This is a genomic window from Paraburkholderia sp. RL17-383-BIF-A (assembly GCF_046028015.1).
Lineage (GTDB): Bacteria > Pseudomonadota > Gammaproteobacteria > Burkholderiales > Burkholderiaceae > Paraburkholderia.
The window spans coordinates 1-57,671 of sequence record NZ_JARESR010000024.1; the positions used below are offsets into that span (position 1 = coordinate 1).

Sequence of the window (57,671 nt, forward strand, 5' to 3'; positions counted from 1 at the left end):
CCGCCCCGAGTTACCCCTACTCAACCTCGCGCTTAGACGCCGAAGCGCCTATGCGGGTTCAAGTGTCGCATTCGTATCCCTAATGCGACGACATAACAGGCGGCGAATTAATCACCACCCCGAACCCCGAGAGAATTCTATTTCTCTTGCGCCAAGAACCGCTGGGCAAGTCGCACCCAGTATGTCGAACCGATCGGCAATAACTCGTCGTTGAAGTCATAGCTCGCGTTATGCAGCATGCACGGACCCGCGCCGTGGCCCGAATCCCGGTGGCCACCGTCGCCATTGCCCAAAAATGCGTAGCAGCCCGGCTTGGCGAGCAACATGAAGGAAAAATCTTCCGCGCCCATCGTCGGTTCGACCGCATCGTCGACGTTTTCCGCGCCGACAATTTCCTTCATGACCGTCGCCGCAAAGCGAGCCTCTTCGCGACTGTTGACCGTGGGCGGATAGTTTCGGTGGAATTGAATGTCGACGGAGCAGTCGTAGGCTTCGGCCGTGCTCTCTGCGATCTTGCGCATGCGCGCCTCGATAAGATCGAGAGTTTCTGTTGTAAAAGTCCTCACCGTGTCTGCGATCCACGCAGTGTTCGGGACGACATTGACGGCGTCGCCGGCGTGAATCTGTGTGATTGACAGCACTCCGGTGTCGAGCGGCTTCTTATTTCGCGTGATGATGCTCTGCAGTCCATTCGCCATCTGTACCGCTGTGAAAACAGGATCGCGACCGTTGTGCGGCATAGCCGCGTGCGAGCCTACGCCCGTGATTTCAATACGAAATTCGTTACTCGAAGCCATGATCGGGCCTTCGGTTACACCGAACTGACCCGCCCTCATGCCCGGCCAGTTATGGATCCCGAACACCGCGTCGACCGGAAACTTTACGAACAGGCCGTCGTCGATCATGGCCTGCGCGCCGGCGCCGCCCTCCTCGGCGGGCTGGAAGATGAACACGATCGTGCCATCAAATTCGCCATGTTTGACCAGGTGCCGCGCAGCACCGAGCAGCATCGCGGTATGCCCATCATGACCGCAGGCGTGCATTTTTCCATCGTTTTTCGACCGATGGTCGAAGCTGTTCAGTTCCTGAATCGGCAGCGCATCCATATCGGCGCGCAAACCAATGGAGCGTGAGCCGTTGCCGCGTTTCAGTACACCGACCACGCCGGTTTTGCCCAATCCTCTATGCGTTTCGATACCCCACGATTCGAGCGTTCGCGCGACCAGATCTGCCGTTGCGGTCTCCTCGTAACGCAGTTCCGGATGGGCGTGGATCGTTCGTCGGAGAGTCTGGATTTCGCCGTGAGCGGCCTGGATTTCTGGGATAAGTTTCATGATGGAGTGATGATGCGTGTGTGCTTTGGCTTGCGTGGAATCGCTCGGGGCCACATTGGTCCGGGCACGGTGATAATCGATTCTACGCCGAAGGCCTTTTTGGCGGCACGGTGCAAGTCGACAGGCAATTGACGTAATAGAATCCCGCATTGCTCTACTGCTCCCTCGAACGGACCGCCGATGAATGCTCCGACTGAACACGCTCGCGTCGTCTGCCCGCACGACTGCCCCGACACCTGTGCGATGCGCGTGACGGTCGAGGCCGGTCGCGCGATCAAGGTCTTCGCGGATCCCGAGCACCCTCCTACGCAAGGTGCGCTATGCACGAAGGTCAGCCGCTATGCGGAGCGCGTGCATCATCCGCAGAGATTGACGACACCCATGAAGCGTGTCGGCCGTAAGGGCGAAGGCCACTTTGAGCCGATCAGCTGGGACGAGGCGTTCCAACTCGCTGCTCGCCGCCTCTCGGAGATTGCAGGCCGCGCGCCGGAAGCGATCCTCCCGTACAGCTACGCCGGCACGATGGGGCTGGTTCAGGGGGACAGCATTGCGCAGCGGTTCTTCCACAAGCTCGGCGCATCGCAACTGGATCGCACGATTTGCGCGGCCGCCGGCGCGGCCGGGCTGAAGTACACCTATGGCGCGAGCCTTGGCATGCTCACCGAGTTTTTTGACGAGAGCGAAGTCATCCTGATCTGGGGTTCGAATCCCATCGCGTCGAACCTACATTTCTGGACACGCGCCCAGCAGGCCAAGCGTCGCGGTGCACGGCTGATCGCGATCGATCCATACCGCTCCCTGACGGCTGAAAAATGCCATCAGCACATTGCCCTGAAACCCGGTACCGACGGCGCATTGGCGCTCGGCATGATCAATGTGTTGATTACGGAAAATCTGCTCGATCACGAATACATCGCGGCCTATACGTTAGGCTTCGACCAACTTAAGGCCCGTGCGCTCAGCTACCCGCCATCGCGTGTTGCCGACATCTGCGGTATTGATGCGAGCGTGATCGTCGATCTTGCGCGACTGTACGGCGGCACGAAAAAAGCTGCGATTCGCATGAACTACGGCCTGCAACGGGTACGTGGCGGCGGTAACGCCGTGCGCGCGATCGCCTGCCTGCCGTCGCTCACGGGTGCGTGGCGGGAGCGAGCGGGCGGTGCGTTGCTGTCGTCGGGTGGGTGGGCGCCGGTTGACTCACATGCGTTGCAGCGGCCGGATCTGATGCCGGGTTGGCCGACCAGGGCGAGCCGCGTCATCAATATGAACGCAATCGGCGACGCGTTGCTGCACAAGGGCGACGCGGCATTCGGCCCGAAAATCGAATCTATCGTCGTCTACAATTCGAACCCCGTGGCGGTCGCGCCAGATTCCGAGCGGGTCGCCGCAGGTTTCGCGCGCGAAGATCTGTTCACAATCGTCCTCGAACATTTCCAGACCGACACTGCCGACTACGCCGATCTGCTGCTCCCCGCGACGACCCAACTCGAGCACCTCGACGTCCACAAGTCCTACGGCCATACACACGTAATGGTCAACCTGCCGGCGATCGCCCCGGTCGGCCAAGCGGTTCCGAACACAGAGATTTTCCGCGGCATCGCGCGTCATATGGGGCTCGAGGAGCCGGCGCTATTCGAGAGCGACGAGACCGTTGCACAGGCGGCGTTCAGCTGGCAAGACAGAACGCTCGAAGGCGTCGACTGGGAGAGCCTGAAGAAGACTGGCTGGGCCAGGCTGAACCTGCCCGATGCGCCGTTTGCCGAGGGTGGCTTCCGAACACCGTCCGGCAAATGCGAGTTCTACAGCGAGCGCCTCGCCCAGCAGGGACTCGACCCGCTGCCCGACTATCTGCCGCCCCACGAATCCGCCGACGGCGCACCTGAACTTGCCGCCCGATATCCGCTGGCCATGATCTCTCCGCCGGCCCGCAACTTCCTGAACAGCACGTTCGTGAACGTCGAAAGCCTGCGTTCCACCGAAGGCGAACCGCATCTCGACATGCATCCGGCCGACGCGCAATCGCGAGAGATCGTCGATGGCGATCAAGTGCGTATTTTTAACGATCGCGGCTCGATGCAGGCGCGCGTCCGCGTTACCGATAAGGCACGCGAGGGACTCGTGGTCGGCCTGTCGATCTGGTGGAAGAAACTTGCGCCGGACGGCCGCAATGCCAATCAGGTCACCAGCCAGGCGCTCACCGATCTGGGCGGATCGGCAACTTTCTACGACTGCCTGGTCGAAGTCGAGCGCGTCTGAATCACGCTCAATCATCCCGCGATGCTCGCGTTTTGGAGGTTCGAGGTTGCAGTCTAACCCGGCCGCTTTTCGCGATTAACACCCAGGTGCCCATGCTACGATGCGTTTTTAGCACGACCATTCGAAAATAAAAGGAGGAGACGCTGCATGGACAAAATCTGGCTGAAATCTTATCCACCCGGCGTTCCCGCAGAGATTGACCCGACCCGCTATTCGTCGCTCGGAGAACTGCTGGAAGAAGCCTTCCGCGAACACCGCGCGAAACCGGCGTTCGTCTGCATGGACAAGACGATCAGCTATGGCGAGCTCGACGCGCTTTCGCGCAAGCTGGCAGCCTGGTTCCAGTCGAAGGGCCTTGCCCGCGGTACGCGCATCGCGATCATGATGCCGAACGTGCTGCAATATCCGGTGGCGATTGCCGCTATCCTGCGTGCGGGCTACGTGGTCGTGAACGTGAACCCGCTTTATACCCCACGCGAATTGGAGCATCAGCTCAAGGACAGCGGCGCGGAAGCGATCATTCTGCTCGAGAACTTCGCAGTCACGCTGCAGGCGATCGTACGCAACACAGCGGTCAAGCATGTCGTCGTGGCGGCGATGGGCGATCTGATGGGGATCAAGGGCACGCTTGTGAACTTCGTCGTGCGCAAGGTGAAGAAGATGGTGCCGGCATGGAGTCTGCCAGGTCACGTCAAATTCAATACTGCGATCGCGGAAGGCGGACGCCAGAATTTCAATCCGGTGCAGCAAGGCCCGAACGATGTCGCGTTTCTCCAATACACGGGCGGCACGACAGGCGTGGCCAAGGGCGCGACGCTACTGCATCGGAATCTGATTGCCAATGTGCTGCAGTCGGAGATCTGGCTCGATCCGGTTCGCGCGAATCGTACGGACATCGATCAGTTCATTACCGTCGTTGCATTGCCGCTGTATCACGTATTTGCGCTGACGGTTTGCGGGTTGCTGACCATCCGTACCGGCGGCCTCGGCGTGCTGATTCCGAATCCGCGCGACATTCCGGGCATGATCAAGGCGCTCGAAGGGTATGCGATCACGACAATTCCCGCCGTCAACACGCTGTATAACGCGATGTTGAATAGCCCGGATTTCCATAAGCTCGATTTTTCGAAGCTGATCGCCGCGAACGGTGGCGGAATGGCGGTGCAGGAGGCCGTTGCCAAGCGCTGGTACGAGCATACGCACACCCCGATCATCGAAGGATACGGGTTGTCGGAAACGTCGCCGTGCGTGACCTGCAATCCGGTGACCGTCACCGAATACAGCGGGACAATTGGCTTGCCGCTGCCGTCGACGGAAATCTCGATTCGTGACGACGAAGGCAACGAAGTGCCGCTCGGCCAGCCGGGCGAAATCTGCATCCGCGGTCCGCAGGTCATGGCGGGTTACTGGAACCGGTCCGACGAAACGGCGAAAGTGATGACGTCGGATGGCTTCTTCAAATCGGGCGATGTCGGCCTGATGAACGAACGTGGCTTCGTCAAGATCGTCGACCGTAAGAAGGACATGATTCTCGTGTCGGGTTTCAACGTCTATCCGAACGAAATCGAAGACGTCGTGGCGAAACTGCCGGGTGTGTTCGAAGTCGCTGCGGTCGGTGTACCGGATCAGCATTCCGGCGAAGCGGTGAAGCTGTTTGTCGTGAAGAAGGACCAGGCGCTCACCGACGCCGACATCTTCGCGTACTGCAAGCAGCAGTTGACTGGCTACAAGCGACCTAAGATCGTCGAGTTCCGTACTGAATTGCCGAAGAGCAATGTCGGTAAGATTCTGCGCCGGGAGTTGCGCGACGGGCGAGCATAGGCCAGCAGAATCGGGCGCTAATCACGTACGAAGCAGGCACGAAGTGGTGCATTAGCGAAAAAAAGCAAAAGCCCGGCAGAGGAAAGTTTGCCGGGCTTTTTTCCGTTTATGCCACCGCCGTCACCATTTAAAGCCGGCCAATCGGCGATGCGCCGCAAGCCATAAAAAAAGGCGCCCGAAGGCGCCTTTGAGGCAAACTGCTTTATTACGACTTATTAGAACTTGTGGCGGATACCGACGCGAGCTGCGAGTTGGTTCTGGTTCGACGAACCCGACAGGCCGTTGATGCCTGCCGTTGCGTCGACCGTAGCGCCTGCTGCGTTGACCGTGTCGCCCAGAGCGTGTTGGTACACACCGATCACGTACACGTCCGTGCGCTTGGACAGGAAGTAGTCCACGCCGATCGCGCCTTGGTGGTACTGAGCACGCGAGTTGCCGTTGATTTCCGCGCCGCGGGTGTAGTCATACGCTGCGCCGACCAACAATGCCGGGGTCAACTGATACTTGAAGTTCAGTTCCGCGTTGTTGAACGTAGCCGACTGGCCCTTGAACGGCGATGCGAACGAAGCGCCCAGGTTGCCGAAGCGGATGTTCGAGTACGTCACGCCGACCGTTGCTGCGCCGAACGTGTATGCGCCGCCTGCACCGATGACCTGGTACGTGTTAGCCGATGCGAAGCCAGCGTAGACCGGCGAGCTCACAGCAGCGGCCGGTGCTGCAGCCGTACCGCCGTTGTTGAACAGGCCACCCGAAGCTGCCGGGCTGCGTGCGTTCAAGTAACCAACGCCGAGAACGAGGGGACCGTTGTTGTAGCCAGCGCCCAACGACCAGATCTGGTTCGACGTGACGTTGCCAGCAACGCCGCCGAAGCTGTACGTGCCGCCGAACTTCAGGCCACCGTAGTCAACGCTCGTGTACTTGACCGTGTTGTTCGTGCGGTATGCGTTGTTGAAGTTGTCGATGTCGCCCGGGTGAGCAGCGATGTAGCCGCCCCACTGGTCGCCGGCTTCCAGCGGACCAACGTAGTCGACGACGGAGTCGTACTGACGACCCAGCGTGACCGTACCGAATTGGCTCGACAGGCCGACGTAAGCTTGACGACCGAACATCAGGCCGCCTTGACCCAGCTTGCCGTTGTTCACGTCAAAGCCGTTTTCCAACACGAAGATTGCCTTCAGACCGCCGCCCAGATCTTCCGTGCCACGCAGGCCGAAACGCGAGCCTTGCATAACGCCGCTGGACAGGTTGTACAGGTGCTTGCCACCCGAGTTGGTGTTGATGTTGAAGCCTTCGTCAATGATACCGTACAGGGTCACGCTGCTCTGAGCATGTGCGACGCCTGCGAATGCGCCCAGTGCTGCGAGAGCGAGAAGCGACTTTTTCATCGAATGATCTCCAAGGATTACGAATCTTTTGTACAAGGCAGAATATTTATCTAGCGTTGAGGCCTTGCTTGTCCAACTTCGCGAGAAGTTGCACGTAATGTAACAAAAGGCCTACATGGGACAAAGAAAAAGGAGCGGGACAGGAAGCCTCCTGTTTCGTTTACGCAACATGGTCTAAAATCAGAAATTAGCTGCCGGATTCACCCGGTTTGAAGCTTTTCGCGAAGCCTGTTTTGCGCCGTAAAGCCTTATGGCGCGGACCAGTTGGATCGATGAGGCGGCTGTTGAACGAGGGAGCGCGGAATGTTTCTGGATGAGTTGATTAGCGAGTTTGATCGGGGTTTACGCTCAATGACCGGTGTGTCGCGAATGAGTCGCCCGCTGCCGGTTCCGCACGAATCCGCGGTGACGGATGCTGCGCCCGAACTCTCGCCGGCCGAGCGTGCACACTCGGCTGGATTGATGCGCGTGAACCACGTCGGCGAGGTATGCGCCCAGGCGCTCTATCAGGCACAGAAACTTGCGACCAAGTCTCCTTCGTTGCGTGTCGTGTTCAATCGCGCGGCGATCGAGGAGGAGGATCATCTCGCTTGGACTTCCAGGCGGCTCGAAGCGCTCGATTCGCGTCCCAGTCTGCTGAACCCGCTGTGGTATGCCGGCGCGCTGGCAATCGGGCTCGCGGCAGGGCGCATGGGCGACCGTGTCAGCCTCGGCTTCATGGCCGAAACCGAGCGTCAGGTGGAGCAGCATCTCGATAGCCATCTGGAACAACTGCCGGCAGCCGACCGGGAGTCGCGCGCGATCGTCGAGCAGATGCGCGTGGACGAGGTGGAGCATGGCAAGGCCGCAATGGACGCCGGCGGGGTCGAGTTGCCATTCCCCGCGCGCGCACTGATGCGCGCCGTGTCGAAAGTCATGACGCGCACTGCCTATTACATATAAGTTCGAGTCCTCTATTTACGTACCTCCCGAAAGTGGACCGGCGCATCGCGCGCCGTCCACCTGAAGTACCCGGCAACGCCATCCCACACTGCCCGATCCCGCTTGACGATCTCTTTCATTCCGCGCCTTTCCCTCGGACTTTTCACGTATCACCTTCACAAGTTGCACTAGCTCATTCATTTATAACGGTTTTCCGTTTTTATGTCCGACGTGAAGGAGTCGCGCTAAGTCCTTGTTCTAACAAACAAAATTCGTCGGAAAACCGTGTATCTCCCTTGACCCCTGTTTAGCGTTCCTCTAAAGTGGGAGACAGTGTGAGAAAGTGTATTTTTGTGTGATCTCACAGGCGGTTTCGGGTAGATTTTCACGAATCGGGCAGCGGGCGCAAACGCGCCACAGGGGAGAGCGAAGTGTTCCAAGGGGCGTCGGCGCTGACGCTCGATGCGAAAGGGCGGATGTCTATTCCCTCTCGGTATCGGGATGCGCTGCAAACACAGGCAGAGGGCCGGGTGACGATCACCAAGCACCCGGACGGCTGCCTGTTGCTCTTTCCGCGCCCGGAGTGGGAAATCTTTCGCGACAAGGTCGACAAGCTGCCCATGAACGCGACCTGGTGGAAGCGCATTTTTCTCGGCAATGCAATGGACGTCGATATGGACGGCGCAGGGCGCGTGCTCGTGTCGCCGGAATTGCGCACGGCCGGCGGTTTGGAAAAAGAAGTGACCTTGCTCGGCATGGGTCGTCACTTCGAGTTATGGGATGCACAAACTTATGCCGCGAAGGAACAGGCGGCAATGGCAGAGGGCATGCCCGACGCCCTGAAAGATTTCACGTTCTGATCGCGGTTTACTTATATGGCGCCTGCGATGGGAAATGAATTGCAGCATCGCACGGTGTTGCTGGAAGAAGCGGTTCAAGCGCTGGTCACACGCGCGGACGGCGTGTATGTGGACGGCACGTTCGGGCGCGGTGGTCATAGTCGGCTGGTGTTGGAGAAGCTGGGTGAGTCGGGGCGTCTGATCGCTTTCGACAAAGACCCGCTCGCCATCGCCACGGCCCAGCAGATCACGGATCCGCGCTTTGGCATCGTGCACGAGAGTTTTGCTTCACTGCGCACCGCGATTGCGGAGCGCGGCGTAGGACGGGTGTCGGGCGTTTTGCTGGATCTGGGCGTGTCGTCGCCGCAAGTCGACGATCCGGAGCGGGGCTTCAGCTTCCGCGCCGACGGCCCGCTCGATATGCGGATGGACCCGACGCGCGGCGAATCGGCTGCTGACTGGCTGGCGCGGGCCACGGTGCAGGAATTGACGGAGGTGATACGAGATTATGGGGAAGAACGGTTTGCTTTTCAGATTGCAAAGGCGCTTGTTGCTCGCCGGGCAGAGTCCGACCGTCTTGGGCCTCTCGTCAGCACGGGCGAGCTTGCCCAAATCGTGGCTAACGTCGTCAAAACCCGTGAGAAGGGCAAGGATCCGGCAACCCGCACCTTTCAAGCTATACGGATTCACATCAATCAAGAGCTTGCGGAGCTGCAAGTCGTTTTAGAAGCAGCGTTGTCGCTGTTGGAGCAAGGGGGGCGGCTGGTGGTCATCAGCTTTCATTCGCTCGAGGATCGGATCGTCAAGCGATTCATGCAGGCGCACGCCAGTACGCCTGCGGTGGATCGCCGTCTGCCGATTCGCGCAGTCGATCTGCCGAGCCCTCCGCTCAAGATCATCGGCCGCGTGTTCGCGAGCGACGCTGAAGTCGCCGCGAACCCGCGCGCCCGTTCTGCCGTGATGCGCGTGGCGGAGCGGATCGCACCATGAACCGCCTCAATATCTTCCTGCTGATGATCGTGATGGGCTGCGCCTTGTCTGTCGTCAACGCGACCAATCAGCAGCGTCAGATCTTTATCCAGTTGCAGCGCGCTCAATCGCAGGAGCGCCAGCTGCAGCAGGACTATTCGCAACTTCAATATCAGCAGAGCGCGTTGTCGAAAACGTCGCGCATCGAGCAGATCGCCACTGATTCCCTGAAGATGCAATCGGTTACGACCGGCCGTACCCAGTACCTCACGCTCGATCCGGGCGCGGCAAAGGCTGAAGATGCGCCGATCCCGACTTCCGGCCCGGCCTCGGCGCCGGTGGCGACCCGTCGCGGAGGCGTGCGATGAAAAAATCGTCGGCTCGCAAGAGCGTGGCTTTCTCGGCCAATCCGATCCTGTCGGTGCGCCTGCCAATGTGGCGCTCCAAGCTCGTCGTGTTCATGCTGTTCATGGCGTTCGTCGCGCTCACCGCGCGCGCGTTCTGGATTCAGGGCCCGGGCAACGCGTTCTATCAGAAGCAGGGTGAAATCCGCTATCAGCGCCGCCTCGAATTGCCGGCCACGCGCGGCAAGATTCTCGATCGCAACGGGCTCGTGCTGGCCACGAGTTTGCCGGTGCGCGCGATCTGGGCTATCCCCGAATCGGTGCCGGACGACCTCGGCGCCGACAAGCTGACTTCGCTCGGCAAATTGCTCGGCATGACGAACAAGGAGCTGCGCGCCAAGCTGTCGGAGGACAAAACCTTCGTCTATGTGAAGCGCCAGGTGCCGGTGGACATCGCGGAAAAAGTCACGGCGCTCGACATCCCAGGCATTTACGCGCGCGACGAGTACAAGCGCTTCTATCCGGAAGGCGAGATCACGGCCCACCTGATCGGCTTCACCAATGTGGAAGACGAAGGCCAGGAAGGCGTCGAACTCGGCGACCAGAAGCTGCTCGCCGGCATGTCGGGCAGCCGCCGCGTGATCAAAGACCGCATGGGCCACATCATCGAGGACGTGGACGAGCAGGTCGTGCCGCACAACGGCCAGGACGTGGATCTTTCGATCGACAGCAAGATTCAGTACATCGCTTATACGAACCTGAAGGCGGCCGTCGAAAAATTCAAGGCGAAGGCCGGCGCGGCGATGGTGATCGACGTGCGTACCGGTGAAGTGCTGGCGCTCGTGAATTACCCCACGTACAACCCGAACGACCGTTCCCACCTGACCGGCGACCAGTTGCGCAATCGCATCCTGACCGACACGTTCGAGCCCGGCTCGATCATGAAGCCGTTCACCGTCTCGCTCGCGCTCGATCTGCACCGCGTCACGCCGACTACACTGGTTGATACAGGTGGCGGCCGTTTCGTGCTCGACGGTGCGCCGATTACCGACGACAGCGCGTTCGGCGTGCTGACGGTGGGCGGCGTGATCCAGAAGTCGAGCAACATCGGCGCGACGAAGATCGCCATGCAGCTCAAGCCCGAAGAGATGTGGAACATGTACACCAGCATCGGTCTCGGCCAGGCGCCGAAGGTCGGCTTCCCGGGCGCGGCGGCGGGCCGTCTGCGTCCGTGGAAGGGCTGGCGCCGTATCGAACAGGCGACCATGTCGTATGGCTACGGTCTGTCGGTGTCGCTGTTCCAGTTGGGCCGCGCTTACACCGCGATTGCGCACGACGGCGAAATCATGCCGGTATCGATCTTCCGCACGCCTGGCGATCAACCCGCCACCGGCCCGCAAATCTTTGCGCCGACCACGGCACGCGAAGTGCGCGCCATGCTCGAAACCGTCACCGCGCCGGGCGGTACGTCGCCGGATGCGGCGGTGCCGGGCTATCGCGTCGGCGGCAAGAGCGGTACGGCGTACAAGCACGGCGCGCACGGCTACGACCACTCCAAGTATCGCGCGTCGTTCGTCGGCATGGCGCCGATGCCGAATCCGCGCATCGTCGTGGCCGTTTCGGTCGACGAGCCGACGGCGGGAAGCCACTTCGGTGGTCAGGTGTCGGGTCCGGTGTTCTCGGCGATCGTCGGCGATACGTTGCGTTCGTTGAATGTGCCGCCGGACATGCCGGTCAAGCAAATGGTGGTGTCCGACGACTTGGCCCCGGCCGCGCCGGGCGCGCCCGCCACGCCAGCCACGGCCAAGAAACTTTCCACCAGCGCCGGCGCCAAGAAGATGACGATTTCCGCGAACGCGAAAAGCCACCCGGGAGTCGTGCGATGAGCGCGCTGCGCGAGAAGCATCCCGAGCAGCGGCAAATCGCCGACGCCCTCACCTGGCTGCACGCTCACGTGCAGCCAGGCGCGCATCTGCACGCCGACACGCGCTCGCTCGCGGCCGGCGACGCGTTTTTCGCCTACGCAGTGGACGGCGCGGACAACCGCCCGTTCATCTCGGGTGCGATCGAACGTGGCGCCGCCGCCGTGCTGGTTCAGCCCGAGGGTTTTAGCGGTGCGATCGATCCGTCGAACACGCTCGCTGTGCCGGCGTTGAACGAACTCGCCGGTTCGATCGCAAGCGGCTGGTACGACGATCCGAGCGACAGCATGCTGACGGTCGGCGTCACCGGCACGAACGGCAAGACGTCGTGCAGCCAGTGGATCTCGGCGGCGTTGACCGCGCTCGGCACGCGTTGCGCGATCATCGGCACGCTTGGCACGGGTCTGCCCGGCCAACTGGTGCACACCGGCTTTACGACGCCCGACGCACCGCAACTGCAACGCAGCCTCGCGCAGTTGCGCGACGCGGGCGCGCAGGCGGTCGCCATGGAGGTGTCATCGCACGCGCTGCACCAGGGGCGCGTGAACGGCACGGCGTTCGACATCGCCGTGTTCACGAATCTCACGCAAGACCATCTCGACTACCACGGCACGTTCGAAGCCTACGAAGCCGCGAAGGCCCGCCTCTTCGCCTGGCCGGAACTGCGCGCGGCCGTGATCAATCGCGACGACGCGGCCGGCCGCCGTTTGCTCGCCAGCACGCAAGGCCACGCGCGCACGATCGCCTACGGGTTGGGCGACCTGCAAAAAGACGCACCGCAAGCCGACGCATTGCTGCTCGCATCGAATGTGCGCGCAACCGCAACGGGCACCGCGTTCCATCTGAGCACTTCTGACTGGGGCAATGCCGAAGTCGAAGTGCAGACGCTCGGCGCGTTCAACGTGAGCAATCTGCTCGGCGTGCTGGGCGCGTTGCTCGCCGCCGACGTGCCTTTCGAAGCCGCACTGGCCGAACTGGCGAAGCTCGAATCGGTGAACGGCCGCATGCAGCGTTTGGGTGGCCGCTTGCAGAACGACGAGCCGCTCGTCGTGATCGATTACGCGCACACGCCGGATGCGCTGGAAAAAACCCTCGAAGCGCTGCGCCCGATGGCAACCGCACGCGGCGGCGAACTGATCTGCATGTTCGGCTGCGGCGGCGACCGCGACGCGACCAAGCGTCCGCTGATGGGCGCGATCGCCGAGAAGATCGCCGACGGCGTGGTCGTGACCAGCGACAACCCGCGCAGCGAAGATCCGCAATCGATCATCGAGCAGATCGCGGCGGGTATGAAGGACGCGTCGAAGGCGCGCCGTATCGAGGACCGCGCAAGCGCGATCCTGCAAGCGATCCGCAGCGCCGCGCGCGAAGACGTCATCGTGCTGGCCGGCAAGGGGCACGAAGCAACACAGGAAATCATGGGTAAGAAACGCGCTTTCTCCGATCAGGATCACGCTCGCCTCGCGCTGGCCGCGCGCGCGACGCATGCACGCGGAGGTGGCGAATGAGCATGTTTTCGCTGCGTGAAGCCGCCGCGCTGATCCCGGGCGCGACCGTGCTCGGCGACGAGACGGTTGCGTTCGAACGCGTTTGTACCGACAGCCGCAGCGCCGGCCCCGGCGACCTGTTCGTCGCGATCAAGGGCGATCGTTTCGACGCGCACGACTTCCTGCCGGAGGTCGCCGCGCGCAACGTGACGGCCGTGCTCGTCACGCGTACACCGCAAGACTGGAGTGTGCCGGCGCTCAAAGTCACGGACACGCGCGTGGGTCTCGGCGCGCTCGCGCGCGGTTGGCGCCGCCAGTTCAGCATGCCGCTCGTCGCGGTGACGGGCAGCAACGGCAAGACCACGGTCAAGGAAATGATCGCGTCGATCTTCGCCGCCGCGGTCGGTGCCGAAGCGCGACTTGCCACTGCGGGCAACTTCAACAACGACATCGGCTTGCCGCTCACGCTGTTCCGTCTGCACGCCGCGCATCAGCTGGCTGTGGTCGAACTCGGCATGAACCATCCGGGCGAAACCTCGGAGCTCGCGAAAATCGCCGAGCCGACGGTCGCGGTGGTGAACAACGCGCAGCGCGAGCATCAGGAATTCATGGCGACGGTGGAAGCGGTCGCGCTCGAACACGCGAGCGTGATTCACGCGTTGTCGCCGGCAGGCGTCGCGGTGTTCCCGGCCGACGACGCCTACGCGAGCATCTGGCGCGTGGCCGCAACCGGCAATCGCATCATGGACTTCGTGCTGAATTCCGCCGAGCGCATCACCGAAGCCGCAGTGAAGGGCACGTTCGACGGCAACGTGTTGAGCATCAACACGCCGGAAGGCCAAATCGAAGTCACGCTGCAAGTGCTCGGCAACCACAACGCGCACAACGCGCTGGCCGCAACGTCGGCCGCGTTGGCTGCGGGCGTTTCGCTCGACGCGATCAAGCGCGGTCTCGAATCGTTCGGCGCCGTGAAGGGCCGCCTGCAGGTGAAGCAAGCCGTCCTCGGCACGCTCGCCGGCGCGACCGTGATCGACGACACCTACAACGCCAATCCCGATTCGATGCGCGCCGCGATCGACGTGCTCGCCTCCCGCGCCGCGCCGCGCGTGCTGGTGATGGGCGACATGGGCGAAGTCGGCGACAACGGTCCGGCGTTTCACCGCGAAATCGGCGCTTACGCCAAGGAACGCGGTATCGACGCGCTATACGCCATGGGCGACGCCTCGCGCGACGCCTGCACCGCGTACGGCGCGAGCGCGCATCACGTCGCCGATATCGGCACGCTGGTCGCGCAATTGCAGCAGGCCGGTTTCGGTCCTGCCGCAACGCTTCTCGTGAAAGGCTCGCGCTTCATGCAGATGGAGCGCGTGGTGGACGCCGTAACGAGTCCACAACCCAACGCAGCGGGCAGTACGCCCGCGGCACATTGAAATAGAAGGACCGAAGCATGCTACTGGCGCTGGCGCAATGGCTGCAGAATGACGCAAGCTTCTTGCGCGTGTTCAGTTATCTGACTTTCCGTGCGGTGATGGCGACCATCACCGCGCTGCTGATCGGGCTCGTCTGCGGCCCGGCGGTGATTCGCAAGCTGACCGCCATGAAGGTCGGTCAGGCCGTTCGTAAAGACGGTCCGCAAACTCACCTCGTGAAATCCGGCACGCCGACCATGGGCGGTGTGCTGATTCTGCTCGGCATCGCCGTGGCCACGTTGCTGTGGGCCGACCTGACCAACCGCTTCATCTGGATCGTGATGCTGGTCACGTTCGGTTTCGGTGTGATCGGCTGGGTCGACGATTACCGCAAGGTGGTCTACAAGGATCCGCGCGGCATGTCGTCGCGCGAAAAGTATTTCTGGCAGTCGGTGATCGGACTGTTCGCTGCCGTGTATCTCGCATTCAGTGTGTCCGAAGCGAGCAATGTGCGCGTGTTCGACCTGTTCATGGCGTGGGTGAGGAGCGGCCTCTCGATGGGCCTGCCTCCCCACGCCGACCTGATGCTGCCGTTCGTCAAATCGATCAGCTATCCGCTCGGCGTGTGGGGCTTCATCGTGTTGACGTATCTGGTGATCGTCGGCGCGAGCAACGCGGTCAACCTCACCGACGGTCTCGACGGGCTCGTGATCATGCCCGTCGTGCTGGTCGGCGCGTCGCTCGGCGTGTTCGCGTATGTGATGGGCAGCTCGGTCTATTCGAAATACCTGCTGTTTCCGCATATCGCCGGCGCGGGCGAATTGCTGATTTTCTGTTCGGCAATGGGTGGGGCAGGGCTCGCGTTCCTCTGGTTCAACACGCACCCGGCGCAGATGTTCATGGGCGACGTCGGCGCGCTCGCGCTCGGCGGCGCGCTCGGCACGGTCGCGGTGATCGTGCGTCAGGAAATCGTGCTCTTCATCATGGGCGGCATTTTCGTCGCGGAGACGCTCTCCGTGATGTTGCAGGTCACGTGGTTCAAATTCACGAAGCGCCGTTTCGGTGAAGGGCGGCGTCTCTTCAAGATGGCGCCGCTGCATCACCATTTCGAATTGTCGGGTTGGAAGGAAACGCAGGTGGTCGTGCGCTTCTGGATCATCACCCTGATGTTGTGTCTCTTTGGTTTGTCCACGCTCAAACTGCGTTAAGCAGCAGGTCATTAAGGAAGCAGGCGATGTTCGGCGAGAAGTTTCGGGATCGGCAAAAGCCGATGGTGCTCGTGCTGGGACTGGGTGAATCCGGTCTCGCTATGGCGCGCTGGTGCGCGCGGCACGGCTGTCGGCTGCGAGTGGCCGATACGCGCGAGGTGCCGCCGAACCTGCACGCGCTGGAAGCGCACGGCATCGACGCCGCATTCGTCGGCGGCCCGTTTTCGCCGGCACTGCTCGAAGGTATCGAACTGGTCGCCATCAGCCCGGGTTTGTCGCCGCTTGCCGCCGATCTGTTGCCGCTAATCTCGGCGGCGCGCGAGCAGGGCATCCCCGTGTGGGGCGAACTCGAATTCTTCTCCCAGGCACTGAAGTCGCTCGGCGAAAGCGGCTATGCGCCGAAAGTGATCGCCATCACCGGCACCAACGGCAAGACCACGACCACGAGCCTCACCGGCCTGCTGTGCGAACGCGCGGGCAAGAAGGTCGCGGTGGCGGGCAATATCAGCCCGGCGCTGCTCGACAAGCTAACGGAAGCGATCGATAACACCGCGTTGCCGGATGTGTGGGTGCTGGAGCTGTCGAGCTTCCAGCTCGAAACCGCGCACACGTTTACGCCCGACGCGGCGGTCGTGCTGAACATCACCCAGGATCACCTCGACTGGCACGGCGGGCTCGATGCATACGCTGCCGCGAAGGGCCGCATCTTTGGTACACAAACCGTGCGCGTGTTGAATCGCGACGACTCGCGCGTCATGAAGCTCGCGCCTTCGGAAGACAGCGAAGCCGAGGTGGTCACGTTCGGCGTCACCGAGCCGAAGAACGACGGCGACTACGGCTTGCTGCGCGACAACGGCATGATCTGGCTCGTCGAAGCGCATGACCGCGACGCGAGCGACGAACCGGTGCCGAAGCGCCGCCGCAAGAACGAAGTCGTGACGCCGCCGAACATCGCGCTCAAGCGCCTGATGCCGGCCGACGCCTTGCGCATTCGCGGCTTGCACAACGCCGCCAATGCGCTCGCCGCTTACGCGCTCGCGCGTGCGGTCGGCCTGCCGGGCGCGCCGCTGCTGCACGGTCTGCGCGAATATCACGGCGAACCGCATCGCGTGGAATTGATCGCGTCGATCGACGGTATCGACTATGTGGACGACAGCAAGGGCACCAACGTCGGCGCGACGGTCGCCGCGCTCGACGGTCTCGCGCAGCGCATCGTGCTGATCGCCGGCGGTGACGGCAAGGGGCAGGATTTCGAACCGCTCGCCGCGCCGGTCATGCGCTGGTGCCGCGCGGTGATGCTGATCGGCCGCGACGCGCCGCAAATCCGCGCCGCGCTGGCAGACACCGGCATTGCCATAACGGACCACGCCACGCTCGAAGAAGCGACCCGCGCCGCAACCGCGCTCGCGGAACCGGGCGACGCCGTGCTGCTCTCGCCGGCTTGCGCGAGCTTCGACATGTTCAAGGGTTACGCGCATCGCGCCGCGGTGTTCCGCAGCACGGTGGAGGACATCGCGGCCGAACGGGGGACGATGATATGAGCTGGTCGGAACGTTTCGGTTCACGTCAGGCCGCCACCGGCGACGCGGGTGCTTCGGGCGCTTCGGCTCGCGCCGGCGGCCGCTCGGGCGGCAGTGGTCTTGCGAGCGCCGTCAACGGCGTGCGTCCGCTGCGCTCGCGCATGCTCGACTACGATCACTCGCTGCTGTGGGTGGTCGTCGCGCTGCTCGGTCTCGGCGTGGTGATGGTGTATTCGGCGTCCATCGCCATGCCCGATTCGCCGAAGTACGCGTCGTATCGCGACTACGCGTTCCTCGTGCGCCAGATCATCTTCGTGGTGATGGGCGCGGTGGTCGGCATTGTGTCGTTCCGCATTCCGATCGCAACGTGGGACAAGTACGCGCCCAAGCTGTTTCTGATTTCGCTGGTCGCGCTGGTGATCGTGCTGATCCCGCACGTCGGCAAGGGCGTGAACGGCGCGCGCCGCTGGATTCCGCTCGGCATCACGAACATGCAGCCTTCGGAAATCATGAAGCTCGCGGTGGCGATCTACGCGGCGAATTACACCGTGCGCAAGCAGGAATACATGCACAGCTTTGCCAAAGGCTTTTTGCCGATGGCAGTCGCCGTGGGCCTCGTCGGTGCGTTGCTGCTGCTCGAGCCGGACATGGGCGCGTTCATGGTGATCGCGGCGACCGCGATGGGTCTGCTGTTTCTCGGCGGCGTGAACGGCAAGCTGTTCGGTGGTCTGGTGGCGACCGCGGTCGGTACATTCAGCCTGCTGGTGTGGGCGTCGCCGTGGCGTCGCGAGCGGATTTTCGCGTACCTCGATCCGTGGGACGACCGTTACGCGCAGGGCAAGGCTTATCAATTGACGCACTCGCTGATCGCGTTCGGGCGCGGCGAGTGGTTCGGCGTGGGACTCGGCGGCAGCGTCGAGAAGCTCAACTATCTGCCGGAAGCGCATACCGACTTCATCCTCGCGGTGATCGGCGAGGAACTGGGTTTTGTCGGCGTGCTGGTCGTGATCCTGATGTTCTACTGGATCGTGCGCCGTTCGTTCGAGATCGGCCGTCAGGCGCTCGCGCTCGACCGCACGTTCGCGGGTCTGGTGGCGAAGGGCATCGGCATCTGGTTCGGCGCGCAGACCTTCATCAACATGGGCGTGAACCTCGGCTTGCTGCCGACCAAAGGTCTCACGTTGCCACTCGTCAGTTACGGCGGCTCGGGCATTTTGCTGAACTGTGTGGCTGTCGCCGTGCTGATGCGTGTCGATTACGAGAACCGGGTGCTGATGCGCGGAGGGAAGGTATGACCGCTCTGCCGCAACGCACGCTGATGGTGATGGCCGGTGGCACCGGGGGACACGTGTTCCCGGGGCTCGCGGTCGCTCATCTGATGCAGGCGTGGGGCTGGAAGGTCGTATGGCTCGGCAATCCCGCGGGCATGGAAGCAACGCTGGTGCCGAAGCACGGCATCCCGATGGAATACGTGCGCTTTGGCGGCCTGCGCGGCAAGGGCCTGAAAACCAAGCTGATGCTGCCGCTGAATCTGCTGCGCGCATGTTCGCAAAGCTTGAGCGTGCTGCGCCGCGTGAAGCCGGACGTCGTGCTCGGCATGGGCGGCTACATCACGTTTCCGGCCGGCCTGATGACCGCGTTGAGCGGCCGTCCGCTCGTGCTGCATGAACAGAATTCGATTGCCGGTCTCGCGAACAAGGTGCTCGCGAAAGTCGCCAAACGCGTGCTGGTTGCGTTCCCGAATGCACTGCCGCACGGCGAATGGACAGGAAACCCGATTCGTGCGGAACTTGCGCGCGCAATTGCACCCAAAGCACGCTACGCGCAGCGCAGCGGTCCGTTGAATGTGCTGGTGGTGGGCGGCAGTTTGGGTGCGGCGGCATTGAATGAAGTCGTGCCGCGCGCGGTGGCTTTGCTGGCGCCGAACGAGCGTCCGCGCATCGTGCATCAGGCGGGCGCGAAGCACATTGAAGCACTGCGCGAGAACTACGCGGCGGCGGGTCTGCAAGCGGGCGCCGACGTTGAACTCGTGCCGTTCATCGACGACATGACGAGCGCTTACGCAAACGCGGACCTGGTGATTTGCCGCTCGGGCGCGATGACCGTTTCAGAGATTTCGGCTGTAGGCGTGGCGGCGTTCTTCGTGCCGTTCCCGTACGCAGTAGACGATCACCAAACCACTAATGCAGCGTTCCTCGCCGATAACGGCGCGGCGCTGGTCGTGCAGCAACGCGATCTGTCGGCGGAAACCCTCGCTGACTGGTTGCGCAGCCAGACGCGAGAGACCCTCGCGGAAATGGCGGAGCGTTCGCGCTCGCTCGCGAAACCCGACGCCACGGAGCAAGTCGCGCAGATTTGCGCGACCGTGGCGGGTTCGATTTCGGGCGCGAGCCCAGAAGGAAAGCAATGAAACACATCGTCAAACATATTCACTTTGTCGGCATCGGCGGTGTCGGCATGAGCGGCATCGCGGAGGTGCTGGTCAATCTCGGCTATCAGGTGAGCGGCTCGGATCTGTCGAGCAACGCGATCACCGATCGCCTCGCCGCACTCGGCGCGCGGATCGCGATCGGTCACGCGGCGGAGAACATCGAAGGCGCGAATGCAGTGGTCGTTTCCACGGCAGTGCGCAGCGACAACCCGGAAGTGCTGGCCGCGCGTCATCGGCGCATTCCGATCGTGCCGCGCGCGGTGATGCTCGCGGAACTGATGCGCCTGAAGCAGGGCATTGCGATTGCCGGCACGCACGGCAAGACCACGACCACCTCGCTGGTGGCGAGCGTGCTCGCGGCGGGTGGACTCGACCCGACCTTCGTGATCGGCGGCCGGCTGATCAGTGCGGGCGCGAATGCGCGCCTGGGCACGGGCGACTTCATCGTCGCGGAAGCCGACGAGTCGGATGCGTCGTTCCTGAATCTGTTCCCGGTAATCGAAGTCATCACGAACATCGACGCCGATCACATGGACACCTACGGCCACGACTTCGCGCGGCTCAAGCAGGCGTTCATCGAGTTCACGCACCGTCTGCCGTTCTACGGCATCGCGGTGCTGTGCGTCGACGATCCGAACGTGAAGGAGATCCTGCCGTTCGTGTCGAAGCCGATCATCCGCTACGGCTTCGCGCCGGATGCGCAGGTGCGCGCGGTCAATGTGGAAGCGCTCGGCGGCAAGATGCATTTCACCGCAATGCGTGAAGATGCCGCGCCGCTCGACATCGTGTTGAACCTGCCGGGCGAGCACAACGTGCAGAACGCTTTGGCCGCAATTGCAATTGCGACTGAACTTGAAGTGAAAGATGCCGATATCCAGCGAGCGCTGGCGGATTTTAACGGCGTGGGCCGACGCTTCCAGCGCTATGGCGAAGTGCCGGTTTTCACCGAAGGCAAAGCGTCGGGCGCCTACACGCTGGTGGACGACTATGGTCATCACCCGGTCGAAATGGCGGCCACGGTGGCGGCGGCGCGCGGCGCATTTCCGGGCCGGCGTCTGGTGCTGGCGTTCCAGCCGCACCGCTTCACGCGCACGCGTGACTGCTTCGAGGATTTTGTGAAAGTGCTGTCGACCGTCGACGCGCTCGTGCTGACCGAAGTCTATTCGGCCGGCGAGTCGCCGATCGTCGCCGCGGACGGCCGTGCTCTCGCGCGTGCGCTGCGTGTGGCGGGCAAGGTCGAACCGGTGTTTGTCGATACGGTGGACGAAGTGCCGGACGCGCTCTCAGCGATTGTGCGCGACGGCGATGTAGTGATCACGATGGGCGCGGGTTCGATCGGCGGTGTGCCGGGTCGCCTCGCTCAGGAAACGAAGGTGTGAGATGAGCAGTATCGACCCTAAACAATTCGGCAAAGTGGCAGTTTTGCTCGGCGGCAATTCCGCGGAGCGCGAGGTGTCGCTCAATTCCGGGCGTCTCGTGTTGCAAGGTCTGCGCGACGCCGGTATCGACGCGCATCCGTTCGATCCGGCCGAGCGTCCGCTCGCCGCGTTGAAGGAAGAGGGTTTCGTGCGCGCGTTCAACGCGCTGCATGGCGGCTACGGCGAGAACGGCCAGATCCAGGGCGCGCTCGACTTTTACGGCATCAAGTACACGGGCAGCGGCGTGCTCGGCTCGGCGCTCGGTCTGGACAAGTTCCGCACCAAGCTCGTGTGGCAGCAGCTCGGCATTCCGACGCCGCCGTTCGAGGCAGTGCTGCGTGGCGACGACTACGAAGCGCGCGCGAAAGAGATCGTCGCCAAGCTCGGCTTGCCGCTTTTCGTGAAGCCGGCGAGCGAAGGTTCGAGCGTCGCGGTGATCAAGGTGAAGAGCGCCGACGCGCTGCCGGCCGCGCTGCTCGAAGCGGTCAAGTTCGACAAGATCGTGGTGGTCGAAAAGAGCATCGAGGGCGGCGGCGAATACACCGCGTGCATTGCCGGCAATCTCGATCTGCCGGTGATCCGCATCGTGCCGGCCGGCGAGTTTTACGACTACCACGCGAAGTACATCGCGAACGACACGCAGTATCTGATCCCGTGCGGTCTGGCGGCGAACGAGGAAGCGCATCTGAAGGTGCTGGCGCGCCGCGCCTTCGACGTACTCGGCTGCACCGACTGGGGCCGCGCGGATTTCATGCTCGACGCCGACGGCAAGCCGTATTTCCTCGAAGTGAACACGGCGCCCGGCATGACCGATCACTCGCTGCCGCCGAAAGCGGCGCGCGCAGTGGGCATCGGCTATCAGGAACTGGTTGTCGGCGTGTTGGCGCTGACGCTTAAGGACTAACCGGGGCGACCCGAAAGCAATTCCATGTGGAACAACGTTCGCCAGCTCAATTTCGCCGCCAACGCATTGCATGTGTTGCTGGTGCTCGTGCTGCTGGCGGCAGGCGGTTACTGGCTGATCCAGCGCCCGAATTTCGCGCTGCGTGAAATCCAGATTGACGGCGATACCGAGCACATCAATTCGCCGACGGTGCGCGCGGGTGTCGTGGGTCGGTTGAAGGGCAACTTTTTTACGGTGGACCTCGACGTGGCGCGTCAGGCGTTCGAGCAGATGCCGTGGGTGCGTCATGCGAGCGTGCGGCGTGTCTGGCCGAATGCGCTGGCTGTCACGCTCGAGGAGTACAAACCGCTGGGGACGTGGGGCAGCGATCAGCTGGTGAGCGTGGACGGCGAGTTGTTCACGGCGAATCAGGGCGAGCTCGAAGAGGATCTGCCCGCCTTCGACGGTCCGGACGGCACGGCAAAAGAAGTAGTCACGCGCTATCACGATTTTCAGAAATGGTTCGCGCCGTTGGGCGCGACGCCCGAAGAAGTGACGCTGTCGCCGCGCTACGCGTGGACGGTGAAGCTCTCGAACGGCACGCAGGTGGAACTTGGGCGCGAACGCAATCAGGACACGCTGCTCGATCGGAGCCGCCGCCTGACCGCGGCGTGGAACGCGGTGACGCAACGTTGGGGAAAGGATATCGAGTATGCGGACTTGCGCTATCCGAACGGTTTCGCGATTCGTGCCGCTGGCATGCGCTTCATCAGCGAACCCGACAAGGGCAAGAAGTAAACGGACATCACACGCAATGAGCACGCTATGAGTAAAGACTATAAAGATCTGCTGGTCGCCCTCGACATCGGGACGTCGAAGGTCGTGGCTATCGTCGCCGAGTTGAAGGGCGAAGGTCACTACGAGGTGATCGGCCTCGGCCAGAGCGAATCGAAGGGGCTCAAGAAAGGCGTGGTGGTGAATATCGAAGCCACCGTGCAGTCCATTCAGCGCGCGCTCGAAGAAGCCGAGCTGATGGCCGACTGCAAGATCACGAACGTATTTACCGGAATTGCCGGCAGCCATATCCGCAGCTTCAACTCCAGCGGCATGGTGGCGATCAAGGAGAAGGAAGTCACGCAGACGGATGTGGCGCGCGTGATCGAAACGGCGAAGGCGATCAACATCCCGACCGATCAGCAGGTGCTGCATATCCTGACGCAGGAATTCATCATCGACGGTCAGGAAGATGTGCGCGAGCCGATCGGCATGAGCGGTATTCGCCTCGAAGTGAAGGTGCATATCGTCACCGGCGCGGTGAGCGCGGCGCAGAACATCGTGAAGTGCGTGCGCCGTTGCGGGCTCGAAGTGAACGATCTGATTCTGCAGCCGCTGGCGTCGTCGCTCGCGGTGCTGACGGAAGACGAAAAAGAACTCGGCGTGGTGCTGGTCGATATCGGCGGCGGCACGACGGACATCGCGATTTTCAGCGAAGGCGCGATCCGGCACACGGCGGTGATTCCGATCGCCGGCGACCAGATCACGAGCGACATTGCCATGGCGCTGCGCACGCCGACGCCGGACGCGGAAGACATCAAGGTGGATTACGGCATCGCCAAGCAGGCTCTGGCCGATCCGGACGAAATGATCGAAGTGCCGGGACTCGGCGAGCGCGGCCCGCGCACGCTGTCGCGCCAGGCGCTGGCGGCGGTGGTCGAGCCGCGCGTCGAAGAACTGTTTTCGCTCGTGCAGCAAGTGGTGCGCGAGTCGGGTTACGAGGAACTGCTGAGCTCCGGCGTGGTGCTGACCGGCGGCGCGTCGATGATGCTCGGCATGGTCGAACTCGGCGAGGACATTTTCCTGAAGCCGGTGCGTATCGGCGTGCCGGAATACGCGGGCGGTCTCGCCGACGTGGTGCGCAACCCGCGCTACTCGACGGCGATGGGCCTGCTCGTCGAGGGACGCTCGCAACGCATGCGCGGCCGCAAGGTCGCGGTGCAGTCGGGCTCGATGGGCCAGGTGTTCACGCGCATGAAGGACTGGTTCCTCGGCAACTTCTAAAGCATTCGTAGCACCGCTGCACAGAACGGGTTGTCGAACAGGTTTCAACCGGGTTTTAGGAATACGCGCTGGTGCCGGCGGCCGGCGCGCGACAGGGGGTTGCCCGATCTCCTGCCGAATAACGGCCGAAGTGGCTGTAAATTTTTATCTTGACGGAGGCATCATGGATTTCCAAATGCTGGAAACCGAAACGAACGGCACCATCATCAAGGTGATCGGAGTAGGTGGCGCTGGCGGCAATGCCGTTCAGCACATGATCAACAAAGGCGTGCAAGGCGTCGACTTCATCGTGATGAACACGGACGCGCAGGCGCTGTCGCGTTCGCGCGCCTCCGCGGTGATCCAGCTCGGCAACACGGGTCTGGGCGCCGGCGCGAAGCCGGAAATGGGCCGCGCCGCAGCGGAAGAAGCGCGTGAGCGTATTGCCGACGCACTGCGCGGCGCGCACATGGTCTTCATCACGGCCGGTATGGGCGGCGGCACGGGCACGGGCGCAGCACCCGTGGTTGCGCAGATCGCTAAAGAAATGGGTATCTTGACCGTTGGCGTGGTCAGCAAGCCGTTCGAATTCGAAGGCGGCAAGCGCATGCGCGTCGCGGAAGCCGGTTCGCAGCAACTGGAGGATCACGTCGACTCGCTGATCGTCGTCCTGAACGACAAGCTGTTCGAGGTGATGGGCGATGACGCCGAGATGGACAAGTGCTTCCAGTGCGCAGACGACGTTCTGAACAACGCAGTTGCCGGCATCGCGGAAATCATCAACGTCGACGGTCTGGTGAACGTCGACTTCGAAGACGTGAAGACGGTGATGGGCGAGCAGGGCAAGGCGATGATGGGCACGGCGACGGTTGCCGGCGTCGATCGCGCACGCCTCGCTGCTGAGCAGGCTGTCGCCAGCCCGCTCCTGGAAGGTGTGGATCTGTCGGGCGCGCGCGGCGTGCTGGTGAACATCACGTCGAGCCGTTCGCTGCGTCTGTCGGAAACGCGCGAAGTGATGAACACCATCAAGAGCTATGCCGCAGAAGACGCAACCGTGATCTTCGGCGCGGTGTACGACGATGCAATGGGCGACGCGCTGCGCGTGACGGTCGTGGCAACGGGTCTGGGCCGTGCGGCGAAGAAGCAGCAATCGGCACCGATGACGCTGCTGCGCACCGGCACCGACAACCAGCCGATCAACGCGCACGCTGCTTACGCACCGCAAACGTCGCACGCGAGCACCGCCGACTACGGCGCGCTGGATACGCCGGCAGTGTGGCGCACCTCGCGCGATACGGCCGCTTCGCATGTGCAGGCGCTGCAGGAAAAGGGCGTCGACACGTACGACATTCCGGCATTCCTGCGCAAGCAGGCGGACTGAGCGCACGAGCAGGCTTTCGTTGCCGCGCTGCGTTTGTCGAGCAGTGCAGCGTTGGCGGACGAATGCACGAGCGTGGCGGGTGAACGGCAAACAAGTCGCGTATCTTTGAAGATCCGCGGCAAGGACAACTGCCCTCTTCGGTTTCGCGAAGCGGAGTGGGCGACTGTCGCCGGACGGCGGAGCATGCAGTGGTGGGTGCGCACGCCGGATTTTTCACTGCGACACGACGACGTGCGAGTGTGCTTCGCATCGATGCAAAGGACTGAGCATGATTCAAGCAGGTGACAAGCTGCCCGACGCAACGCTCTTCGAGTTGATCGAAGACGAGCGGGCGGGCTGCACGATCGGGCCTAACAGCTTCGACGTGCGCGAGCAGACGGCGGGCAAGCGCGTGGTGATCTTCGGATTGCCGGGCGCGTTCACGCCGACCTGTTCAGCCAAACATGTACCGGGTTATGTCGAGCATGCCGAGCAGTTGCGCGCGCTTGGCATCGACGAGATCTGGTGCGTGTCCGTCAACGACGCGTTCGTAATGGGCGCGTGGGGACGCGATCAGCACGCCTCGGGCAAGGTGCGCATGATGGCGGACGGCAGTGCGGCTTTCACGCGAGCGCTCGGTCTCGAGCAGGATTTGTCGGCGCGCGGCATGGGAATCCGTTCCCAGCGCTACGCGATGGTTGTCGACGACGGCGTGGTCAAGACGTTGAACGTCGAGGCTGCCGGCAAATTCGAAGTCAGCGATGCAGGGAGTATTCTCGCTACGTTGAGCTAAGCACGCGGCGTCGTGGCCTTCGCCTTGGTGCATGCGCGGTACGCGCGTTGTGACTGGGCAACGGTCGATAAGACGCTTTTGTGACAGGCCGTTACGCGGGCCGATGACCGGAAACGCCTCCGTTCCGGGACATCGGCCCGTCACGCTTCCCTGACGGGCGCCCGAGGGTAACGTAGCGAAACAGATTGATACGTTCCGCGCAAAGACGCTCCTTAGGGTATTGGAGTATACTTCGCGCTATGGAATAAAAAGTCCCGATTGGGATTTTCAATCGAATAGAAGATCACCATGTTGAAGCAGCGCACAATCAAACAAATCGTCAAGACAGTCGGCATCGGCCTGCACTCGGGCCGTAAGGTCGAACTGACGCTCCGTCCGGCCGCGCCGGACACGGGCATCGTGTTTTCGCGCGTGGATCTGCCCACGCCGGTGGACATTCCCGCGTCGGCGATGGCGATTGGCGATACGCGTCTGGCTTCCGTTTTGCAGAAAGACGGCGCGCGCGTCTCGACCATCGAGCATCTGATGTCCGCCTGCGCCGGTCTTGGCATCGACAACCTGTATGTCGACGTCACCGCCGAAGAAATTCCTATCATGGACGGCAGTGCCGGTTCGTTCGTGTTTCTGATTCAATCGGCAGGGATTGAAGAGCAGAACGCGGCGAAGAAATTCATCAAGGTCACCAAACCGGTCGAAATTCGTGACGGCGATAAATTCGCGCGTCTCGACCCGTATTTCGGTTTCAAGCTCAAATTCACGATCGATTTCCGTCACCCGGCGGTGGATAAGACCGGTCAGGCGCTGGAAGTGGATTTTGCCAATACGTCGTACGTGCGCGAAATCGCGCGTGCCCGCACCTTCGGTTTTGCGCATGAAGTGGAAATGATGCGCGAACTGGGTCTCGCACGCGGCGGCAGCATGGACAACGCGATCGTGCTCGACGAGTACCGCATTCTGAACAACGACGGCCTGCGCTACGACGATGAGTTCGTGAAGCACAAGATGCTCGACGCGATCGGCGACCTGTACGTGGTCGGCCATCCGTTGCTGGCGTCGTACAACGCGTACAAGTCGGGCCACGGCCTGAACAACGCGTTGCTGCGCGAACTGCTGGCGCATGAAGATTCGTACGAAATCGTCACCTTCGACGATACGCAGAAAGCGCCGCGCGGCTTCGCCTACGAAACGCAGACGGCTTTTGCCTAACACCTTCGGGTGAAATTTCCGAAGCAAATGCATGAAAAGTAAGCGGCCCTGACGGGCCGCTTTTTTTTTCGCTCAGCGATTTCTCCGATGCCGGGCCGCCATTTTCGCCAAGGCTTCCTGCAATGGCGACGGCGCGAGCGATTCGCTCAGCGCATGGAGCGCGTCCGCGCCGGCCGGCGTCATGCGCGCCTGCTTGACCGGCGGCGGCTCCTTGACCGGCTGCGGCCGCACTCGAATGCGCAGTGCATTGACCGGCCAGCCGCGCTGCTGCAGATCCGACAGCAGCCGCGGCTCCAGATGCCTGAGACGTGCCGCCAGCGCGTTATGGCCGGCGAACAGCGCCAGCACGCCTTCCTTGATAAAGCTGGGCTCGACGCTCGTTGCCAGATAGTCGGGCAGAAGCGCGCGCAGATCCTTCTCCAGCGCCGCAATCTGCTCGACGCCCGCGCGCAGGGCCGCGAACGCGTCCGTGCGGTTGAGCACCTCGGCGACCGGCTGCGGGCGGCGCGCCTTGAACTGCTGGGGCGGCGGCCTTGAAAAGGAAGGAAAGCGGCTCATGTTCGGTGGGTAGCGGCGTGTTCGCACCCAATGCGCGTTCACGCCGCGATTGTACCGCGCGGGATGCACGCAGGCCGGCCTCAATGCGGACTGTCCGGGGCCGCTGCGGCGGGCTTCGGAGGCCCGGCCGCCGTCGCTTCGCTGACACAGGCGTGGGCGGGGGCGCGTGCTAAAATGCCCGATTCGAATTCACTCTTGGACTAAGCCGCCGAGGCCCTTCCGACCCCGGAGCGCACGTGCACGACCCGCACGGTGCGACCCAGCCGAAGCCGCGACGCAGACACCGATCCGATGACCACCGGTTTTCTACAGAAGATTTTTGGCAGCCGCAACCAGCGGCTAGTCAAGCAATATCAAAAGACCGTCGCGGCGATCAATGCGCTCGAACCGCAGATCGAGCAATTGACGGACGATCAACTGCGCGCCAAAACGGGTGAATTCCGCCAGCGCGTGGCGAGCGGCGAGTCGCTCGACAAGCTCCTGCCGGAAGCCTTCGCGGTGTGCCGCGAGGCCAGCAAGCGGGTGCTGAAAATGCGCCACTTCGACGTACAGCTGATCGGCGGCATGGTCCTGCATTACGGCAAGATCGGCGAAATGCGCACCGGTGAGGGCAAGACGCTCGTCGCCACGCTGCCGGTGTACCTGAATGCGCTGTCGGGCCGCGGCGTGCACGTGGTCACGGTCAACGACTACCTCGCCCAGCGCGACGCCGAGTGGATGGCGCGTCTGTACAACTTCCTCGGGCTGTCGGTCGGTATCAATCTGTCGCAGATGGACCACGAGTCCAAGCAGCAAGCCTATGCGGCAGACATCACGTACGGCACCAACAACGAATTCGGCTTCGACTACCTGCGCGACAACATGGTCTACGAGACCGACGCGCGCGTGCAGCGAGCCCTGAATTTCGCGGTGGTCGACGAGGTCGACTCGATCCTCATCGACGAAGCCCGTACGCCGCTCATCATCTCCGGCCAGGCCGAAGATCACACCGAACTCTACGTGCGCATGAATGCGCTGCCGCCGCTGCTCGAACGCCAGATCGGCGAAGAGAAAGCGGACGGCACCGGCGTCGAAAAGCCGGGCGACTACACGCTGGACGAAAAAGGCCGCCAGGTGTTCCTGACGGAATCGGGCCACGAAAAGGCCGAGCGCCTGCTCGCCGAGTGGGGCCTGATCGGTGAAGGCGAAAGCCTGTACGCGCCGCAGAACATCACGCTGATGCACCACGTGTACGCCGCGCTGCGCGCGCACACGCTGTTCTTCAAAGACCAGCATTACGTGGTGCAAAACGGCGAAGTAGTGATCGTCGACGAATTCACCGGCCGCCTGATGTCGGGCCGCCGCTGGTCGGACGGCTTGCACCAGGCGGTCGAGGCGAAGGAGCACGTCAAGATCCAGAGCGAGAACCAGACGCTCGCGTCGATCACGTTCCAGAACTACTTCCGTATGTACGCGAAGCTGTCCGGCATGACCGGTACGGCGGACACGGAAGCGTACGAATTCAACGAGATCTACGGTCTCGAAACGGTCGTGATCCCGACCAACCGTCCGCCCAAGCGGATCGACAAGCAGGATCAGATCTACAAGACCGCCAAGGAACGCTACGACGCGGTGATCCGCGACATCCGCGATTGCTATGAGCGCGGTCAGCCGGTGCTGGTCGGCACCACGTCGATCGAAAACTCCGAGCTGCTGTCGCATCTGCTGAAGCAGGCCGGGTTGCCGCACGAAGTGCTGAACGCCAAGCAGCACGCGCGTGAAGCCGAGATCGTCGCCGAAGCCGGCCGTCCGAAGCGCATCACGATCGCCACCAACATGGCCGGCCGCGGTACGGACATCGTGCTGGGCGGCAATGCGGAAAAGCAGGCGTCGTTCCTTGAACTGGACGAAACGCTGGCTGAAGACGACAAGCAGCGCCGCATCCAGAAGCTGCACGACGAATGGCAAGCGCTGCACGATCAGGTGAAGGCCGCGGGCGGTCTGCACATTATCGGCACCGAACGTCACGAATCGCGCCGGATCGACAACCAGTTGCGCGGCCGTGCGGGCCGTCAGGGCGACCCGGGTTCGTCGCGCTTCTATCTGTCGCTGGAAGATCCGCTGCTGCGCATTTTCGCGGGCGACCGCGTGCGCGCGATCATGGACCGCCTGAAGATGCCGGAGGGCGAAGCGATCGAGGCTGGCATCGTCTCGCGCTCCATCGAATCGGCGCAGCGCAAGGTGGAAGCACGCAACTTCGACGTTCGCAAGCAATTGCTCGAATACGACGACGTGTCGAACGATCAGCGCAAGGTGATCTACCAGCAGCGCAATGAATTGCTCGAAGCGAACGACATCACCGAGACCATCGGTGCGATGCGCCAGAGCGTGATCGCCGATATCGTCCACCAGTTCGTGCCGGCAGGCAGCATTGAAGAACAGTGGGACGTGCCCGAGCTGGAAGAGGTGCTGCGCAACGAATGGCAGCTCGACCTCGCGATCCAGGAAATGATCAACGAGTCGAACTCGATCAGCGCAGACGAGATTCTAGAAGCGGTTGAAGCCGCCGCCGACGAAGCCTATGAAGCGAAGGTCGAACTGGTCGGCCGCGAGTCGTTCAGCGCGTTCGAACGCTCGATCATGTTGCAAACGCTCGACCGCAGCTGGCGCGAACATCTGGCCGCGCTCGATCACTTGCGTCAGGGCATCCATCTGCGCGGCTATGCGCAGAAGAACCCGAAGCAGGAATACAAGCGCGAGGCGTTCGAACTGTTCGCCGCGATGCTCGACGCCGTGAAGCTCGAAGTCACCCGCGTGGTGATGAACGTGCAGATCCAGTCGCCGGAACAGTTGGAGCAGGCCGCCGAACAGCTGGAAGAGCAGGGCAGCCACCTCGAAAACGTCGAGTTCCGCCACGCTGAATTTGCCGAAGCCGCAGCGGCGGCGCCGGTTGCTGCTGAGGCGGCCACGGCCGCCATGATCGGCGACGCGATGAGCCACGGCTCGTCGCAACCGGTGGCAGCGAACGTGAGCGCGGACAACGTGCCGAAGGTCGGCCGTAACGACCCGTGCCCGTGCGGCAGCGGCAAGAAGTACAAGCAGTGCCACGGCAAGATCGTGTAATGCCGAAGGCGGCGCGCTCAGAGGCGCGCCGCGTCGTTTTACGCGGTACTTTGTCTTGATTTCGCGGTGGTTCGGCAACATGCCCGGACCATCAGTTTCCGTTTCCCTCGATGCCGGCGCCTGCCGGCATTTTCTTCGACAGGTCGCGACCATGGCTGTCAATTTCCCCTCGATCGATCCCGCTCAACTCCACCCCGTCGCCGGCGTTTCGCTTGGCTGGGCAGAGGCGAATATCCGCAAGCCGAACCGCAAGGACGTGCTCGTCATTTCCGTGGGCGAAGGCGCCACGGTCGGCGGCGTGTTCACGCAGAATCGCTTTTGCGCGGCGCCCGTCACGGTGTGCCGTGAGAATCTGGAACGCGTGCGCGCAGGCGGCAAGCCGATTCGCGCGCTGGTGATCAACACCGGCAATGCGAACGCGGGCACGGGCGAACCGGGCCTCGTGGCGGCGCGCGAAACCTGCGCTGAGCTTGCGCGTCTCGCGGACATCACACCGGAACAGGTGCTGCCGTTTTCGACGGGCGTGATTCTGGAACCGCTGCCGGTCGATCGTCTGAAGGCGGGTCTGCCGGCTGCGCTGGCAAACCGCAAGGAAGCGAACTGGTACGACGCCGCGCAGGCGATCATGACCACCGACACGCTGCCCAAGGCCACGTCGCGCCAGGTCACGATCGAGGGCCACACGGTCACGCTGACCGGCATCAGCAAGGGCGCCGGCATGATCAAGCCGAACATGGCGACCATGCTGGGCTTCCTCGCGTTCGACGCCGCCGTCGCCCAGCCGGTGCTCGATGCGCTGGTCAAGCACGTGGCGGATCGGTCGTTCAACTGCATCACGATCGATGGCGATACGTCGACCAACGATTCGTTCATCCTGATCGCGTCGGGCAAATCGAGCCTGCCGGCGATCACGTCCACCGATTCGCCCGCTTATGCAGCGCTGCGCGACGCGGTGACCGAAGTCGCCCAGACTCTCGCGCAACTGATCGTGCGCGATGGCGAAGGCGCGACCAAATTCATGACCGTGCAGGTGGAAGGCGGCTCGAGCGTCGGCGAATGCCGCCAGATCGCGTATGCGATCGGCCACTCGCCGCTCGTGAAGACGGCCTTCTATGCATCGGACCCGAATCTCGGCCGCATTCTCGCGGCCATCGGCTATGCCGGCGTGGACGATCTCGACGTCGGCAAGATCGATCTGTATCTGGACGACGTGCTGGTTGCCACTGCCGGCGGCCGCAATCCGGCCTACCGTGAAGAAGACGGCCAGCGCGTCATGAAAAAGAGCGAGATCGGCATTCGTGTCGTACTCGGGCGCGGCGATGCGCAAGCCACGATCTGGACTTGCGACCTCTCGCACGACTACGTGAGCATCAACGCCGACTATCGTTCGTAACCAGGTTTCTCATTGGGGTTTTAAGGCGGCCTGCGGGCCGCTCTCCACACAGCCATGGACAAACTCGAACAGTTTCTGACGCGGGCCGAAGCCGTGCTCGTCCGCCTGGAGGCCATGCTTCCGCCCGCCGCACCGGATATCGACTGGTCGGCCGCAGTCGCCTTCCGCTGGCGCAAGCGCCAGGGGCGCGGTTACCTGCAACCGGTGCCGGCTATCTCGGCGATCACGCTCGACGACCTGCAGAACATTGATCGCCAGAAAGGCTTGATCGAGCAGAACACGCGTCAATTCGTGCATAAGCAGCCGGCCAACAACGTGCTGCTGACGGGCGCCCGTGGCACCGGAAAATCGTCGCTAATCAAGGCGTGTCTGAACGCCTATGCAAAAGACGGCCTGCGTCTGATCGAAGTGGACAAGGACGATCTGCACGACCTCGGCGATATTGTCGACCTGATCGCGCAGAGGCCGGAGCGCTTCGTTGTGTTCTGCGACGACCTCTCGTTCGAAGACGGCGAATCGGGCTACAAGGCGCTGAAGGTCGCGCTCGACGGCTCGATCGCCGCGCAGTCGGACAACGTGCTGATTTACGCGACGTCGAATCGCCGTCATTTGTTGCCCGAGTATATGAGCGACAACGAGACATACAAGCACACGTCCGACGGCGAGATTCACCCGGGCGAACTGGTGGAAGAGAAGATCTCGCTGTCCGAGCGTTTCGGGCTGTGGGTCAGCTTCTATCCGTTCAAGCAGGACGACTACCTGTCGATCATCGCCCACTGGCTGCGGCATTTTGGCTGCGACGACGCCGAAATCGAAGCGGCGCGCGGCGATGCGCTGGTGTGGGCACTGGAGCGCGGCTCGCGTTCAGGACGTGTCGCGTGGCAGTTCGCGCGCGACTGGTCCGGCCGCAAGACCTCAGCGTGAGCCCCGGCATGAGCGACGACACGCAGAAGAACGCCGCGGGCCGCAAGGTGACGGAAGTCGCGGTCGGCGTGCTGGTTCAACCCGATGGGCACTATCTGCTGGCGCAGCGCCCGGCCGGCAAGCCGTACGAGGGGTACTGGGAGTTTCCGGGCGGCAAGCTGGAAGCGGGCGAGTCGGTCGAGGCAGCGCTCGCCCGTGAGTTGCACGAGGAGCTCGGTATCGACGTTAAGGCGAGCCATCTGTGGCACACGCTCGAGCACGACTATCCGCACGCTTATGTGCGGCTCTTTTTCTGCAAGGTGACGCAGTGGTCCGGCGAACCGCACGGCCGCGAAGGTCAGGCTTTTGTCTGGCAGACGCTGCCTGCGGATGTCGAGCCTCTCTTGCCGGCGACCATTCCCGTGCTGGAATGGCTGGCGGCGGAAAAGAACTGACAGGGAAAGAGGGGGGGGAAACGCTGTGCGCCTGGCTGAGGCGCGCCACCCTTGGCAGGCTCAGTCAGGCTGCGCGTGCCGTCGTAGGCGTTGCGCTAACGGAGACGGTCAGTGTGACCGGACCGCACGACCCGACCAACGCGACGAGGATAGCGCGCCACCCTCAATGCGCGCTGTAATCCCCGCCAGGCGTCTCGTCCGACGACGCTTCCTGCTCGGATCCGCCAATCTTGTACTTCTCAGCGGCCCAGGCGCCGAGATCGATCTGCTTGCAGCGGTCAGAGCAGAACGGGCGGAAGCGGTTTTCAGGTGTCCAGCGGACGTCCTTTCCGCAAGTGGGGCATTTGACGACAGTAGGCATACGGTCAGGCAGTCAATCGCAAACGGAATAAGTAACGAATATAGGGGCATTTCTCGCCGCTTTAAAGGCGTGCCCTTCCTTCGGTCCGGATTTACCCGGCAAACATGACAGGCTTGTGAGCGCTGGTTACAGGCTGCAAAGCGTGAGCTGGAACGGTACGTCGACATCTACCGCGCGCGGACGCAGATCGCCGTCCTGCACGGTAAAGCGCACCCACAGCATGTACTTGTTGGCGCTGGCCTCGGGAATCACGCGCAATTCCGGCGCCACCCGCACCTGCATCAATTGATACGAACGGCCGGACAGCATTTGCTGATAGTTGCCCTGCATGGCCATGACCTTGGACGCCTGGCCGGATTCACGCGCCAACCGCAGAACGATGGTGGCCGCGTCGCGCAGCGGCAGCAGCGGCGTCACCCACTTGGCGATGTCCTGGCGGCGCTGATCGGGATGAATCTGTTGCCAGGCATAGTAGGACGGCAAATCGAACTTGCAGGTGCCGCCCGGAATGATCGCGCGGCTGCGGATACTGGCGAGCCATTCGTTGTCCGCAAGGTGCTGGCCGGTTTTGCCTTGCATCTGCGAAAGCCCCGCGAGCGTTTGCTCGATCTCGCCGAGCACGGCCTCGAGCGCGTTCTGCTCGATTCCCGGATTGCCGCGAAACGGCGCCAGCGTTTGCCGTTGGCGCTCGAGTTCTTTCATCAGATCCGACTTCAGATCCGCGCGACCCGCAACCTCTGAGATTTCGAACAGCGTGGTCAGTGCGACGTGATGTTCCCTGGCGTCTTCCTGAGTCAGAAAGAACGTGAAGCGCTCGAACAGATCTTCGAGGCGCAGCAGCGTCCGGATTCGCTCGTTGAAGGGATACTCGTAAAGGATCAAGCGGGCTCGCCTCGGGCGTGGTCGGTGACGGGAATGCAGAACATTCTAATGCCGTGAGACTACCCTAGCAATCACGCACTTTTTCAGCGCGCTTTCGCAATTTTTTTCACGTGTTTCGAGCGGTTTTCAACGCGCTTTTGGCATGCGCGTCGCTGTGAAGTTCAACCGGGATTTCCCGAGGTGACGCGCCGGCCTCATGCTGCGGCAAGCGACAGATACACGCGATGCTGTGCGTCGACTTGCGCCTTGAGCGCGTGGAGCGGCGTGTTGTCGTTGTCGATCACGTCGTCGGCTGCGGCGAGGCGTGCTTCGCGCGTGGCCTGGCGGGCGATGATTGCCAGCACCTGTTCGCGGCTGAAATTGTTGCGGCTCATCACGCGCGAAATCTGCGTTTCCACGCTGCAATCGACCGTCAGCACGCGATTTACGCGGGTTTTCCAACTGCCGGACTCGACCAGCAGCGGCACCACCACGATCACATAAGGCCCGTGGGCTTCGCGCTGCTCACGTTCGGTCTCCGCACGAATCAGTGGATGCGTGATGGCCTCGAGGCGTTTGCGCGCGCTGTCGTCGCTGAATACGAGGGTGCGCATGCGGGCACGGTCGAGCGAACCGTCAGCGGCGACGAACGCCGCGCCGAATTCGGTGGCGATCTGCGGCATCGCCACGCCATGCGGCGCGGTAATGCGATGCGCGATCAGGTCGGTGTCGACCAGCGGCACGCCGTGCGCCGCAAACAGGTCGGCGACAGTCGATTTGCCGCTGCCTATGCCACCGGTGAGTCCCACAACGAACATGCTTCAGCCTCCCAGAGCCAGATAAAGCGGTGTACCGAGAAACAGCGTCAGTGCGCCGCCTGCCGCGAGGAATGGCCCGAAAGGCAACGGCTCTTCGAAGCGCATTTGGCCACGCCATGTTGCCAGCAGTCCAACTACGGCGCCGGCCACCGCCGCGATCAGCACGATCTGCGGCAGCGCCGCCCAGCCGAGCCATGCGCCGAGCGCCGCGAGCAGTTTGAAATCGCCGTAACCCATGCCTTCGACGCCGCGCACCAGGCGAAACAGCCAATGGACAACCCACAGCACCAGGTAGCCGAAGATCGCACCGAGCACCGCGTCGTGGAGATTCGCAAACATGCCGTTGAAGTTGACGATGATGCCGGCCCACAGCAACGGCAGCGTCAACGAGTCGGGCAGCAGGTGGGTGTCGATGTCGATCGCGCTCATGGCGAGCAGCGCCGCGCACAGTCCGAAGGCTGCGAGCGCCGTGAGGGTTGGGCCGAACAGTACAAGCGAGCCGGCCGCGAACCCCGCGCTGGCGATTTCGAGCAACGGATATCGCAGGCTCACAGGTGCCTTGCAGGCGGAACAGCGCCCGCGCAGCAGCACGTAACTCAGCACCGGCAGATTTTCCCACGCGCTCAATACGTGGCCGCAGTGAGGGCACGCGCTGCGCGGCACCCACAGGTTGTAGCGCGCCGGCAGGCCGTCCTGTTCCATCGGTTCACCGGCGGCCTCGCTGATTTCCGCTCGCCATGCGCGTTCAAGCATGATGGGCAGCCGATGCACGACCACGTTCAGGAAGCTGCCGATCACGAGGCCGAACACGATGGCAAACGTGATCTGCAGGCCCGTGGGCAAGCTGCCGAACGCGAAACCGAGGCCGGTTGCGAAATGATCGATACGGCCGGGCAGTAAGCCCGGCAGCAGGCTGGAAGAGGTGTCTGGCACGAGAAGAGTTGTCGCCCGCATGGATAAGGGATGGATTCGGCTGCGATCCTACACCACGTTGCCGAGTTGAATAATGGGAAGATACATCGCGATCACGAGGCCGCCGACCAGCGCGCCCAGCACGATGATGACGAGCGGCTCGCACAGGCTCGACAGCGTGCCGATCTTCTCGTCTACCTGGCGATCGGCGAGCGACGCTACGTCGATCAACATGGTGTCGAGTGCTCCGGACTCCTCGGCAACCGCGATGGGCTGCACGACCTCGGGCGGGAAGCAGCGCGCCTCGCGCATGGCCGCGGCGAGCCGCTCGCCGCGCCGCAGCCGCGCGGCGATTTCCACGGTGGCGCGGTCGAAAAAGGCGTTGCCGGTGGCGTGAGTCAGTGAGTCGAATGCGTCGGCCAGCGGTGTGCCGGCCGATAGCAACGTGCCTAGCGCGCGGCTCCAGCGAGCCGCGCATAGAGTGCGCAGCAGCGGGCCGGCAACCGGTATTGTCAGCGATGCGCGCGCGAACCGGATGCGCGCCGCTTCGGAACGTCGCAGCAGAAATGTCGCTGCCGAACCGGCGGCGAAAGTCATGGCGAGTGCCGGTATGCTCCAACGCGCCACGCCGGACGACAACGCCAGCACGAATTGCGTCGGCGCGGGCAGTCTGGCTCCGAAGCCGTCGAAAATCTGCTTGAAGGTCGGCACGACCCACACGAGCAATGCGGCGGTAATCGCCATGGCCAGCACGAGTATCGCGACCGGATAGGTCAGTGCCGCACGCACTTTCGCACGCTGCGCGGCGGCGCGTTCGCGGTCCTCGGCGATGCGGGCGAGGACGGCTGCGAGCGCGCCTGCTGCCTCGCCGACTTCGACGAGCTGGCAGTACAGCGCGTTGAACTGCGCGGGATGCCGCTGCAACGCCGCCGAAAAACGCAGCCCGCCGGTAATGTCGCGCGCTAAAGCGCCGACGATTCGCGGCATGCCCTGATGGCGAGAAGTCTGCGCTTGTGCGAGCAGGTCCAGCGCGGGCGCGAGTGGCAGGCCGGCGCGCAGCAGGCTGGCGAGTTGCCGGGTGAATAGCGTGATGTCCGCTGCGCGTGCGGTCGGGCGAGGTGCGGCGCCATGTGCCGTCAGCTCGATGACAAAGAGATTGTCGCGTTTGAGGAGCGTGCGTGCGGTGGCCGCGTCCGGCGCAATGAGCGCGCCGTTTTTCCGCACGCCGTTGGCGTCGACGCCGCGCCACTTGAAACGCATGTCGGCGGGCAACGGTCGATGGGTCGTGGCCAGGTTCATGCGACCTCGGTGGCGGCGAGTGCTTCGGCGAGACTGGTAGTGCCGTCGCGCACACGCGCTAACGCCGCGTCACGCAGGGTGGCCACCTGTTCGGTCTGCGCGAGCCGCGCGAGTTCGTGCGTGCCGGCGCTGGCCACGATCAACTCGCGCATCGCATCGGAAACGGGCATAACCTGATGAACGCCGACGCGGCCCCGATAGCCGATGCCGTGGCACGCCGCGCATCCGCAGGCGGCGAACGGCTGCCAGCCGTCGAGTTGTTGCTCGCCGAAGCCCGCTGCCCGAAGCGCCGCCGCCGACTGCGGCGCAGGCACGCGGCACGCAGCGCAGAGGCGCCGCACCAGCCGTTGTGCGGTGACCATCCGCAACGCGGCCGCGAGGTTGTATGGCTCCACGCCGATATCGATCAGGCGCGCGACTGCAGCGGGGGCGTCGTTCGTATGCAGCGTCGACAGGACGAGGTGGCCGGTTTGCGCGGCTTTCACCGCGACGTCTGCGGTCTCTTCGTCGCGGATTTCACCAACCATGATGACGTCCGGGTCCTGGCGGAGAAAGGCGCGCAACGCCACTGCGAAGGTCAGGCCGGCTTTCTCGCGCACGCTGACCTGATTGATACCGGCCAACTGGATTTCGGCGGGATCTTCCACGGAACACAGATTGCGCGCCTCGCCGTTGAGCAGATTCAGGAAGCAATAGAGCGACAGCGTCTTGCCACTCCCTGTCGGCCCCGTGACGAGCACGAGGCCGTGCGGCGCGCGAATCGCGGCGTCGACAGTTGCGCGTTGGCGCGCATCGAGTCCGAGCGAGTCGAGAGAAAGATTCGCGGGCAGCGCATCGAGTCTTCGCAGTACGAGCTTTTCGCCGAACAGCGTAGGCAGCGAATTGACGCGATAGTCCTCGACGCGGCCGGGCGAGGTGGAAATGCGCAGCCGCCCGTCCTGCGGTACGCGCCGCTCGGCGATATCCATGCGAGCGAGCACCTTCACGCGAGTGATGAAGGCATCGCGCAGATGCGCGGGCGGCCGCGGGATCTCGTGCAGCACGCCGTCGATACGCAAGCGCACGCGCCAGCCGTGTTCCGCCGGTTCGATGTGAAGGTCCGACGCGTTGCGGCGGGTGGCTTCCTGCAACGTATCGGTCAGCAGACGCACGGCGGGGGCGTCGTCGGAACTGGCGATAGTTGCTGCGCCAGCGTCGCGTGCGAATGCCTTCGGCTTTGCCTGGGCAGCGTTCTCGTGAGCGCTTGCGATGGGACGCGGCGACGGCGTTGCGGGTTGAATCGAAGCTTGCATGAGGGACCGGTGATGAGCCGCCTGTAGAACACGGACGGCTTCATCTTCCGGTACGGCGGCGGGCGCCGCCATTCGGCCATTCGGCTAATGGCGCACGTTGCGCCTGTGTGCGATGCTGCTGTGTGTCGTATCCGGCTGTGTCGCTCAGACCGTCGCGCAATGTCGCTCAGCCGCGCAACACCTTGCCGGTTTTTGCGCGCACCGGCGGCCTGAACAGCTTGACGGTGCGAATCGCCTGATCGTCGCTGCGCATGACTTCGAGTTTGACTTCGCCGATCTGCACGCACACGTCGCCGTCGGGAATGTCTTCGAGAATTTCGAGGATCAGGCCATTGAGCGTTTTCGGCCCGTCGGTGGGCAACGTGAGATGTAGCCAGCGGTTCAACTCGCGTAGCGGCATGCTGCCTGCCACGATGCATTCGCCGTTCTCGTTCCAGCCACCGCGCGAATTGGCGCTCCGCGGAATCGACGTGGTGAATTCACCGATCAGTTCCTCGATGATGTCTTCCGGCGTAACGAGGCCCTGCAACTCGCCGTATTCGTTGACGACCAGCGCCGTGCGATGACGGCTCTCCTGGAAGTATTGCAGCTGCTGGAACACCGGTGTGCCGCTCGGCACGAAGTAAGGTTCGGCCAGCAATTCGCGCAGCGTCTCGCGCTCGAGTTCCTGGTTGTGCAGCGCCGCCAGCGTCTTGCGTACGTGCAGCACGCCGAGCACCCGGTCGATATCGCCTTGATAGACGATCAGCTTGTTGTGATAGCAGGTTTCCAGCTGATGCAGGATCTGTTCGAACGGCGCGTCGAAGTCGAGTGCCTCGATACGGCGGCGCGGGATCATCACGTCGTCGACGGAAATGTTTTCGAGATCGAACAGGTTGAGCAGAATGCTGCGGTGCTTGGTCGGCATGAAGCTGCCGGACTCGAGGACGATGGTGCGCAGTTCTTCGGTGGACAGCCGCTGATCGTGGCCGCCTTTGGTATTGATGTGCAACACGCGCAAGATGCCGTTCGCGAACAGATTGACGAACCAGACGAGCGGTTTGGCGACGCGCATCATCGGCGCGATCAGCAGGCTGGCCGGCAGGGCGACCTTTTCCGGGAACGTCGCGCCGATGATCTTCGGCGTGATCTCCGCGAACACGATGATCAGAAACGCGACGATCCCGGTCGCGATCGACAGCACCAGGTTGTTACGTCCGAACGTGTGCAGCGCGATCGAGGTGGTGAGCACCGGAATGATCGTATTGAAGAGGTTGTTGCCGATCAGCACGACGCTTAGCAGTTGATCGGTGTGAGCGAGCAGACCCTGAGTGGTCTTTGCGCCGAGCGCATTCTGGTTGGCAAGATGTTTCAGGCGATGGCGATTGATCGCCATCATGGCCGTTTCGGAACTCGAAAAGAAACTCGAGCAGATGAGCAGCAGAAAGACGGCGCCGATCTGCGCCCATAAGGGAAGTTGTTCCACGCGTCGTGAAGGATAGGGGAAAGGATGGAGAGAATATAGCAGAGGGACTTGCGCGAGCCGCCGGGCTTGGCGGCTGAAGACAGGACTGGCGGCGGTAGTGGCGCTGCAGGGCAAGCGCGGTTGTGAAGCGAAGCAATATGCGCGACCCAAAACAAAAAACCGCCGAGCAAGCTGGGCGGTTTTTTGAGCCTTGAACTAACAAGGCGAATCTGGTCGGGGTGAGAGGATTCGAACCTCCGGCCTCTACGTCCCGAACGTAGCGCTCTACCAGGCTAAGCTACACCCCGATTTGTACTGCGAACTCGATTCAGACTAAGTCAGCGTTTCAGTCTCGTTCAAGACTGTCTTGCCGTCGAGTAAGAACATAATTCTAGCAGGCTATCTTTGAAAATGGAATCAGGAAACGAAGAAATTGCTGCTGCGGCTGCCTGAGCTTCCTGCTTCGCGCATTCGAGCGTGTGATCCAGCGCGCCGGAACGCGTGATTGCCTCGAAAATGGTGTCGAACCGGTCCGTGCCGCCTTGTTCGATTGCTTCCCGCGCGAGCGCCGATTGTTCCGGTGTGCCGCGTTCGATCAGATAGATCAACGGAAGCGTGGGTTTGCCTTCGCGAAGGTCGTCGCCGGCGTTCTTGCCCATTGATTCCGCCGTGCCCGTGTAGTCGAGCCAGTCGTCCATGATCTGGAACGCGGTGCCGATGCGCCGGCCGAATTCCGCCGCGGCCGCTTCGGTTTTCGCGTCCGAGCCGGCCAGCACGGCGCCGAGTTGAGCGGCGGCCTCGAACAGCTTGGCGGTCTTGTAGCGGATCACCTGCATGTAGCGGGCTTCGTCCACGTCGGCGTCGTGCATGTTGAGGAGTTGCAGCACTTCGCCTTCGGAGATGATGTTGGTCGCCTCGGACAGAATTTCCATGACGCGCATCTTGCCCACGCCGACCATCATCTGGAACGAGCGCGAATACAGGAAATCGCCCACCAGTACGCTCGCCGCGTTGCCGAACAGCGCGTTGGCGGTCTGGCGACCGCGCCGCAGGTCGGATTCGTCGACCACGTCGTCGTGCAGCAGCGTAGCCGTATGGATGAATTCGACGACCGCCGCCAGTTCGTGCCGGTGCCCCGTGGTTTCACCCAGCGCGCCGGCCACCAGCAACAGCAGCGCGGGCCGCAGCCGCTTGCCGCCGGCACTGATGATGTACTCGGAAATCTGGTTGATCAGCATCACGTCGGACGCAAGACGGTGCCGAATGACGCGATTCACCTGCTGCATGTCTTCGGCGATCGGAGCAAGCAGGCTGGCGGCGTTGGAGGAGGGGGTGGCAGTCGACGACATGATGGCTGATTTGGGTAGTGCCGCGAATTATAAGGCGAATCGCGACAGTTCCGGGTCGCAGGCTGCGGCGCGGCGCGTTCCGGGGCTGTGGCAGAGCCGCGCGCCGGGGCGTGCGGCAAGGCGCCGGGCGCTCGGCGCGGCGCCACTCAATGAGTTTTGACCGAGCAGCTAACTCTATGTATAATCACGGGTTTCCGCGCGCGGTGCGTGGGAAAAATGAACACAGAGTGAGGTTCTCAATGTACGCGGTCATAAAAACCGGTGGCAAGCAGTATAAAGTTGCCGTCGGCGAAAAACTTAAAGTAGAACAGATACCGGCAGACATTGACGCTGAAATCACGCTCGACCAGGTTCTCGCAGTGGGCGAAGGCGAATCGATTAAGTTCGGTACGCCGCTGGTCAGTGGGGCTTCCGTCAAGGCTACCGTCGTGTCGCAAGGTCGTCACGCAAAAGTGACCATCTTCAAGATGCGTCGCCGGAAGCACTACCAGAAGCATGGCGGCCACCGCCAGAACTATACCGAACTGCGCATCGACGCGATCAACGCGTAAGCGCACCGGTTAAGGAGCAAATCAAATGGCACACAAAAAGGCAGGCGGATCATCCCGCAACGGCCGCGACTCCGAATCGAAACGCCTTGGCGTGAAGGTCTACGGCGGTCAGGCTATCAACGCTGGCGGCATCATCGTTCGTCAACGTGGCACGCGTATGCACCCGGGCGAAAACGTCGGTATCGGCAAGGATCACACCTTGTTCGCGCTGACGGACGGCCACGTCAATTTCTCGACGAAGGGCGCAGCGAAGAAGCACATGGTCAACGTCGTCCCGGCAGCAGTCTGAGTTTACTCAGGCACGGGCTTCAGGACCGGAAAAAGGCCCCGCGAAGTTAGCGGGGCTTTTTTTATTCCGGCGGCTTTTGCCGGACGAGATGGGCGTGATTGCATGCGCTCATGCCGCGCGCCTATGCTGTTCGGCCGATTGATTAGCGCCCGGCGGGCGCGGCAAAATAGCATCATCCAGTAGCAACCAAAGTTAGCAGCACTATCTGGCAGCACACCACGGGACGGAGTTACGCATGAAGTTCATTGACGAAGCGAGGATTGAAGTCATCGCCGGCGACGGAGGGGATGGCAGCGCGTCGATGCGCCGCGAGAAATTCGTTCCGTTCGGCGGCCCGGATGGCGGCGACGGCGGGCGGGGCGGCAGCGTGATCGCGGTCGCGGACCGCAACATCAACACGCTGATCGACTATCGCTACGCGAAGAAACACCTGGCGCGCAACGGCGAAAACGGCCGCGGCGCGGACTGCTACGGCAAGGGCGGCGACGACATTACGCTGCGCATGCCGGTCGGCACCACGATCACCGACATGGAGACCGGCGAGTTGATCGCCGATCTGACCGAGCACAACCAGAGCGTGCAGATTGCTCAGGGCGGCGCGGGCGGTCTCGGCAACCTGCATTTCAAGTCCAGCACGAACCGCGCGCCGCGTCAGAAGACAGACGGCAAGCCGGGCGAACGCCGCATGGTGCGCCTAGAGCTGAAGGTGCTGGCGGACGTCGGCCTGCTCGGCATGCCGAACGCCGGCAAGTCGACTTTTATCTCGTCGGTGTCGAACGCAAGGCCGAAGATCGCCGATTATCCGTTCACGACGCTCGCGCCGAATCTCGGCGTGGTGCGTGTCGGACCGAGCCGCAGCTTCGTTATTGCGGACATTCCTGGCTTGATCGAAGGCGCGGCGGAAGGCGCGGGCCTTGGCCATCAGTTCCTGCGTCACCTGCAGCGCACGGGCTTGTTGCTGCACATCGTCGACCTCGCACCGTTCGACGAATCGGTCGATCCGGTCGCGGAAGCCAAGGCGATCGTCAACGAACTGCGCAAGTACGACGAGCTGCTGTATGAAAAACCGCGCTGGCTGGTATTGAACAAGCTGGATATGGTGCCGGAAGACGAGCGCGAAGCGCGTGTGTCGGCATTCCTCGAAGGCTTCGGTTGGGACGGTCCGGTGTTCGAAATCTCGGCGTTGACCGGGCAAGGTTGTGAAAACCTTTGCTATGCGGTGTTCGACCACATCGCCGCGCATTCGGACGCGCAGCGCGCGGCTGAAGCCGAGGATCTCGCCGCCGACGTACGTTTTCGCGACAAGCCGGAAGCCCCGCCCGCGGCGGACAACGCCAGCATCGACCCGCAGGAATAAGAAGCTCGAGCGCCGGCGCCCGAACGGGCTGCCGGTCTGCATCACGCGTCATCTTGGAGACCGCGCACAATGCGTTCCGTCATCGCAGATTCACGGCGATTGGTAGTGAAAGTCGGTTCGAGCCTCGTCACGAATGACGGGCGCGGCCTCGATCATGCTGCTATCGGCCGCTGGGCCGCACAGATTGCCGCTCTGCGCGCGCAAGGCAAGGAAGTGGTGCTCGTCAGTTCGGGCGCCATCGCCGAAGGAATGCAACGGCTCGGCTGGACCAAAAGGCCGCGCGAAATCGACGAACTGCAAGCGGCCGCGGCCGTCGGGCAGATGGGCCTCGCGCAGGTCTACGAAAGCCGCTTTGCCGAGCATTCCATCCAGACCGCGCAGATTCTGCTGACTCACGCCGACCTGGCCGACCGCGAACGCTATCTGAACGCACGCTCCACGCTGCTCACGCTTCTGCGATTGGGTGTGGTGCCGATCATCAACGAGAACGACACGGTCGTCACCGACGAAATCAAATTCGGTGACAACGACACGTTAGGCGCGCTCGTCGCGAACCTGATCGAGGGCGATGCGCTCGTCATCCTCACCGATCAGCAAGGGCTGTTCACCGCCGACCCGCGCAAGGATCCGGCCGCCACGCTCGTCCAGCAGGCCGATGCCGGCGCGCCGGAACTCGAAGCAATGGCGGGCGGCGCGGGTTCGAGTCTGGGGCGCGGCGGCATGCTGACCAAGATTCTCGCCGCCAAGCGCGCGGCCCACAGTGGCGCCAATACGGTCATTGCAAGCGGGCGCGAAGCGGACGTGTTGTCACGGTTGGCCTCAGGCGAGGCGATCGGCACGCAGTTGATCGCGCGCACCGCACGGATGGCGGCGCGCAAGCAATGGATGGCGGATCACCTGCAAGTGCGCGGCCATGTCGTGATCGACGACGGCGCGGTCGAAAAACTGACCGAAGGCGGCAAGAGCCTGCTGCCCATTGGTATCGTCGGCGTTCAGGGCGCGTTTGCGCGCGGTGAGGTGATTGCTTGTCTGAGCGCCGCGGGGCGTGAAGTCGCGCGCGGCCTGACGAACTACAGCAGCGCTGAAACCAAGCTGATTCAACGTCGTCCGAGTGGCGAAATCGAGTCGGTGCTCGGCTATATGCTGGAACCGGAGCTGATTCATCGCGACAACCTGGTGCTGGTCTGAGTTAGTAACCAGCGCAGGGCGCGCACACAAGCACGGCAAACAAAAAAGCCGTTCCAGCGGAAGCTGGAGCGGCTTTTTCTTGTCTACGACTTAAGCGCGCTCAAATTCAAAGCGCGCTCAGCAAAGCGCCTCAGTGAATCAACGAACTCGCCGTACGCTTGTACCGGATGTTCTCCAGAATCGACTTCGCATTCCCCATCGGCATCTTGTTCGCGCACAGATAATCCTGATACAGCGCCGCCTGATAGGCGTTCAGCGCGCCGTTCTCGATGCGCGTGAAATCGTTCGCGACCGTCGTGTCCCAGCCGTCGTGATCCGAATTCAGGCCCGCATACTGGCGCCACTCATACGTGTCGCAGCGAATCCCTTCGTAGATTACGTTACGAGCGCCGCTCGGGCTCGCCACGACGACGGTAAAGCGAACCACTCCGTCCGTTCCGACGCTGAGCGAATTCCGGTCGACCGCGAACTGCAACGGCGTATTGCCGGAGACTTCGAAAGGCAGCAGATTCGAGTCTTGCGGCAGCGGGGGGAGCGTGTCCACCTTGTTCTCTACCCAGTTGCCTTGGCGGTCCAGCAAATACGTGAACGCGCTGTCGTCTTTATTGGTAGGTTTGCCGGCGCTCGAACAGCCAGCCAGCAGGGCGCCGGTGGCGACGCACGCCACGACGAGAGCAAGTGCTTTCAATATGATTTCCTCGAAGCACTGGCGCGGCTCGACGAGCCGCGCCAGGGAGAGGCGGCGTGGACAGCCGCACAGAGTTGTTAATTGCGCACGCCCGGGCGGAACAACGAGCCGGCCGTTTCGCCTGCCGATTCGTCTTCGTGTTCCGGCGCAGCGCCTACTTCCGCCGTTGCCCCGGAACCCGGACCGCAATCGGACGCGATCGCTACGTGAACCGATGTTTCGATACTGACGGTGGTCATAGAAGTCACCGTCATTACCGTGGAATCCGGCGGACTTTCCATTGACGACGCTATCCGGGGATAACGCGGCCCATGGTGCCCGCCAGGTTTTTCCGCACGCGGCGCAGCCCGGCGCATGAAACGGGATAGCTCCGTCAGCGCCAACTGATATACATCCCGCTTGAACTCGATCACACAGTCGAGCGGCACCCAGTACTCGTTCCAGCGCCATGCATCGAACTCAGGGTGGTCGGTGGCGCGCAAGCAGATGTCGCAGTCGCGTCCAACCATCCGGAGCAAAAACCAGATTTGTTTCTGGCCGCGGTAATGACCGCGTACTTCGCGCTTGATGAACTTGTCAGGCACCTCGTAACGCAACCAGTCGCGCGTGCGACCGATCACCTTGACGTGCTCAGGAAGCAGCCCGGTTTCTTCGTGTAACTCCCGATACATCGCTTGCACGGGGGTCTCTCCGTACTTGATGCCCCCTTGCGGAAACTGCCAGGAATGTTCACGGAGCCGTTTGCCCCAAAACACCTCGTTGTGCGCGTTCAAGAGGATGATGCCGACGTTCGGGCGAAAGCCTTCACGATCCAGCATACAACCACCTTCGAATCCTTTAAAATTGCTTTGATTATAAACAGATAACGGACCCGACGCACCGATTCGCACCAGAATGAAACGATTCGCCGCAAAAGGCCCGCGTTTGCGGTAGCCTGACAGTCTTTCCGTGCCTTATCCCTTGTGCAAAGGCTTTGCGCGGTGGCTTCGGCATCGCGCTCGGGTAGCGCGTGTGCCGATGTCAGGCGAACCGTGCCGGCTCTGAGCCGGGTCTGTGCCGATTCCCCCACCGTTTTCACCTTTCGGGCGGTCCCTCCGGAGCCGCCGCTTTTGGAAAATCTGAATGAAAGCTTCCCGTTTCTTTATCGGTACCCTGAAAGAAGCTCCCGCCGACGCAGAGATCGTCAGCCACAAGCTCATGGTGCGCGCCGGCATGATCCGGCGTGTCGCCGGCGGTATCTATAACTACCTGCCGGTCGGCCTGCGCTCGATCCGCAAGGTGGAAGCCATTGTGCGCGAAGAAATGAATCGGGCAGGCGCGATCGAGTTGTTGATGCCGTCGGTGCAGCCGGCCGAGCTGTGGCAGGAATCGGGCCGCTGGGAAAAATACGGTCCCGAGCTGCTGCGCTTCAAGGATCGCAGGCAAGGCGACTTCGTGCTGGGGCCGACCCACGAGGAAGTGGTCACGGACATCGCGCGCAATCAGATCAAGAGCTATCGCCAGTTGCCGGTGAACTTCTATCAGGTCCAGACAAAGTTCCGCGACGAGATCCGTCCGCGTTTCGGCGTGATGCGCGGCCGTGAGTTCATCATGAAAGACGCGTATTCGTTCGACAAGGACATCGAAGGTCTGCGCGAGTCGTATCGCAAGATGTACGACGCGTACGTGCGCATCTTCACGCGCCTCGGCCTGGACTTCCGCGCGGTGGCGGCGGACAACGGTTCGATCGGCGGCAGCGGTTCGCACGAATTTCACGTGATCGCCGAGACCGGTGAAGACGCGATCGCCTATTGCCCGACCTCCGAATTCGCCGCGAACGTCGAGGCGGCTGAAGCGCTGCCGCTCTACGCGGAACGCGCGGCGCCGGCCGAGGAGCTGAAGAAGACCGCCACGCCGGGCAAGGCGAAGTGCGAAGCGGTGGCCGAACTGCTGAATATTCCGCTCGAGCGCACGATCAAGTCGATCATCCTCGCCACGGAGAACGAAGGCGCGGAGCCGACCATCTGGTTGCTGATGCTGCGCGGCGACCACGATCTGAACGAGATCAAGGCGAGCAAGCTGCCGGGTCTGGCCGACTTCCGCATGGCGACCGAGGCTGAGATCATCGAAACCTTTGGCACGCCGCCGGGTTACCTCGGTCCGATCAACACGAAGAAGCCGGTCAAGGTCGTGGCGGATCGCACGGTCGCGAACATGAGCGACTTCGTGGTCGGCTCGAACGAGGTGGACTACCACACCACCGGTGTGAACTGGGGCCGCGATCTGCCGGAACCGGTCGTCGCCGACATTCGCAACGTGAAAAAGGGCGACCCGTCGCCGGACGGCAAGGGCGTGATCGACATCTGCCGCGGTATTGAAGTGGGCCACGTGTTTCAGCTCGGCACCAAGTATTCCGAAGCGATGAACGCAACGTGCCTCGACGAAACCGGCAAGCCGCGGCCGATGGAAATGGGCTGCTACGGCATCGGTATCACGCGTATTCTGGGCGCGGCGATCGAACAGAATTTCGACGACAAGGGCATCATCTGGCCGGAATCGATCGCGCCGTTCGAAGTCGTGCTGTGCCCGATGGGCTATGACCGCAGCGAAGCCGTGCGCGAAGCGGCCGACAAGCTGTACGCAACGCTGGTCGAAGCGGGCATCGACGTGATTCTCGACGACCGTGGCGAGCGCCCCGGCGTGATGTTCGCCGACTGGGAGCTGATCGGCGTACCGCATCGCCTCGTGATCGGCGACCGTGGCCTCAAGGATGGCAAGCTCGAATACCAGGGCCGCCGCGACACCGAGGCGACGCTGCTGCCGGTCGAAGAGGCCGCGCAAGCGGTGATCGCGAAGGTTCGCGCAGCGTTGGCGCGCTAAGCGGAGCGGACGGTGGAGTACACCTTCCTGTCCGCGACCGTCCTGCTGATTCTGATCACGGATCCGCTCGGCAACATTCCGCTCTTTATCAGTTGTCTGCGCGGGGTGTCGCCGAAGCGGCGCACGATCGTCATTCTTCGCGAGGTGGCGATCGCCTTTGCGATCCTGCTGATCTTCATGGTGGTCGGCGACGGCTTTCTGCGCATGATGAGCCTGACCGACCAGTCGCTGCGTATCGGTGGCGGGATCGTGCTGTTCCTCATTGCGCTCAGAATGGTGTTTCCGCATCCGGATGGTCCATTCGGCGGCGACACGCGTGGCGGAGAACCGCTGATCGTGCCGCTCGCCATTCCGGCGCTCGCGGGACCCTCGGCGCTTGCCACCGTGATGCTGCTGACATCCCAGGCGCCCGGCAAGATGTTCGAGTGGATTGGCGCGCTAACCGTCACGATGGTCGTCTGCGCGATCGTGCTGATGCTGGCGGAGCGCATTCAGGCGTGGCTCGGCGAGCGTGCCATGATGGCCTTCGAACGCTTGATGGGCCTCGTGCTGGTGGCGATTTCAGTTGAGATGATGCTCGGAGGTATCCGGTCGTTCGTGCATCAACTTTGAAAGGCGCTCGCTGTCGCGCGACGGAATCCGCGCCTCGCAACTCTTAGCGCAACGCAACACAACACAACACAACACAACGCGGACAGCGCAGCGCAAAGCCCCGCGATCTCCCATGAAAAAAAAGCGGCCCCGTGAGGGCCGCTTTTTCGTCTCCTCGTCACGCCGGGATACACCTCGCGGCGGCGAGAAAATCAGGCAACTTACGCGCCTTCTGTCAGCGCACGAATCGTGGGCAGGTTACGCCAGTAACCCTTCGCATCCATCCCGCAGCCGAACACATAACGGTCCGGCACTTCGAACCCGCAATAATCCGGGCGCAGCGGCTTGGCCTTCGGAATGATCTTCTCGCACAGCACCGCGCTCAGGAAGCGCTTCGCGCCCATGGCGAGGATACGGTCGCGGATCGCGGCCATCGTCTCGCCTTCGTCGAGAATATCGTCGAGTACCAGCACGACGCGATCCTTCACCGACTCCGCCGGCGCCACGCGCCATTGCATCTCGTTGCCGCCTTTGGTGGTGTTGCGGTAACGGGTCAGATGGATGTAGTCGAACTCGAGCGGGAAATCGAGATGCGGCAACAGCATGCCGGTGAACACCGCCGCGCCGCCCATGACCGACAGCACGAGCGGAAAGTCCTCGCTCATCTCGTCGCGGATGGCGGCCGCCATGCCGCTGATCGACGCGTTGACGTCTTCGGCCGAAACGATTTCTTCGGAGTGGCTAAAAATGTGGAGGGCTTCTTCGCGGTTCATGACGTCTGACGGGCGGTAACTGTATACATAGTGTGAGTGAGATCGGCGGCGCGCGGTACAGAGCAAACCCGCACAAGCTGAAGTCAGCCGCGCGCCGCCGTCTTGCTAAAGCTTAGCGCATGCCGGGCAACATGCCCTTCATCCCGCGCATCATCTTTTGCAGATTGCCGCCCTTGAGCTTTTTCATCATGGTGCGCATCTGGTCGTACTGATTCAGCATGCGGTTGACTTCCTGCACCTGCACGCCCGCGCCCGCGGCAATGCGGCGTTTGCGCGTGGCCTTGATCAGATCGGGCTTCGCGCGCTCCAGCGGCGTCATGGAATTGATGATGCCTTCCATGCGACGCATCTGCTTTTCGGCCTGGCCCATGTCGGCGCCGGCGGCCGCCTGCTGGAATTGCGCGGGCAATTTGTCCATCAGCGACGACAGGCCGCCCATGCCCTTCATTTGCGTGAGTTGCGCGCGGAAATCGTTCAGATCGAAGTCGCCGCCTTTCTTGACCTTGTCGGCGAGCTTCTGCGCGGCTTGCACGTCCACGCCGCGTTGTGCTTCTTCGACGAGGGCGAGAATGTCGCCCATGCCGAGAATCCGGTTCGCCATGCGGTCCGGGTAGAAGACTTCGAGGCCGTCGAGCTTTTCCGCGACGCCGACGAACTTGATCGGCTTGCCCGTAACGTGGCGCACCGAGAGCGCGGCGCCGCCGCGCGAGTCGCCGTCGAGCTTGGTGAGGACCACGCCGGTGAGCGGCAGCGCGTCGCTAAAGGCCTTAGCGGTGTTCACCGCGTCCTGGCCGAGCATCGCGTCGACCACGAACAGCGTTTCCGCCGGCTTCAGCTCGGTGTGCAGCGCGGTGATTTCCTTCATCATCGCTTCGTCGATACCGAGACGGCCGGCCGTGTCGACCAACAGCACGTCGTGATAGTGGCGCTTGGCCCAGTCCACGGCGGCGCGCGCGATGTCGACCGGCTTCTGATCCGGCTCGGACGGGAAGAAATCCGCGCCGACCTGCTCGGTCACCGTCTTCAGCTGCGCGATAGCGGCAGGGCGGTAAACGTCGCACGACACGGTCAGTACTTTTTTCTTGTACTTCTCGCGCAGCAGCTTGGCGAGCTTGCCGACGGTGGTCGTCTTACCGGCGCCTTGCAGGCCCGCCATCAGGATGACGGCCGGCGGCGTGACGGCGAGGTTGAGTTCGACTGCCTTGCCTTCGTAGTCGCCGCCGATGATCGCGGTCAGCTCGCGCTGCACCACGCCAACCAGCGCCTGGCCGGGCGACAGGCTGCTGATGACTTCCTCGCCGAGCGCCTTTTCCTTCACCTTGGCGATGAACTCGCGCACGACGGGCAGCGCCACGTCGGCCTCGAGCAGCGCAAGACGCACCTCGCGCAGCATTTCCTGGGTGTTCGCCTCGGTGAGCCGGGCTTCGCCGCGCAGCGTCTTGACGACGCGCGCCATCCGTTGAGTCAGATTGTCGAGCATGGGGAGCGATGAACAGTGCGGCCCGGGCAGCGCGCGAAGCGGAAGACGTCGCGGAGTAGGGGCCTAGTGTAAACTTCGAATATGGATATTGTACTGTATGCCCTCACTGCGCTCCTCTACGGCGGTTTAGCCGTGGCCGGCTGGCGCTCGCACCGGCACGCCGCCGTGCGCCCCATGCTCGAAAGCGTGCCGGCGGTGCCGGCCGCCGCGGCGCCTTTGTCGGCACCGCCGGCCGCTTCGGGCATGAGCGGCTCGGGACGCGCGCTGCTGTTCGTGGCGCTGCTCGCTCACGGCGTGCTGCTGCATACCACCATCTTTCCACAGAACGCGATGGTGTTCGGTTTCGCGTTCGCGCTGTCGGCCATGTTCTGGCTCGGCGCCGGCATCTACTGGATCGAGAGTTTTTTCTTTCCGCTCGACGGTCTGCGCCTGCTGGTCTTGCCGCTCGCCTGCGTCGCTTCCTTGTTGCCGCTGGCGTTCAACGGCGTGCGCGTGCTGCCGTATTCCGCCGCGCCGATGTTCAAGCTGCATTTTCTGATCGCCAATATTGCGTATGGCCTGTTCGCGATCGCGGCGCTGCACGCTGTTCTGATGCTGCTGGTCGAGCGGCGTCTGCATGCCATGCGCGGTGGCATTGCGCAGCGGCATACGGCCGCGGCGGGCAACGGCTGGCTATCGAGCTGGCTCGATACGCTGCCGCCGCTCCTCACGCTGGAGAAACTGCTGTTCCGTCTGATCGGCGCGGGTTTTGTTCTGCTGACGCTCACGCTCGTGTCAGGCATTCTGTTCAGCGAGCAACTGGTCGACCGTGCGTTGCAACTCGATCACAAGACCGTGTTCGCGATTCTTTCGTGGGTGATGTTCGGCGCGCTGCTGACCGCGCGCAAGGTTTCCGGCTGGCGCGGCCGTGCGGCATTGCGCTGGGTGCTGGCGTCGTTCGTCGCGCTGTTGCTGGCGTACGTCGGCAGCCGTTTTGTCTTCGAGGTGCTGTTGCACCGTGCTGTAGTGTGAGCGTGTCCCATGCGACAAATATTTCTGTTGGTCCTGTTGTTCATCGTCGGCCAGTGGCTGGTGAAGGCGCTACGTCGTCATGACGCGCAGGCGTCTCAACGCAGCGGCACCGGCGCTAATGGCGCCGCGGGTGCGAAAGGCCCGAATGGTTCGAACGGCGGCGCGCGCGCGTCCGCTCCCGCGCCGGCGCAACTCGCCGAGCCGATGATCCGTTGCGTCGAATGCGGCGTGCACGCGCCGAAAAGCGATTCCGTGGTGGTGGCGGGGCAGCCGTTCTGCAGCGCCGCGCACGCGCAGCGTCACGGCGCACGACCTACGGGCCGCGACGCTCGATGAGCGTCGAGTTCACCGTCGATGCCGACGGTTGGGTCGCTGCCGCACGCAAACTGCCATCGCCGAATTTCGAAGCGCGGCCCGAAGGGGCCGTGCCGACGCTGATCGTCGTCCACAACATCAGCCTGCCGCCCAACGAGTTCGGTGGCACCGCGATTGCCGAACTGTTCCTCAACACGCTCGATTGCGACGCTCACCCGTACTACGACTCGCACCTGCGCGGCGTGCGGGTGTCGGCGCATTTCGTGATTCATCGCGACGGCGCGCTCGAGCAGTTCGTGTCATGCAACGAGCGCGCGTGGCACGCCGGTCCGTCGAATTTTTTCGGCCGCGAGCGTTGCAATGATTTCTCGATCGGTATCGAGTTGGAAGGCAGTGACACCACGCCTTTCGAAGCGGCGCAATACCGCACGCTCGGCGCGCTTGTGAACGCGCTCAAGGCGCGCTATCCGGTCGAGGCGCTCGCTGGCCACTCGGATATCGCTCCCGGTCGCAAGACCGATCCAGGGCCGCATTTCGAGTGGCTGCGTCTGCAGCGCGACACCTCGCTCAGTGCTCAGTATTTCCCCTATCTCAAGTTTTCCAAAACGCCGTAACGACCCTTTCGCGACTCTTCGCGTGACTTCGCGTGATGCGACGAGAGCAAGGCGCTGCCTTGTTCTCCGGGGAGTCGGCTGCGCGCCTTGTTCGCGTTGCGCTATCCAAAAGTCAAGACTTCGAAAGCAAATAAAACGATTTGACCTGTCTCGAATCTCCACTATACTTGGTGCCAGAAATTCGGTTCTGCACTACATCTTGTGTTCAGCTGTGCATAACCGTGTGAATAACTGAGTGCATAACCGAGTGTATAAGTCCGCGGCGCCCCGCTCCCGAGCATGGCGCCGCAAGCATTCCAGGCAGCGAAAAAAATTCCTGTGGCGCGGCCGGATTGACCACCGGCGGCATCCAGAAAACATTCAGGAAAAGGGCTCAGCCAGTGATCGCGACACACACGACGAAGACCGTTATCAATTCGAATCAGGCTTCATCGCTGTCGCATCCCGCCACCCGGCTTAGCCGGCCTTTTTCCTGCACCCCATCGCTTGCGCACGCGGCGGCGCAGCGTTCGTTTTAATCCGCGGATCTTCCCGCAACATTTCCAGGACCAGGAGCTTTGCACATGCAAACCACCGACAACGTGACGACCCGGTATGAGGGCTCACCGACTGGCCAGGCCTTCGGCCAGGCACAAGGCGCACAAGCGCTCGCGCCGCAAGCGACCTTCGCCGACTATAAGGTGATCCGTCGCAACGGCAGCGTCGTGTCGTTCGAACCGTCGAAAATCGCCATCGCCGTGACGAAGGCATTTCTGGCCGTCAACGGTGGTCAAGGCGCCGCGTCGGCGCGTGTGCGCGAGCTGGTCGAGCAACTCACGCAGAACGTGGTGCGCGCACTCGTGCGCAGCCGCCCGAACGGCGGCACGTTCCATATCGAAGACATTCAGGATCAGGTCGAACTCGCGCTGATGCGCGGCGGCGAACACAACGTCGCACGTGCGTACGTGCTGTATCGCGAGAAGCGCACGCAGGCTCGCGGCCATGACGACCAGGTGGCCGCCAGCGCGCCGGGCCTGAACGTCACGGACAACGGCGTGACGCGTCCGCTCGATCTGGCTGCGCTGCGCGGCGTCATCGAACTGGCTTGCTCGAACCTGGGCGACGCCGTGAGCGCCGATCCGATCATCGCGGAAACGGTCAAGAATCTGTACGACGGCGTGCCGATGAGCCAGGTCTACGACTCGGCCATCCTGGCTGCCCGCACCATGATCGAAAAGGACCCGGCTTACAGCCAGGTCACCGCCCGCATCCTGCTGCACACCATTCGCCGCGAGATCCTCGAAGAGGAAGTCACGCAAACGGAAATGGGCGAGCGTTACGCCGAATATTTCCCGCAGTTCATCAAGCGCGGCGTGCAAGCCGAGCTGCTCGACGACAAGCTGCTGCAGTTCGACCTGAAGCGCCTCGGCGCAGCACTCGACAACAACCGCGACCTGCAATTCGGCTACCTCGGTCTGCAAACGCTGTACGACCGCTACTTCCTGCATCACGACGGTGTGCGCATCGAAATGCCGCAGGCATTCTTTATGCGTGTCGCGATGGGTCTGTCGCTCAACGAGATCGACCGTGAAGCGCGCGCGATCGAGTTTTACAACGTGCTGTCGAGCTTCGACTTCATGTCGTCCACGCCCACGCTGTTCAACTCGGGCACCCGCCGCTCGCAACTGTCGTCGTGCTACCTGACCACGGTCGACGACGACCTCGACGGCATCTACGAAGCACTGAAGGAAAACGCGCTGCTGTCGAAGTTCGCCGGCGGTCTGGGCAACGACTGGACGCGCGTGCGTGCGCTCGGTTCGCACATCAAGGGCACCAACGGCAAGTCGCAAGGCGTCGTGCCGTTCCTGAAGGTGGTCAACGACACGGCAGTCGCCGTGAACCAGGGCGGCAAGCGCAAGGGCGCGGTGTGCGCGTACCTGGAAACGTGGCACCTGGACATCGAGGAATTCCTCGAGCTGCGCAAGAACACCGGCGACGACCGTCGTCGCACGCACGACATGAACACGGCGAACTGGATTCCCGACCTGTTCATGAAGCGCGTGATGGAAGGCGGCGACTGGACGCTGTTCTCGCCGTCCACCTGCCCGGACCTGCACGACAAGTTCGGCGCCGAGTTCGAAACGGCTTACACGGCTTACGAAGACAAGGTCGCGCGCGGCGAGATCAAGCTGTTCAAGAAGATCCCGGCGGCGCAACTGTGGCGCAAGATGCTGGGCATGCTGTTCGAAACCGGCCACCCGTGGATCACGTTCAAGGATCCGTGCAATGTGCGCTCGCCGCAACAGCACGTCGGCGTCGTCCACTCGTCGAACCTGTGCACGGAAATCACGCTCAACACCAGCGACGCCGAAATCGCCGTCTGCAACCTGGGCTCCGTGAACCTCGTCGCCCACCTGAAGGAACAGGCCGACGGCACGCTCGTGCTCGACCACGACAAGCTCAAGCGCACCGTCAGCGTGGCGATGCGCATGCTCGACAACGTGATCGACATCAACTACTACGCGGTCGCCAAGGCACGTAACTCGAACCTGAAGCACCGTCCGGTCGGCATGGGCATCATGGGCTTCCAGGACTGCCTGCATCTGCTGCGCACGCCGTACGCGTCGGAAGAAGCAGTCAAGTTCGCGGACACGTCGATGGAAGCGGTTTGCTACTACGCTTACTACGCGTCGACGGAACTGGCGCAGGAACGTGGCCGTTACTCGAGCTACCGTGGCTCGCTGTGGGATCGCGGCATCCTCCCGCAAGACTCGGTGAAGCTGCTGGAGCAAGCGCGCGGCGGTTATGTCGAAGTCGATTCGAGTGAGTCGATGGACTGGACCGAACTGCGTTCGCGCATCGCCCAGTACGGCATGCGCAACTCGAACTGCGTCGCGATCGCGCCGACGGCGACGATCTCGAACATCATCGGCGTGTCGGCCTGTATCGAACCGACCTTCCAGAACCTGTATGTGAAGTCGAATCTGTCGGGCGAATTCACGGTGGTCAACGACTACCTGGTGCGCGACCTGAAGGCGCGCGGTCTGTGGGACGAAGTGATGGTCGCCGACCTGAAGTACTTCGACGGCACGCTCTCGCGCATCGACCGTATTCCGGCCGACCTGCGCGCGATCTACGCCACCGCGTTCGAAGTCGATCCGAAGTGGCTGGTCGAAGCAGCGTCGCGTCGTCAGAAGTGGATCGACCAGGCGCAGTCGCTGAACATCTACATGGGCGGCGCGTCGGGTAAGAAGCTCGACGAGATCTACAAGCTCGCCTGGGTGCGTGGCCTGAAGACGACCTACTACCTCCGCACGATGGCGGCGACCCACGTCGAGAAGTCGACGGTGGCACACGGCGCGCTGAACGCGGTGAGCTCGGGCGGCGGCGAAGGTTCGGGTGGTGCAGCGGGCGGCGCGGCAGGTGGTTTCGGTGCGAACAACGGCGCGGCTGGCGGTGCCGCAGGTGGCTTTCAGGCTGCAGCGGCCACGCCAGCAGTCGCGGCTGAAGCAGCGCCGGAAGCGGATGGTCCGGTGTGCATGATGCGTCCGGGCGACCCTGGCTTCGACGAGTGCGAAGCTTGCCAGTAAGTAGCGGGCAAGCAGCGGGATCGCTGCTTGCTGACGGGTAGTAGGTAATGACCCGCATGCAGCGAGCAGCGAAGCAGATGGAAGAGAAGTAGA

General features: G+C 62.7%; 49 protein-coding genes and 1 tRNA gene. 34 read left to right on the forward strand and 16 right to left on the reverse strand.

The window, feature by feature from the left end:
• Positions 1-137 precede the first annotated feature (137 nt).
• Positions 138-1,334, reverse strand: a complete 1,197-nt coding sequence (locus P0D71_RS24290; RefSeq protein WP_408482519.1) for a M20 aminoacylase family protein — start codon at positions 1,332-1,334, stop codon at positions 138-140.
• Positions 1,335-1,514: 180 nt separating this feature from the next.
• Here P0D71_RS24290 and P0D71_RS24295 point away from each other — a divergent pair, with 180 nt between their 5' ends.
• Together P0D71_RS24295 and P0D71_RS24300 are read left to right on the forward strand one after the other, a co-directional pair.
• Positions 1,515-3,593: a molybdopterin-containing oxidoreductase family protein gene (locus tag P0D71_RS24295; RefSeq protein WP_408482521.1), complete on the forward strand. Its 2,079-nt coding sequence runs from the start codon at positions 1,515-1,517 to the stop codon at positions 3,591-3,593.
• A gap of 147 nt (positions 3,594-3,740) precedes the next feature.
• Positions 3,741-5,414: a long-chain fatty acid--CoA ligase gene (locus P0D71_RS24300; RefSeq protein WP_408482523.1), complete on the forward strand. Its 1,674-nt coding sequence runs from the start codon at positions 3,741-3,743 to the stop codon at positions 5,412-5,414.
• A gap of 215 nt (positions 5,415-5,629) precedes the next feature.
• On the opposite strand, the gene P0D71_RS24305 is transcribed toward P0D71_RS24300, so the two are convergent.
• The gene (locus P0D71_RS24305) at positions 5,630-6,799 is read right to left on the reverse strand and encodes a porin (protein WP_091798771.1); all 1,170 of its coding nucleotides are present in this window, start codon (positions 6,797-6,799) and stop codon (positions 5,630-5,632) included.
• Between the two features lie 303 nt (positions 6,800-7,102).
• Here P0D71_RS24305 and coq7 point away from each other — a divergent pair, with 303 nt between their 5' ends.
• From coq7 to lpxC, 18 genes are all read left to right on the forward strand, one after another.
• Positions 7,103-7,741, forward strand: coding sequence for a 2-polyprenyl-3-methyl-6-methoxy-1,4-benzoquinone monooxygenase (gene coq7 / locus P0D71_RS24310; RefSeq protein WP_091798774.1), 639 nt, complete (start codon positions 7,103-7,105; stop codon positions 7,739-7,741).
• 410 nt (positions 7,742-8,151) lie between these two features.
• Positions 8,152-8,580, forward strand: a complete 429-nt coding sequence (gene mraZ, locus P0D71_RS24315) for a division/cell wall cluster transcriptional repressor MraZ (protein ID WP_091798777.1) — start codon at positions 8,152-8,154, stop codon at positions 8,578-8,580.
• A 15-nt stretch (positions 8,581-8,595) separates the two neighbouring features.
• The gene (gene rsmH, locus P0D71_RS24320; protein ID WP_091798781.1) at positions 8,596-9,549 is read left to right on the forward strand and encodes a 16S rRNA (cytosine(1402)-N(4))-methyltransferase RsmH; all 954 of its coding nucleotides are present in this window, start codon (positions 8,596-8,598) and stop codon (positions 9,547-9,549) included.
• A complete protein-coding gene (gene ftsL, locus P0D71_RS24325) occupies positions 9,546-9,896 on the forward strand; it encodes a cell division protein FtsL (RefSeq protein WP_091798783.1) in 351 nt (116 codons plus the stop codon). The genes rsmH and ftsL overlap by 4 nt, the downstream gene beginning before the upstream one ends.
• Positions 9,893-11,758 carry a peptidoglycan D,D-transpeptidase FtsI family protein gene (locus P0D71_RS24330; RefSeq protein ID WP_408301117.1) on the forward strand — a complete coding sequence of 622 codons (1,866 nt, stop codon included), beginning with the start codon at positions 9,893-9,895 and terminating at the stop codon, positions 11,756-11,758. The genes ftsL and P0D71_RS24330 overlap by 4 nt, the downstream gene beginning before the upstream one ends.
• Positions 11,755-13,302: a UDP-N-acetylmuramoyl-L-alanyl-D-glutamate--2,6-diaminopimelate ligase gene (locus tag P0D71_RS24335; RefSeq protein ID WP_408482525.1), complete on the forward strand. Its 1,548-nt coding sequence runs from the start codon at positions 11,755-11,757 to the stop codon at positions 13,300-13,302. Before P0D71_RS24330 ends, P0D71_RS24335 begins: the two co-directional genes overlap by 4 nt.
• Positions 13,299-14,711 (forward strand): UDP-N-acetylmuramoyl-tripeptide--D-alanyl-D-alanine ligase, encoded by a 1,413-nt coding sequence (locus P0D71_RS24340; RefSeq protein WP_408482527.1) that lies wholly within the window; start codon positions 13,299-13,301, stop codon positions 14,709-14,711. The genes P0D71_RS24335 and P0D71_RS24340 overlap by 4 nt, the downstream gene beginning before the upstream one ends.
• A 17-nt stretch (positions 14,712-14,728) precedes the next feature.
• A complete protein-coding gene (gene mraY, locus P0D71_RS24345) occupies positions 14,729-15,898 on the forward strand; it encodes a phospho-N-acetylmuramoyl-pentapeptide-transferase (protein WP_012434424.1) in 1,170 nt (389 codons plus the stop codon).
• A 26-nt stretch (positions 15,899-15,924) separates the two neighbouring features.
• On the forward strand, positions 15,925-17,439 hold the full coding sequence (gene murD / locus P0D71_RS24350) for a UDP-N-acetylmuramoyl-L-alanine--D-glutamate ligase (protein WP_408482529.1): 1,515 nt from the start codon (positions 15,925-15,927) through the stop codon (positions 17,437-17,439).
• Positions 17,436-18,713, forward strand: coding sequence for a putative lipid II flippase FtsW (ftsW, locus tag P0D71_RS24355; protein ID WP_091798800.1), 1,278 nt, complete (start codon positions 17,436-17,438; stop codon positions 18,711-18,713). Before murD ends, ftsW begins: the two co-directional genes overlap by 4 nt.
• Positions 18,710-19,828 (forward strand): undecaprenyldiphospho-muramoylpentapeptide beta-N-acetylglucosaminyltransferase, encoded by a 1,119-nt coding sequence (gene murG / locus P0D71_RS24360; protein ID WP_408482531.1) that lies wholly within the window; start codon positions 18,710-18,712, stop codon positions 19,826-19,828. The genes ftsW and murG overlap by 4 nt, the downstream gene beginning before the upstream one ends.
• Complete coding sequence (murC, locus tag P0D71_RS24365; protein WP_091798806.1) at positions 19,825-21,228, forward strand: UDP-N-acetylmuramate--L-alanine ligase; 1,404 nt, start codon at positions 19,825-19,827, stop codon at positions 21,226-21,228. Before murG ends, murC begins: the two co-directional genes overlap by 4 nt.
• Position 21,229: 1 nt before the next feature.
• The gene (locus tag P0D71_RS24370) at positions 21,230-22,171 is read left to right on the forward strand and encodes a D-alanine--D-alanine ligase (RefSeq protein WP_408482532.1); all 942 of its coding nucleotides are present in this window, start codon (positions 21,230-21,232) and stop codon (positions 22,169-22,171) included.
• A 24-nt stretch (positions 22,172-22,195) separates the two neighbouring features.
• Positions 22,196-22,948, forward strand: a complete 753-nt coding sequence (locus P0D71_RS24375) for a cell division protein FtsQ/DivIB (RefSeq protein WP_091798812.1) — start codon at positions 22,196-22,198, stop codon at positions 22,946-22,948.
• Between the two features lie 27 nt (positions 22,949-22,975).
• The gene (gene ftsA / locus P0D71_RS24380; RefSeq protein WP_007180311.1) at positions 22,976-24,208 is read left to right on the forward strand and encodes a cell division protein FtsA; all 1,233 of its coding nucleotides are present in this window, start codon (positions 22,976-22,978) and stop codon (positions 24,206-24,208) included.
• A gap of 163 nt (positions 24,209-24,371) precedes the next feature.
• A complete protein-coding gene (gene ftsZ / locus P0D71_RS24385) occupies positions 24,372-25,568 on the forward strand; it encodes a cell division protein FtsZ (protein WP_091798815.1) in 1,197 nt (398 codons plus the stop codon).
• A 268-nt stretch (positions 25,569-25,836) separates the two neighbouring features.
• Positions 25,837-26,340, forward strand: a complete 504-nt coding sequence (locus P0D71_RS24390; protein WP_012434415.1) for a peroxiredoxin — start codon at positions 25,837-25,839, stop codon at positions 26,338-26,340.
• A gap of 288 nt (positions 26,341-26,628) precedes the next feature.
• Positions 26,629-27,546, forward strand: a complete 918-nt coding sequence (lpxC, locus tag P0D71_RS24395; protein WP_091798821.1) for a UDP-3-O-acyl-N-acetylglucosamine deacetylase — start codon at positions 26,629-26,631, stop codon at positions 27,544-27,546.
• Between the two features lie 72 nt (positions 27,547-27,618).
• Here the strand turns inward: lpxC and P0D71_RS24400 are convergent, their stop codons facing one another.
• The gene (locus P0D71_RS24400; protein ID WP_408301129.1) at positions 27,619-28,104 is read right to left on the reverse strand and encodes a DciA family protein; all 486 of its coding nucleotides are present in this window, start codon (positions 28,102-28,104) and stop codon (positions 27,619-27,621) included.
• A 291-nt stretch (positions 28,105-28,395) separates the two neighbouring features.
• On the opposite strand from P0D71_RS24400, the gene secA reads away from it, so the two are divergent.
• The 4 genes from secA (at position 28,396) to P0D71_RS24420 (ending at position 33,957) form a co-directional block, all read left to right on the forward strand.
• On the forward strand, positions 28,396-31,206 hold the full coding sequence (secA, locus tag P0D71_RS24405) for a preprotein translocase subunit SecA (RefSeq protein WP_091798827.1): 2,811 nt from the start codon (positions 28,396-28,398) through the stop codon (positions 31,204-31,206).
• A gap of 151 nt (positions 31,207-31,357) precedes the next feature.
• A complete protein-coding gene (gene argJ, locus P0D71_RS24410) occupies positions 31,358-32,599 on the forward strand; it encodes a bifunctional glutamate N-acetyltransferase/amino-acid acetyltransferase ArgJ (RefSeq protein WP_116138950.1) in 1,242 nt (413 codons plus the stop codon).
• Between the two features lie 54 nt (positions 32,600-32,653).
• Complete coding sequence (locus P0D71_RS24415; RefSeq protein ID WP_091798833.1) at positions 32,654-33,523, forward strand: ATP-binding protein; 870 nt, start codon at positions 32,654-32,656, stop codon at positions 33,521-33,523.
• 8 nt (positions 33,524-33,531) lie between these two features.
• Positions 33,532-33,957 carry an NUDIX domain-containing protein gene (locus tag P0D71_RS24420; protein ID WP_408482534.1) on the forward strand — a complete coding sequence of 142 codons (426 nt, stop codon included), beginning with the start codon at positions 33,532-33,534 and terminating at the stop codon, positions 33,955-33,957.
• Positions 33,958-34,120: 163 nt separating this feature from the next.
• On the opposite strand, the gene yacG is transcribed toward P0D71_RS24420, so the two are convergent.
• From yacG to P0D71_RS24465, 9 genes are all read right to left on the reverse strand, one after another.
• Positions 34,121-34,318, reverse strand: coding sequence for a DNA gyrase inhibitor YacG (gene yacG / locus P0D71_RS24425; RefSeq protein WP_091798839.1), 198 nt, complete (start codon positions 34,316-34,318; stop codon positions 34,121-34,123).
• 126 nt (positions 34,319-34,444) lie between these two features.
• On the reverse strand, positions 34,445-35,200 hold the full coding sequence (gene zapD, locus P0D71_RS24430) for a cell division protein ZapD (RefSeq protein ID WP_408482536.1): 756 nt from the start codon (positions 35,198-35,200) through the stop codon (positions 34,445-34,447).
• Between the two features lie 194 nt (positions 35,201-35,394).
• Complete coding sequence (gene coaE / locus P0D71_RS24435) at positions 35,395-35,997, reverse strand: dephospho-CoA kinase (protein ID WP_408482538.1); 603 nt, start codon at positions 35,995-35,997, stop codon at positions 35,395-35,397.
• 3 nt (positions 35,998-36,000) lie between these two features.
• On the reverse strand, positions 36,001-36,951 hold the full coding sequence (locus P0D71_RS24440; protein ID WP_408482539.1) for a prepilin peptidase: 951 nt from the start codon (positions 36,949-36,951) through the stop codon (positions 36,001-36,003).
• A 27-nt stretch (positions 36,952-36,978) separates the two neighbouring features.
• On the reverse strand, positions 36,979-38,208 hold the full coding sequence (locus P0D71_RS24445; protein WP_408482541.1) for a type II secretion system F family protein: 1,230 nt from the start codon (positions 38,206-38,208) through the stop codon (positions 36,979-36,981).
• Complete coding sequence (locus tag P0D71_RS24450) at positions 38,205-39,500, reverse strand: GspE/PulE family protein (RefSeq protein ID WP_408482543.1); 1,296 nt, start codon at positions 39,498-39,500, stop codon at positions 38,205-38,207. Before P0D71_RS24450 ends, P0D71_RS24445 begins: the two co-directional genes overlap by 4 nt.
• 166 nt (positions 39,501-39,666) lie before the next feature.
• Complete coding sequence (locus tag P0D71_RS24455) at positions 39,667-40,965, reverse strand: HlyC/CorC family transporter (RefSeq protein ID WP_177205063.1); 1,299 nt, start codon at positions 40,963-40,965, stop codon at positions 39,667-39,669.
• Positions 40,966-41,175: 210 nt separating this feature from the next.
• Positions 41,176-41,252, reverse strand: a tRNA-Pro gene (locus P0D71_RS24460).
• A gap of 48 nt (positions 41,253-41,300) precedes the next feature.
• A complete protein-coding gene (locus P0D71_RS24465; RefSeq protein WP_011489900.1) occupies positions 41,301-42,293 on the reverse strand; it encodes a polyprenyl synthetase family protein in 993 nt (330 codons plus the stop codon).
• Between the two features lie 239 nt (positions 42,294-42,532).
• Here P0D71_RS24465 and rplU point away from each other — a divergent pair, with 239 nt between their 5' ends.
• From rplU to proB, 4 genes are all read left to right on the forward strand, one after another.
• Entirely contained in the window at positions 42,533-42,844 is a 312-nt protein-coding gene (rplU, locus tag P0D71_RS24470; protein ID WP_007180329.1) for a 50S ribosomal protein L21, read from the forward strand.
• Positions 42,845-42,869: 25 nt separating this feature from the next.
• Positions 42,870-43,133, forward strand: a complete 264-nt coding sequence (gene rpmA / locus P0D71_RS24475) for a 50S ribosomal protein L27 (protein ID WP_007180330.1) — start codon at positions 42,870-42,872, stop codon at positions 43,131-43,133.
• 235 nt (positions 43,134-43,368) lie between these two features.
• A complete protein-coding gene (gene cgtA / locus P0D71_RS24480) occupies positions 43,369-44,490 on the forward strand; it encodes an Obg family GTPase CgtA (RefSeq protein WP_408482545.1) in 1,122 nt (373 codons plus the stop codon).
• Between the two features lie 69 nt (positions 44,491-44,559).
• Entirely contained in the window at positions 44,560-45,678 is a 1,119-nt protein-coding gene (gene proB / locus P0D71_RS24485) for a glutamate 5-kinase (protein ID WP_091798953.1), read from the forward strand.
• 130 nt (positions 45,679-45,808) lie between these two features.
• Here the strand turns inward: proB and P0D71_RS24490 are convergent, their stop codons facing one another.
• On the reverse strand, positions 45,809-46,366 hold the full coding sequence (locus P0D71_RS24490) for a CNP1-like family protein (protein ID WP_091798956.1): 558 nt from the start codon (positions 46,364-46,366) through the stop codon (positions 45,809-45,811).
• 77 nt (positions 46,367-46,443) lie between these two features.
• Positions 46,444-47,184, reverse strand: a complete 741-nt coding sequence (locus P0D71_RS24495) for an RNA pyrophosphohydrolase (protein ID WP_408482547.1) — start codon at positions 47,182-47,184, stop codon at positions 46,444-46,446.
• Positions 47,185-47,488: 304 nt separating this feature from the next.
• On the opposite strand from P0D71_RS24495, the gene P0D71_RS24500 reads away from it, so the two are divergent.
• Together P0D71_RS24500 and P0D71_RS24505 are read left to right on the forward strand one after the other, a co-directional pair.
• Positions 47,489-49,225: a proline--tRNA ligase gene (locus P0D71_RS24500; RefSeq protein ID WP_408482549.1), complete on the forward strand. Its 1,737-nt coding sequence runs from the start codon at positions 47,489-47,491 to the stop codon at positions 49,223-49,225.
• A gap of 12 nt (positions 49,226-49,237) precedes the next feature.
• On the forward strand, positions 49,238-49,837 hold the full coding sequence (locus P0D71_RS24505; protein ID WP_091798969.1) for a MarC family protein: 600 nt from the start codon (positions 49,238-49,240) through the stop codon (positions 49,835-49,837).
• Positions 49,838-50,037: 200 nt separating this feature from the next.
• Here P0D71_RS24505 and P0D71_RS24510 read toward each other — a convergent pair whose 3' ends face one another.
• Positions 50,038-50,589 (reverse strand): hypoxanthine-guanine phosphoribosyltransferase, encoded by a 552-nt coding sequence (locus P0D71_RS24510; RefSeq protein WP_091798973.1) that lies wholly within the window; start codon positions 50,587-50,589, stop codon positions 50,038-50,040.
• A gap of 112 nt (positions 50,590-50,701) precedes the next feature.
• Positions 50,702-52,069: a signal recognition particle protein gene (ffh, locus tag P0D71_RS24515; RefSeq protein ID WP_091798975.1), complete on the reverse strand. Its 1,368-nt coding sequence runs from the start codon at positions 52,067-52,069 to the stop codon at positions 50,702-50,704.
• An 81-nt stretch (positions 52,070-52,150) separates the two neighbouring features.
• Between ffh and P0D71_RS24520 the strand changes: the two genes are divergently transcribed.
• The 4 genes from P0D71_RS24520 (at position 52,151) to P0D71_RS24535 (ending at position 57,578) form a co-directional block, all read left to right on the forward strand.
• On the forward strand, positions 52,151-53,080 hold the full coding sequence (locus P0D71_RS24520) for a cytochrome C assembly family protein (RefSeq protein ID WP_408352223.1): 930 nt from the start codon (positions 52,151-52,153) through the stop codon (positions 53,078-53,080).
• A gap of 9 nt (positions 53,081-53,089) precedes the next feature.
• On the forward strand, positions 53,090-53,416 hold the full coding sequence (locus P0D71_RS24525; protein WP_408482552.1) for a PP0621 family protein: 327 nt from the start codon (positions 53,090-53,092) through the stop codon (positions 53,414-53,416).
• Positions 53,413-54,009: a 1,6-anhydro-N-acetylmuramyl-L-alanine amidase AmpD gene (gene ampD, locus P0D71_RS24530; RefSeq protein WP_091798984.1), complete on the forward strand. Its 597-nt coding sequence runs from the start codon at positions 53,413-53,415 to the stop codon at positions 54,007-54,009. Before P0D71_RS24525 ends, ampD begins: the two co-directional genes overlap by 4 nt.
• 563 nt (positions 54,010-54,572) lie before the next feature.
• Positions 54,573-57,578 carry a ribonucleoside-diphosphate reductase subunit alpha gene (locus tag P0D71_RS24535; protein WP_408301148.1) on the forward strand — a complete coding sequence of 1,002 codons (3,006 nt, stop codon included), beginning with the start codon at positions 54,573-54,575 and terminating at the stop codon, positions 57,576-57,578.
• Positions 57,579-57,671 lie beyond the last annotated feature (93 nt).

Bases quoted from the DNA above. Each gene is read 5' to 3' on its own strand.
- P0D71_RS24375 (WP_091798812.1), top strand. From the start codon at position 22,196: ATGTGGAACAACGTTCGCCAGCTCAATTTCGCCGCCAACGCATTGCAT.
- secA (WP_091798827.1), top strand. From the start codon at position 28,396: ATGACCACCGGTTTTCTACAGAAGATTTTTGGCAGCCGCAACCAGCGG.
- P0D71_RS24415 (WP_091798833.1), top strand. From the start codon at position 32,654: ATGGACAAACTCGAACAGTTTCTGACGCGGGCCGAAGCCGTGCTCGTC.
- P0D71_RS24290 (WP_408482519.1), bottom strand. From the start codon at position 1,334: ATGAAACTTATCCCAGAAATCCAGGCCGCTCACGGCGAAATCCAGACT.
- cgtA (WP_408482545.1), top strand. From the start codon at position 43,369: ATGAAGTTCATTGACGAAGCGAGGATTGAAGTCATCGCCGGCGACGGA.
- proB (WP_091798953.1), top strand. From the start codon at position 44,560: ATGCGTTCCGTCATCGCAGATTCACGGCGATTGGTAGTGAAAGTCGGT.
- ftsL (WP_091798783.1), top strand. From the start codon at position 9,546: ATGAACCGCCTCAATATCTTCCTGCTGATGATCGTGATGGGCTGCGCC.
- P0D71_RS24445 (WP_408482541.1), bottom strand. From the start codon at position 38,208: ATGAACCTGGCCACGACCCATCGACCGTTGCCCGCCGACATGCGTTTC.
- P0D71_RS24450 (WP_408482543.1), bottom strand. From the start codon at position 39,500: ATGCAAGCTTCGATTCAACCCGCAACGCCGTCGCCGCGTCCCATCGCA.
- P0D71_RS24305 (WP_091798771.1), bottom strand. From the start codon at position 6,799: ATGAAAAAGTCGCTTCTCGCTCTCGCAGCACTGGGCGCATTCGCAGGC.
- yacG (WP_091798839.1), bottom strand. From the start codon at position 34,318: ATGCCTACTGTCGTCAAATGCCCCACTTGCGGAAAGGACGTCCGCTGG.
- murC (WP_091798806.1), top strand. From the start codon at position 19,825: ATGAAACACATCGTCAAACATATTCACTTTGTCGGCATCGGCGGTGTC.
- ffh (WP_091798975.1), bottom strand. From the start codon at position 52,069: ATGCTCGACAATCTGACTCAACGGATGGCGCGCGTCGTCAAGACGCTG.
- P0D71_RS24400 (WP_408301129.1), bottom strand. From the start codon at position 28,104: ATGAGCCGCTTTCCTTCCTTTTCAAGGCCGCCGCCCCAGCAGTTCAAG.
- P0D71_RS24510 (WP_091798973.1), bottom strand. From the start codon at position 50,589: ATGAACCGCGAAGAAGCCCTCCACATTTTTAGCCACTCCGAAGAAATC.
- P0D71_RS24520 (WP_408352223.1), top strand. From the start codon at position 52,151: ATGGATATTGTACTGTATGCCCTCACTGCGCTCCTCTACGGCGGTTTA.
- P0D71_RS24535 (WP_408301148.1), top strand. From the start codon at position 54,573: ATGCAAACCACCGACAACGTGACGACCCGGTATGAGGGCTCACCGACT.
- P0D71_RS24525 (WP_408482552.1), top strand. From the start codon at position 53,090: ATGCGACAAATATTTCTGTTGGTCCTGTTGTTCATCGTCGGCCAGTGG.
- murG (WP_408482531.1), top strand. From the start codon at position 18,710: ATGACCGCTCTGCCGCAACGCACGCTGATGGTGATGGCCGGTGGCACC.
- P0D71_RS24335 (WP_408482525.1), top strand. From the start codon at position 11,755: ATGAGCGCGCTGCGCGAGAAGCATCCCGAGCAGCGGCAAATCGCCGAC.
- mraY (WP_012434424.1), top strand. From the start codon at position 14,729: ATGCTACTGGCGCTGGCGCAATGGCTGCAGAATGACGCAAGCTTCTTG.
- P0D71_RS24295 (WP_408482521.1), top strand. From the start codon at position 1,515: ATGAATGCTCCGACTGAACACGCTCGCGTCGTCTGCCCGCACGACTGC.
- P0D71_RS24390 (WP_012434415.1), top strand. From the start codon at position 25,837: ATGATTCAAGCAGGTGACAAGCTGCCCGACGCAACGCTCTTCGAGTTG.
- ftsW (WP_091798800.1), top strand. From the start codon at position 17,436: ATGAGCTGGTCGGAACGTTTCGGTTCACGTCAGGCCGCCACCGGCGAC.
- rsmH (WP_091798781.1), top strand. From the start codon at position 8,596: ATGGCGCCTGCGATGGGAAATGAATTGCAGCATCGCACGGTGTTGCTG.
- ampD (WP_091798984.1), top strand. From the start codon at position 53,413: ATGAGCGTCGAGTTCACCGTCGATGCCGACGGTTGGGTCGCTGCCGCA.
- P0D71_RS24300 (WP_408482523.1), top strand. From the start codon at position 3,741: ATGGACAAAATCTGGCTGAAATCTTATCCACCCGGCGTTCCCGCAGAG.
- coq7 (WP_091798774.1), top strand. From the start codon at position 7,103: ATGTTTCTGGATGAGTTGATTAGCGAGTTTGATCGGGGTTTACGCTCA.
- lpxC (WP_091798821.1), top strand. From the start codon at position 26,629: ATGTTGAAGCAGCGCACAATCAAACAAATCGTCAAGACAGTCGGCATC.
- argJ (WP_116138950.1), top strand. From the start codon at position 31,358: ATGGCTGTCAATTTCCCCTCGATCGATCCCGCTCAACTCCACCCCGTC.
- coaE (WP_408482538.1), bottom strand. From the start codon at position 35,997: ATGTTCGTTGTGGGACTCACCGGTGGCATAGGCAGCGGCAAATCGACT.
- P0D71_RS24465 (WP_011489900.1), bottom strand. From the start codon at position 42,293: ATGTCGTCGACTGCCACCCCCTCCTCCAACGCCGCCAGCCTGCTTGCT.
- P0D71_RS24420 (WP_408482534.1), top strand. From the start codon at position 33,532: ATGAGCGACGACACGCAGAAGAACGCCGCGGGCCGCAAGGTGACGGAA.
- ftsA (WP_007180311.1), top strand. From the start codon at position 22,976: ATGAGTAAAGACTATAAAGATCTGCTGGTCGCCCTCGACATCGGGACG.
- rpmA (WP_007180330.1), top strand. From the start codon at position 42,870: ATGGCACACAAAAAGGCAGGCGGATCATCCCGCAACGGCCGCGACTCC.
- ftsZ (WP_091798815.1), top strand. From the start codon at position 24,372: ATGGATTTCCAAATGCTGGAAACCGAAACGAACGGCACCATCATCAAG.
- P0D71_RS24440 (WP_408482539.1), bottom strand. From the start codon at position 36,951: ATGCGGGCGACAACTCTTCTCGTGCCAGACACCTCTTCCAGCCTGCTG.
- rplU (WP_007180329.1), top strand. From the start codon at position 42,533: ATGTACGCGGTCATAAAAACCGGTGGCAAGCAGTATAAAGTTGCCGTC.
- P0D71_RS24495 (WP_408482547.1), bottom strand. From the start codon at position 47,184: ATGCTGGATCGTGAAGGCTTTCGCCCGAACGTCGGCATCATCCTCTTG.
- murD (WP_408482529.1), top strand. From the start codon at position 15,925: ATGTTCGGCGAGAAGTTTCGGGATCGGCAAAAGCCGATGGTGCTCGTG.
- P0D71_RS24330 (WP_408301117.1), top strand. From the start codon at position 9,893: ATGAAAAAATCGTCGGCTCGCAAGAGCGTGGCTTTCTCGGCCAATCCG.
- P0D71_RS24370 (WP_408482532.1), top strand. From the start codon at position 21,230: ATGAGCAGTATCGACCCTAAACAATTCGGCAAAGTGGCAGTTTTGCTC.
- P0D71_RS24340 (WP_408482527.1), top strand. From the start codon at position 13,299: ATGAGCATGTTTTCGCTGCGTGAAGCCGCCGCGCTGATCCCGGGCGCG.
- P0D71_RS24500 (WP_408482549.1), top strand. From the start codon at position 47,489: ATGAAAGCTTCCCGTTTCTTTATCGGTACCCTGAAAGAAGCTCCCGCC.